The following is a 55,721-nucleotide window of genomic DNA, read 5'->3' on the forward strand; positions in this document are numbered from 1 at the left end:
CTTGGCCTTGGGGCCATCGGCCGGCACAGCGGGCAGGGCCACAGGAACCTCGTTGGCCGCGATACTGGCGGGGATGGTGCTGGGGTTGACCACCTGCACCATGCCGGTACCGCGGTAGCCGTGCTGGACCGACTCCATCGGGGGCCGCTCGCAGGCGGCCAGGAGCAGGACGGAGGCAGCGGCCAGCAGGCGCGCGCCGTGACGCATCAGCGTGTGGGTTCGGGTCATGGCGTGGCTCACGGCTTGACTCCCAGGGAAGGATCGGAGACGGCAGGGAAGACGTCCGGGTACATCGGTGCAACGCCGTGCTTGATGGCCCACAGGTACCAGTTGTCGACGACGGTGCCGGTCAGCAAGATGCCGATGCCACCAGTGAGCGGGCACAGCACCGCGAACCACCAGGCCCAGCGGTGAATGGACTCCATCGTGGCGTTGAAGCCCATGGTCCAGCGCCAGAACAGGGCGGCGCGCTCCGAGGCAGTGCCGCGGTCGACGATCTGCTCGATCTCACGCTCGCCACCGTAGCGGCCGACCGCCAAGATGGTGGCGCCGTGCATCGCGAACAGCAGGACCGAGCCATAGAGGAACACGATCGAGAGCGCGTGGAAGGGGTTGTAGAACAGGTTGCCGTAACGCAGCGAGAAAGCGGCCGTCCAGTCCAGGTGCGGGAAGATGCCGTAGGGCACCGCCTCGCTCCAGGAGCCCATGAGAATGGGGCGGAACAGGCCGAGCACCAAGAACAGCCAAATCGCCGCAGCGAAGGCCCATGGAATATGGGTGCCCATGCCCAGCTCGCGGGCACGCCGGTAGGTACGCGCCCACCAAAGCATGACCGAGGCCAGCAGGAAGAGGCTGGCGATCATGTACCAGCCGCCCTGGTTCATCGGCGGCAGCGACAGACCGTACTGGGGCGGCGGCGGCTCCAGCGCCAGCCAGAACAGCTGACGCACGAACTGCACCGGGTCCCAGCCGACCTGGGCAAGCATGTTGAAGCCGATGATGTTGAAAGCCAGTGTGCCCAAAATAAGGGACGCCAGTCCCAGACCGCCCAGATAGATCGGTCCGAGCTGGGCGTTACCCAGCTTACCGGCCCAGTAGTTGATCCAGGGTTGTCCGGTGCGGGGGCTGTTGCCGTGCCCCAGGGGCACGCCCATGTGCAGCGGCCCAGTGGCCTGCACGGTGGTAAAGAGGTTCTGGTATTGAGCCATCAGAAAATCCCTCGGTTTATTGGAGCGGCCACTGCGACCAGATGGGCAGGTTCAGCCACCAACCCCACCACTCGGGCCAGCCGCGGCTCCAGAAAGGCCCGCTGATCACGATGCACAGGGCGGAGAACAGGCCGGACGCCAGCGCCAGGAACAAGCCCACGCGGTGAATGCCCAGGGTGCCCACCGAGTAGCCGACGATGTCGCGGAAGTAGGTGTCCTCGTGCTCGGGGGTCTTGACCACCTGGCCCTTGGGCGGGTTGGTCGATGACAGCACCAGGGCGCCGTGCAGCGAGAGGGCCAGGGTCGTGGTGAAGAAAAAGCTCACCGCGATCATGTGCGCCGGGTTGTAGTGGAAATGCAGGTACTGGTAGCCGACGTTCGACACCCAGTCGAGGTGACTGAAGATGCCGTAGGGGAAGCCATGGCCCCAGGCGCCCAGCAGCACCGGGCGCACAACGACCAGGGTCACATAGGCAATGATGGCCACGCTGAACGCTGCGGGCACGTGATAGCCCATGCCCAGCTTGCGGCAGATCTCGACCTCGCGCATGGCCCAGGAGCCAAATGCGCCGATTGCGCAAATGGTGATCAACTGCCACAGGCCACCCTCCATGAGCGGCGCCGCGCGCAGGCCATAGGACAGGTCCGGTGGTGCGATGCTGATCTGCCAGAGGTTCCAGGTGGGCCCTTGCGAGGCGCCCCAGAGAATCAGCGCCGTGCCAAGCAGGGCGAAGAACATCGTGGTGATGCCGAAGAAGCCAACGTAAAACGGGCCCATCCAGAAATCGAACAGGTCTCCGCCAAGCAGGGTCCCGCCGCGGACTCGGTATTTCTTCTCAAAACTGAGCATAGCCATAGGGCTCTCCTGCCTCAGGGAAATGGAAACAATTCGGGGCGTACGCCGCGGGGGCTGTGCCAGATCACCACGTCTGGAGACAGCTCCCGGGGCTATCGCCGGATCAGGACGACTTGGGCGTAGCTGCCGGCAGCGGGGCGTTTTGCGCCGCTGCGGCCGGTGCCTTCTTGGCACCGTCAAGCCAGTTGAACTTGTTCGTGCTGAGCAGAATGAGATGGATCATTGCTGCCAGGCCGAACAGGAAAATGCCCTGAACGACCATCGCGCGAAGGGGGTCATAAAGACGCCAGACTCTCCACATGGTGTAACTCCTAGGAAATATGAGACAAGAGGGTGTAGACCGCGGCCCGGGTCCCTGAGAACACGTTGTCCATGTTCTCTGCGCCCGGCAACCAGCCTTTCCAGTGCAGTCCGACCAACTGGCCGAGCAGCGCCACGGAAAAGAGCACCACGAAGCAGGGAACGAAAACAATCAGCAGGCTGCGGTCCACCGAGGGGGCGGGCGTCCTGCGTGCGTGAGCGAAGGGTTGGGTCATGATCGACTCCTTGATTTAGCTAGCGGTTCGAATCAGCTGAACCAGGGCCGCCAGGCCCAGACCAGGGCATGGGCGATCACGGCGACAGCCGCGAATCCCACAAATCCTTGGGTCCAGTACTGATGGAACTCCTGAGCCTCTTCGTCGGTCAGGCCGGAAATAGATGTCCGATTCGACATGCGACTGCTCCTTTTAGAAAAAGGCCTCACGGCCTGCGCTGCGCCCAACCCGCGCAACCTGGGTGGCCGTGGCGGGATGCCACGACATGCCTTGCATTCCTGTCCTGCAGACGGTGCGGCTCATGTCGCCACCTCCGCTGCCAGGCTCGAACCCCAACCCAGCGACACTCCGGCGCGCTCCACATGGGCGGGCTCTACACGCTCGCTGCCTTGGTCACGCGCACCGCGCTCGGCCTCGTCACGCAGCCGCTTGGCCGCCGAAATCTGCACCAGCACCGGCTGGCTGGCCACCAGTCGATGCAGCAGCGCCTGCGCGCTCTCATCCCAGGGCACATCGGGCGCGCCGGCAATGCCGCGTGCCAGCGTGGCATCGACACGGTCCATGTCGGTGGCCAGCGGCAGGATGTGGAACAGCGCGTCGAAGAGGGCGTTGCAGACCTCCTGCACCAGGTAGGTCGCGCCGCTGTAGCCCATAAAGGGGGTTCCCGTGTGGCGGCGGATGATGGCCCCGGGAAAGGACGCTGGTATGAACGCCGGCCGCATCGGGCTGGCGCCGCCGGCCTCGGCCAGGTACATGCGTTCGTTGAAGCTGCCAAAAAGAATCAAGGGCGGCTTGCTATGCACCAACTCGCGCACGCGGGCGTTGTCGGTTTTCTCGCCGGGCTTGCGTGCCACATGGAAGCGGCAAGGCAGACCCATTTCCTCTTCGAGGAAGTTGCGGATGCCGCGGGTGTAGGTCTCGGTCGCGACCACGGCAAAGCTGGCGGTGGAGAAAAAATCCTGCGTCACCGAGCGCCACAAGTCCCAGAGAGGTTTGAGGGTCGTGTGTCTTTCGCGTTCGATGAAGGGCTCGGGATCCAAGTTCAGCAGCTCACCGAGCTTGCGCAGGAAAAGCGTTGTCGAGTGCAGCCCGATGGGCGCCTGCAGGTACGGGCGGTCCAGGAGCTCGCACAGGCCGCGACCGAATTCGCGGTACATGCAGATGTTGACGTCGGCCTCCACCAGGCGCGAGACCTCGGCCAGGTGGCTGCCCAGGGGAAAGACCAGGTTGATGTCGGCGCCGATGCCTTGCACCAGGCGGCGGATCTCGGCGATGTCACTGGGGCTGTTGAAGGTGCCGTAGCAGGGGCCGATGATGTTGACCCGCGGCTTCTCGCCTTCCTTGCGCTCACGCGGCGGGACCTTCTTCATGCCGTACTCGGTCCAAAGCCAGCTCATGGCGCGGTTGGCGCACTGCCACTGGTCTTCGTCGATGGTGCGCGGCAAAAAGCGCATCAGGTTGGTGCCTTCGGGCGTGACGCCGCCACCGATCATTTCGGCGATCGAGCCGGTCACCACCACCGCAGGCAGTTCGGGGTCAAGCACCGCGTGGGCGCGCTTCATTGCGCCTTCGGTGCCTTCGCGTCCGAGCTGTTCTTCGGCCAGGCCGGTGACGACGATGGGCAATTCGTGCGGAGGCAGCGCGTCGGTGTAGTGCAGCACCGAGGTCACGGGCAGGTTCTCGCAGCCCACCGGGCCGTCGATCACCACTTGCAAACCCTTGATCGCGGTGAACACATACACCGCGCCCCAGTAACCGCCTGCGCGGTCATGGTCGATGACGAAATTGGGCTTGACCGGCAGCTTGGCCACCGTCGGCATCGGGGTCGGGGTCGGAGCGCTCATGAGCCCATCTCCTCCGCTTTGCGCTTTTTCTTGGCCTTCTCGTTCATGCGCTTCACATCGGCGCGGAAGGCGGGGAATTGGCGTGGCACCTCGGCCCACACGCCGGCCTCGTCACCTTGGCCGGCGCCGCCGAAGAATTCCTTCATGCGGTCGAAGCGCTGCTGGTTTCCGATCGCGCCGTTGATCACCTGAATCAGCGAGCCGGCACCGGCCACGCCCATGAGCGGGCGAGCAGAAATGAGGTTGGTGAAATACAGCGAGGGGATGCAGGCTTCCTTGGCGGCCTGCACCACCGGGGTAGTGCCGATCGCCAGCTGGGGCTTCCATTCATGGAACGCGGCGATGTCTTGTTCGAGCGAAGCGCGGAACTGCACATGCACGCCCTTGGACTGAAGCCACGCGGCGTCCTGCGCGTTCCAGGGGGTGGCCGGACAGGCCGAGCCCACGTAGCGCAGGTCAGCACCGCACTCGACCAGCAGACGCGCCACCAGCAGCTCGGAACCTTCGTAGCCCGAGAGCGTGATGCGGCCCTGGATCTTTTGCTGCGACAACACGCCGCGCATCGCGGCCTGCGCGGCGTTGCGAGCGGCGTCGATCTTGTCTTGCGACACACCCGTGGCTTGGCCAATGGCGCCGAGCCAGTCGTGCGTGCCCTCAACACCGACGGGTGCGGAGCCCACGATCGGACGACCCGCGGCCTGGAACTCCCGCACGCTGGCGGTGTAGAAGGGGTGGATGGCTGCCACCGCTGCGCAGTCAAGCGCCGCATAGAGCTCGCGCCACTCGCGTGTGGGCACCACAGTCCCCACCGCCAGGCCCATGGGAGCGATCATCTGGGCGATGCCGGGCGGGTCGGCCGGGAACATTTCCCCCAGCAGCGTGATCGAAGGCTTGTCGCTGCGCGCCTGGCGCGGCGCGGCCACCGGGCCGGCCTCGGCCTCGGTGCGGGCGTAGCGCAGCATCGCACCGGCGAGCACGTCCTTGGCCTCGGCATGCGTGGGCACGCCAAAACCCGGCACGTCGATGCCGATGATGCGCACGCCGTTGATTTCTTTGGGCAGCAGTTGCAGCGGCACGCCGCTGGCCGTCGGCACGCACAGGTTGATGATGACGATGGCGTCGTACTTGGCCGGATCCGCCTGGTCGTAGACCGAATCGCGGATGTCCTCGAACAGCTTGCCGGTCACCAGCGTCTCGCTGTTGAACGGCACATAGCCCACGCTGCGGCGGGCGCCGTAGAAGTGCGAGGTGAAGGTCAGGCCATACACGCAGCACGCCGATCCCGAGAGGATGGTGGCAGTGCGGCGCATGCGCAGACCCACCCGCAGCGAGCCGAACGCCGGGCACATGCTTTGTGGCTGATCGTGCGGGCCGGCGTCGGCCTTGCGCGGATAGTCGGCGGCATATTGCGCGAGGATCTCGCCCTTGCCAGCAGACAGGGCGGCCTGCTGCATCGCGTCCTTGCCGGCGTGGCAGCCCAGGCCATCGGCGGAAGGCGCGATGGCCGTGGCAGACACCGACGTCACATCGGCCGGAGCCGGCTGAATGGGAATGATGCGGTCCATGGTGCGGCGCGTGTGGTTCGGACGTCGCTTACGCGGCGTCGTAAATCACTTCCAGGGTGGGCTTGATCACATGCTCGACGCCGGTCATGTCGGCCATCGTGGCCGGCTGCAGGACCACGTTGCGGCCCACGACGTCGGAGCTGAAAAGTGCCAGCAGTTCGTCCTGCGTCTGCGGCTTCGGACGCTTCGGAGGCGCCTCGGCGACATTGGTGGCCAGCTCCTCGAAGAGGGAGGCCCACTCGGTGCCGGGACGGCCGATGATTTCGTAAGAGGCGCTCTTGCGGCGAATGTCCTCGTTGGCCGGGATCGCGGCCAGCACCGGGATGCCAGCGTTGGCGGCGAATGCCTGCGCTTCGCCCGTGCCGTCGTCCTTGTTGATCACCATGCCGGCAACGCCGACGTTGCCGCCGAGCTTGCGGAAGTATTCGACCGCGCTGCACACGTTGTTGGCCACGTAGAGCGACTGCAGGTCGTTGGAGCCGACCACGATCACCTTCTGGCACATGTCGCGTGCGATCGGCAGGCCGAAGCCGCCGCAGACCACGTCGCCCAGGAAGTCGAGCAGCACGTAATCAAAGCCCCAGTCGTGGAAGCCGAGTTTTTCCAGGGTCTCGAAGCCGTGGATGATCCCGCGCCCGCCGCAGCCGCGGCCGACCTCGGGGCCGCCGAGCTCCATCGCGAACACGCCGTCGCGGATGAAGCAGACGTCACCGATGGACACGCTCTCGCCGGCCAGCTTCTTCTTCGAAGAGGTCTCAATGATGGTCGGGCAGGCCTTGCCTCCGAACAGCAGGCTGGTGGTGTCGCTCTTGGGGTCGCACCCAATGAGCAGCACCTTCTTGCCCTGCTGGGCCATCATGTAGGAGAGGTTGGCGAGGGTGAAGCTCTTTCCGATGCCGCCCTTGCCGTAGATCGCGATGATCTGGGTTTCTTTGGTGGGCGCGCCGGTGTGCACCGGGTCGGGCGCCTGCGCCGCTTCGCGACGAAGGGTTTCAACAAAGCGCACAGGTTGACTGTTTTCTTGGGATGCCATCTCAGTTTCTCCAGTCCAAAACCATCTTCAGACACAAGGGATCGCCGAACGCCGCCTCATAGGCCTGCTGTGCGCGGGACGGCGTCTCGACGTGTGTGACCAGGCCGTCCAGTGACAGCCGGCCCTCTTCGACCAGCTGGGTGACCGCCAGCAAGTCAGGCCGTTTCCATTCGGCGGCCACGCGGATGCGGGCCTCACGGAGGAAGGCGGGGGTATAGGAAAAGGCCAGATCGCCCTTGTAGAAGCCGGCCAGCACCACTTCGCCTCCCATTTGCAGGCGCGGAATGGCCTTGTGCAGGATGGCGGAGTCACCGCTGACGTCGTAGATCGCGCGGTAGTCCTTGCGGCCGTCTTCGTCCGGGTGGATGACGGGGTAGCCTTCAGCCCCCGTGCGGCGCTGTGCCTGCGTCTCCCACACCGTGGGCGGCGTCAGGCCGGCGGCTACCGTGAGCCGCGCCAGCAAGCGGCCGACGACACCGTGGCCGATGATGAGGTCCGGCGGTGTGGCCGGTTCGCCGCGGCCGCCCAAGGCCACCGCGTGATAGGCCGTCGCCGCCAGCGCCAGAAGCGTTGCTTTTTCGCCCAGCGATTCAGACACCTTCACCACACGGCTCGCCGGGGCCAGCAGGCGCGAGCCCGCGCCGCCAAAGAGGTTGTGCACGCCGTCGAAGCTGTAGGAGCCCGGCACGAACACCGTATCCCCTTCGCGCAGGGCGCTCTCGGCCGGCGCCCGTCGCACCCGTCCCACCGTCTCGTAGCCCGGGACCAGGGGGTAGCCCATGCCAGGGAAGGGCGGCATGCTGCCATCCCAAAGCAGGCGTTCGGTACCGGTGCTGATGCCGCTGTGCAGGACCTCGATCTCGAGGTCCTCGGGCGCAGGGGCGCGCAGCGGCAGCTTCTTGACTGACAGCTGGAGCGGGGCCTGGAACACGATGGCGGAGGCATGCATGACGTGTATTCTTTGCTTGACTTTGATATGTGTCAACCCACATTGACACTCAGACGTCCCTAAAGGGCCCGTTTAGGGGTAAACACCGGTCTTTCTGCCCACCAGAATGCGGCCGTGCAGGGGCATGGGGTTGGGCACCAGTTCTAGGTGGCTAAAGCCTGCCTCCGCCATGAGGCCCATCAGCTCGGCAGGGGTGCGCAGGCGTCCGGCGCCCATGGCCAACAGATAGAAGTGGTAATACGCATCGCCGGCGGCAGGGGCACAGTCCGGGTCGGCCATGGGCTCGGCCAACAGCAAGGTGCCACCGACGGGCAGGGCCGCGTGGATCGCCGCCAGCAGCGGCCGGACCACCGAATCCGGGTGGTCATGCGCCACACGCAGCAGGGTGATGAGGTCGGCGCCGGTGGGGAGGGGGTCGTGAGCAAAGCTGCCGCCATGCACCGCGACGCGGCCTTCCATCCCGGCCTGAACCATCTGCTGGCGGGCCAGCTGGGCCACCGGCGGCAGATCAAAGAGCTTGAGTTGGAGGGCGGGCGCATGGCGGGCCAAGGCGCGGATCCACGCCCCGAGGCCGCCACCCACGTCCATCACGCACTGGTGCTCGGCGAAGGGATAGGCCGCGAGCAGCTCCTCAATGAGAAAGCCCTGCGAGCTGGCCATGAGCTCCGAGTAGCGAGCCACCTGGCTGCCATCCCAGCGGCTGGAGCTGCCGGAGTCAGAGCCCTCGGTGTAAGGCCAGTAGGCCTGGAGGCTGGCGGCCCGCCCGCGCAGCAGCGCCAGCGGATCCCGCAGGTCCTCGTAGAGGACCGCATGGTGTTCAATCATGCCGCGCAGGCCAGGGTCGGCGGCCACCGGTCGGCCCAGGGGGCCCAGACCGTAGCGGCCACCGCCGCGCAGCGCCAGCAGCTCAATGGCGACCGCCGAGCTCAGCAGGCGCTCTAGCGCTTCCGCTGGCATACCCGTGAGCGATGCCAGCTCGTCCAGGGTCCGAGGCCGCTCGAAAACATGCTCGAAAACGCGCAAACGTACGCAAGCCAGCAGGACCTGGGAATGGACAAAGCCAGCCATCACCCCGAACAGCCGCTCGGCGCGGCGCTGGGTCATCCAGCGGGCGAAGGGCAGCGCCAGGGCGCGGCGATAGAGAGACGGCTGGGCCATCCAGCGGTCGATCCGGGCATCCAGGGCGCGGCGCCAGGCGGGCCGCTCGGGCAGGGGAAGGGGGCGCAGGCCCAAGTGGGAGGCGGTCATCCGGCCACCCCGCGCAAGGCGCTGACGCTGCTTGAGCCAGCATTGCTCGGAGCGAGCACCATGCCCGCCTCCTCCAGCAGCCGGGTGCAGGCGACCTGCGGGACCAGCCGCTCGGATTCGCTGCGGACCAGGCGGCAGAGCGACTCGCGGCTGGGGCAGTCGGGAACTGAATCCACCGCAGCCTGCATCAGACCCTGGAAATGCTGCAGGGCGCCCACCAGCCCGAGGTCGGCCGCCGCACTGGGGCGGCCGTGTTGGGCATCCTGGCCCACGGGCTTACCCAGCAGGACCGCATCCCCGAGAACGTCCCGGATGTCGTCGGCCACCTGATAGGCCTCACCGAGGCATTCGCCCAGGCGTGCCCAGGGGGCGGCAGGCTGGCCGGCAGCCAGCGCGCCGGCGCAGGTCGAGGCCACGAACAAGGCGCCGGTCTTGGCTTGCTGGTAACGGCTCAGATCCACCCGTGGCTCGCACTCCCAGGCTTGGCCGCCGACGATGCCGTCGGTCGCGCCGGTGCAACGGGCCACCAGGGCCAAAAGCGCCGGAAGCCTTGCGAGCTGGGCCGGACTGCAGCCATCGGCGCCGCGGCCGAGGGCTTCGAAGGCCATCACGATCAAGGCGTCGCCGGCCAGCAGGGCCAGGGGCTCGCCCCAGGCCTTGTGCACCGTGGGTCGCCCGCGCCGCAGGTCGGCGTCGTCGAAGCAGGGCATGTCGTCATGCGCCAGCGAGGCGCAGTGGAGCAGCTCGATCGCGGTCGCCGCTGCATCCGACAGGGCCGGCGCGTCCTCGCTGCAGGCTTTGGCCACGGCCAGGCACAACTGCGGCCGTATGCGGGCGCCGCCTGGAAACACGGCATGACGCATCGCGGCCAGCAGGCGTGGCGGCGCATGCGGGCCCTCCGCCAGCATGAACTGGCGCTCGAGCGCAGATTCGATCCGATTGGCCATGGAGCACCCCCGGGGAAGCAGGCCGCGGTATCGCTGCCTTTACACTTCAATGTGTCAATCTAGCATGACGGTTTAGATTGTCAACGAGGGCTTTCAGGGGATTCCCTTTGATGTAAATCTTTTTCGGGTGTTATAAGTGTCAACCTAATGTGACACTTCCTGGAGAAGGGGCCCATGGCCGGATCGGTATCGCTGGAGCTGAAGGACGTCGCCTGCGTGCGCGGGGGACGGCTATTGTTCGAGCGGCTGTCCCTGCGGCTTTCGGCTGGGCAATGGCTGCAGGTGGCCGGGGAGAACGGGGCGGGCAAGAGCAGCTTGCTGCGCTTGGTCGCCGGCCTGCTGCCGCCCGCCAGCGGCGAGTTGCTCTGGCGGGGCGCGCCGATGGCGCCACAGCGCGAAAGGCTCGGGCTGGAACGGCTGTACCTCGGCCATGAACCGGCGCTCAAGGAAGATCTGAGCGCGCTCGAGAACCTGCTGGCCGCCTGTGCCATCGCGGGCGAGCCGGTCACGCGCAACCAGGCACTCGAGGCCTTGGACCAGGCCGGGCTGGCCGGCAGCACCCACCGACCGGCACGCCAGCTCTCCCAAGGGCAGCGCCGGCGCTGCGCCTTGGCCCGCTTGCCGCTGTCGCGCCGGCGCCCGCTCTGGGTTCTGGACGAAGCCTTCAACGCACTGGACACCGCCGCCTGCGACTGGCTGGCCGGTCAAGTGCGGCGCCACCTCCAGGCGGGCGGCCTGGCGGTACTGACCAGCCACCAGACGCTGCCACTCGGGGGCCCCCCTCCGCTGGCCCTCCAACTCTGAACAGCCCCCAACTGCCCACGACCATGTCAGCGGTATTGCCACCCTCCCACACCGTCAGCGCGCGCGCATTGGCCGCGCCGAGCGATGTGGAGCCCGGCCCGAGCCTGGGCAGCCTGGTGGGCGCCGCTTGGGCACTGGCGCTGCGGGACCTGCGCCTGGCCGGCCGCCGGCGCACCGACACCCTCGCGAGCCTCGCCTTCTTCGTGATGGCTAGCAGCCTGTTCCCGCTGGCCCTCGGTTCCGAGCCGGCGCTGCTCGCCCGGCTGGCAGGCGGCGTGCCTTGGGTCGCTGCCCTGCTGGCAAGCCTGCTGCCGCTGGCGCGCTTGTTCGAAGATGACCGGGCCGACGGCACGCTCGAGCAGCTGGTGCTGTCACCCCACCCCCTGCCAGTGCTGGTTCTGGGAAAAGTGACTGCTCACTGGCTAGCGAGCGGTATTCCTCTGGCCCTGGTCGCACCGCTGATCGCGCTGCAGTACGGCCTGCCCGTGGAGGCCCTGCTCGTTTTGCTCGCGTCATTGCTGCTGGGCACACCCATCCTCAGCCTTCTGGGGGCGGTTGCGGCCGCGCTGGCGACGGGCCTGCGCGGTGGCGCTCTGCTGCTCTCGCTGATGGTGCTGCCCCTGTCGGTCCCGGTATTGGTCTTCGGCTGCGGCGCAGTGGACGCGGTGCTGAGCGGGCAGTCGCCCGCGGGCGCCCTCTCGCTGCTGGGGGCCGGCCTGCTGCTCGCGCTGGCGGGCGCGCCCGCGGCGTGCGCCGCCGCACTGCGCATCTCGGTGGAGGCTTGAACGCATGGCCGCACAGACCCTGTTTCGCTTTGCCGCGCCACAGACCTTTTATCCGCTGGCAGGCCGTTTGGCCTGGCTAGCCGCCGGGTCGGCAGTGGTGCTGGCCGCAATCGGCCTGTGGATCGGCCTGGTGATTGCGCCCACCGATGCGCAGCAGGGCGAGGCCTACCGGATCATCTTCGTGCACGTACCCGCGGCCTGGATGTCGATGCTGATCTACCTGGTGATGGCCGGCTGGGCCGCGGTCGGCCTGGTGTTCAACGCCCGGCTGGCGTCGACGCTGGCGCGTGCACTCGCACCCACCGGTGCGCTCATGACCTTCCTGGCCCTGTGGACCGGCGCCCTCTGGGGCAAGCCCACCTGGGGCACCTGGTGGGTCTGGGACGCGCGGCTCACGTCCGAGTTGATGCTGCTGTTTCTCTATCTGGGCTTCTTGGCCCTGCATGGCGCCATCGAGGACCCGCGCCGCGCCGACCGAGCAGCCGCCCTGCTGGCTTTGGTGGGCGTGGTCAACGTGCCCATCATCTACTTCTCTGTCATCTGGTGGAACACGCTGCACCAGGGGGCCTCGGTGAGTTTGACCCGGGCACCGAGCATGGCCACGACGATGCTGGCCGGCATGCTGGTCATGGCACTGGCGTTCTGGATGTACACCATCGCGGTCACGCTGTGGCGGGCGCGGCTGCTGGTGCTCGAGCGCGAGGCGCATGCGCCCTGGGCGCAGCGGGCCCGAAAGGCGCTGGCGGGCAAGGGTGAAGGCGCGGGACCGGGCGCGGACTCGCCGCTCGGCCCGTCCGTGGGGGAGGCCATGCGATGAGCGGCCTGACCTGGGAGACCCTCTCGGCCTGGCTCGCCATGGGTGGCTACGGCCTCTATGTGTGGGGCTCGCTGGGCATGTGCGCGGCGGTCTTCGCCGGCGAGTTGCTGTCACTGCGGGCGCAGCGCCGGGCGCTGGCAAAAGATGATTCACAAGCTCAGGGGGCCGCGGCTCAAACACCCGCGCGCCGACCCGTGCTTACGCAACAGGAGCAAGACGCATGACACCCCGCCGACGCCGCGCACTGATGGTGCTGGCCTGCCTGGCCCTGATGGCCGGGGCCAGCGCGCTGGTGCTCAACGCATTCCGTAGCAATCTGGTGTTCTTTTTCAGTCCGACACAGGTCGTGCGCAGCGAAGCGCCGCAGGGGCGCAACTTCCGGGTCGGCGGCCTGGTAGAGGCCGGCAGCGTGGCGCGCGAACCCGGCGGTCTGACGCTGCGCTTCGTGGTGACCGATGGCGCGCACCGTGTGCCGGTCACCTACACCGGTCTGCTGCCCGACCTGTTCCAGGAGGGCAAGGGCGTGGTCGCCCAGGGCCGCCTGAATGCGGAGGGCCTGTTCCGCGCCGACACGGTGCTGGCCAAGCACGACGAGAACTACATGCCGCCCGAGGCCGCTGCGGCGCTGCAGGCAGCAAAGGGGTCGACGCAATGATCGTCGAGCTCGGTCACTTCGCGCTGGCCCTGGCCCTGGCGGTCGCTCTGGCCCAGGGGCTGCTGCCGTTATGGGCCACCCGTCACGCGCACCGCGATCCGGCTCAGGGCCCGGCACCGGCACTGGCCGCCTGGGCCGCGCCCGCAGCCCAGGTGCAGTTCGCGCTGCTCCTGCTGGCCTATGCAGCGCTGACCAGCGCCTTCGTCAATGACGACTTCTCGGTGGCACTGGCCGCGGGTCACTCGCACAGCGATCTGCCGCTCGTCTACAAGTTGACCGCAGTCTGGGGCAACCACGAGGGCTCGGTCCTGCTGTGGGCGCTGGTCCTGGCCGGCTGGTCAGCGGCGGTCTCATGGCGCTCGGCGACCTTGGACCCGATCACCCGCGCCCGGGTGCTGGGCGTGATGGGCTTGATCAGCACCGGCCTGCTGCTGTTCACTTTGACCGTCTCCAGCCCCTTCACCCGGCTGCTGCCGGGTGCAGCCGAGGGCCGCGATCTCAACCCCCTGCTGCAGGACCCGGGTATGGCCCTGCACCCGCCACTGCTGTACCTGGGCTATGTGGGGCTGGCCGTGCCCTTCGCCTTCGCAGTCGCGGCCTTGCTCGCGGGCCGCCTGGACGCCGCCTGGGCCCGCTGGACCCGGCCCTGGACGCTGGCGGCCTGGTGCTTTCTCACCCTGGGTATCGCCCTGGGCAGCTTCTGGGCCTATTACGAGCTGGGCTGGGGCGGCTGGTGGTTCTGGGACCCGGTGGAAAACGCCTCGCTCATGCCCTGGCTGCTGGCAACCGCGCTGATCCACGCGCTGGCCGCGACCGAGAAGCGCGGCGCGCTGCAAGCCTGGACGGCCTTCCTGGCGCTGTCCGCCTTTGCGCTCTCGCTGATGGGAACCTTCATCGTGCGCTCGGGTGTCCTGAGTTCGGTCCATGCCTTCGCCACCGACCCAGCGCGGGGCATGTTCATCCTGGCCTTCCTGGTGCTGGTGGGCGGCGGCTCGTTCCTGCTGTTCGCGCTGCGGGCGCCCGCGCTCGGTGCAGGCCGTGGCTTCGCGGCCCTCTCGCGCGAGTCGCTGCTGCTGGCGGGGAACCTGCTGCTGTCCGTGGCGACAGCGGCGGTGCTTCTGGGCACGCTCTATCCACTGCTGATTGACGCGCTGGGCCTGGGCAAGCTGTCGGTCGGCCCGCCGTATTTCGAGGCGGTGTTTGTCCCGCTGATGGCACCGGCCCTCTTTCTCATGGGCGTGGCCCCGCTGGCGCGCTGGGGCGATGCGCCGGCAGCGCCATTGGCGCGGCGCCTGCGCGGCGCCGCACTGGCCGCTGGCGTGGGTGCGGTGGCGGCGGTATTGCTGGTACATGGCGCGGTCGGCATGGCGGTGGGCTTTGGACTGGCCACCTGGATCGTCGCCTCGGGCCTGGTGTCCCTGACCGAACGGCTGCGCCAGGCACCAGCTGGCACACGCTGGCGGCGCCTGGGCGGCAGCGCTGGCGGCATGCTGCTGGCGCACGCGGGGGTGGCGGTCTTCGTGGTCGGCGTGACCGGGGTTCGCCACCTGCACAGCGAGCATGACCTGCGCATGGCCATCGGCGACGAGGCGCGCGTGGGTGGCCATGTCTTCCGCCTCGAGAGCCTGGGCCAGCGGGCCGGGCCGAACTACATCGCCCTGGGCGCCACGCTCACCGTCAGCCGCGACGGCGAGGTGGTCGCGGTGCTGCGGCCCGAGCGACGCCAGTACGTCAGCAGCCGCATGCCGATGACCGAGGTGGCCATCGACCGGGGCCTCATGCGTGACCTCTATGTCGCCTTGGGCGACCCCCTACCCCCCGACGCCCTGGGCATCCGCATCCACCACAAGCCGCTCGTGAACTGGATCTGGGGCGGCTGCGTGCTCATGGCGCTCGGCGGTCTGCTGGCGGCCACCGATCGGCGCTACCGGGTGGCAGCTGGCCAGGCCGCCGGCGAACCTGAGGCGCCGGCGTTGCCGGCGCAAACCGGCGAGCCCTTGCCCGCCTTGCGCAGCGCGCAGGCGGCCGTCACGCCATCCACCGCCGCACCCCAGGAGCGGCCCGCATGATCACGCGTCGATGGGTGCGCATGGCGCTGCCGCTGGCGGTGTTCGTCGCCCTGGCGGCCTTGCTGGCCATGGGCCTGGGCCGCGACCCGCGCGAGTTGCCTTCACCCCTGGTGGGTCGCCCTGCGCCGGCCTTCCGCGTCCCGGTGCTGGTTGGGGCGGGGGGCCCACAGATCGCGCGCGATGACCTGCGCGGTGAGGTGTGGCTGCTCAATGTCTGGGCGTCCTGGTGCGCGGCGTGTCGCATCGAGCACCCCGTGCTGGTGGACTTTGCGCGCGACGGCGCGCTGCCGGTCTACGGCCTGAATTACAAGGACACCACCCCCGAAGCGCTGCGCTGGCTGGCCGCGCACGGCGACCCCTACCGGGCCTCGCTGAGCGACCCGGACGGGCGACTCGGAATGGAGTTTGGCGTCTACGGCGTGCCCGAAACTTTTCTGATCGACCAGCAGGGCGTGATCCGCTTCAAGCATGTGGGTCCACTCACACCCGCCGTGCTGCAGGACGAGGTCATGCCCTTGGTGCGGAGGCTGCGTGGCTAGCGCCGCAGGGTGGGCAAGCCGACGTCACGCAGGGTGGCTGCGGGCCTGGGCCTGCGCAGCGGCTCTGCTGCTGTCTGCCTGGGTCGGCCTGGGTGTGGGTATCGCCCGGGCCGGAGAGGCGCGGCCTGTGGCCGAAGACCCCGCGCTCGAGTTGAGGGTCATGGCCCTCGCTGAGGAGTTGCGCTGCGTGGTGTGCCAGAACGAGACGATTGCTGCCTCGCAGGCCGAACTCGCGCGCGACCTGCGGGCCCAGATCCGCCAGCAACTGCGCGAGGGCCGCAGCCCCGAGGAGGTCATGGACTTCATGGTCGCCCGCTATGGCCAGTTCGTGCGCTATCGCCCGCCGCTTCAGGCCAGCACCTGGGCGCTGTGGCTCGGACCCTTTGCGCTGCTGGGGATCGCGGCCTTCGCCTGGTCACGCCAGATTCGCCGACCGCAGACATCACAGCCGATAGAAGAAGGAGCAAGCCCATGAATCCCAGCCTGCTGTTCGTGGTCGGCGCCGCCGCCCTCATCTTTCTGGTCCTGGCCGTCCTGCTGCCACCCCTGTGGCGGGAGCTGTCCTCGCGCGGTATTGCGCTGGTCCTGGCTGTCACCCTGCCTCTGCTCGCCGCCGGCGTGTATGCCGCGCGGGGACAGCCTGAGGCCTGGGAGGCGGCAGCCCGCGCGCCTGCGCCCGAGGACCTCGACGCCATGGCGACACGCATGCTGCAACGCTTCGAGGCTGGGGCGCGGGCAACCATGTCGGCCGCGGACCGGCCGGCGGCGAGCGGGACCCAGGCGCCCTGAGCAACACCTCCCACCGACCCCCTCCCACCGACACCTCCCACCGACGCCTCCCGCCGCCACGATCCGCAGCCCGGTGGGGACGGTTTCGCGAACGGTCAATCACTCACCGGTTCAGCGCCGGATCAGCGGCGGCAGCGCCTCAGCCCAGGTCCTGCCAGGCCAGAAGCAGGAGCGCGAGGACCGCGTGCGGCCGCTCCTCATGGGCCAGGTGCCCCAGCCCCTCCAGCGACACCTTCTTGACCCGCGCACGGCCCGGGGCCTCACGCGCCAGCCGGGCCACGAGCCGGTCCGCCTCCTGGGGAGGCACCGTGCCATCGAGCAGACCGACCAACAGCAAAAGCGGCGTCTCGAGTGAAGGCAGCGCTTCGGCCAGGGCCGGCAAATCCCAGTGGGCCATCATGCCCAGCGCGCCCTCCACATGCCCCGGGTTGGCAGCCAGGCGGCGGTACAGATCCTGTCCGCGCGCGTCCAGACGCGAGCCGGTGCTTTCCAGCAGGCGCTGCAGCACCTCCTCCTGACCGGCCCGCCAGGCAAAGAAGCGCGGCGCGCCAGGCATCACTGCCATCAGGCGCGCAGCCGGCGAGAAGATGCGCCCGGCCAGCCCCCCGAGCGGCAACAAGGCCCCATTGAGCGAGGCCAGCAGACGCGGTCGGACGGTGCCGTCCAGGCACATGCGGGCGCCGATCGCCGCGCCCGCCGAGTGGCCCACCACCAGGTCCGGGGCAAAACCTTCCGCAGCAAGCAACTGGGCCAGGGCGCCCGCCATGCCGGGCAATGAGAACTGGGAGGAGTAGGTGCCTCCGTCTGGCAGGCTGGTGAAGGCGTGTCCGGGTAGGTCGATGGCCAGGAGTTCGAAGTGCGCCTGCAGCAGCGGCGCGAAATCCCGCCAGGAATGGGTGGAAGAACCCGTGCCGTGAATCAGCAGCGCGCGCGGCGCGCCCGTCTGGGTCGGCGCAAAGCGCTGCACATGCCAGCGCAGCCCGGCCGCCTCGACAAACCGGCTGCGCCCGCGGTGCGGCCAGTCGAGGCCGTCGCGGTCCCAGTCCAGGCGGGGTTCCATGCGTGCCAAGGGTTCAAGGAGCGGTTTGCGCTCGTCGCTCAGCGCAGTCCGCTGGCCAGTCGCACCACGCCCGACATGGCCTTCGCATCGGCATACGGCAGTGGCAGATAGGCCGCGCCAAGGCGCTGGGCCAGCGCTTGCGCCGAGGCCTGCGGCTGCGGGCTGGTGTCCAGCAACAGGCTGCTCGCACCCAGGGCGCGCAGGGCCGCTGCGGAGGCCAGTGCGTCCTCGTTGGCGCGCTGGCGACCCGGGCTGCCGTCGCGGGCGATGTTGGCGCGGCCGTCGGTGAGCAGCACCACCACCGGCGTGTCGCCGGCGCGGCGCAGAGACTCCACCAGGCCGCGGGTGGCGTCGAGTGCGCTGGCCAGTGGCGTACCGCCGCCACCGGGCAGGCCCGCCAGGCTGCGCTTGGCGCGGACCAGGGAGCGGGTCGGCGCCAGCAGCAGATCTGCCTTTTGCCCGCGGAACCCCAGCACCGCGACGCGGTCACGGCGCACATAGCAATCAGCCAGGAGGAGTTCGACCGCGCCCTTGGCCTCGGCCAAGCGGTGCAGCGCCGAGGAGCCGGAAGCATCGACCACGAAGACCGTGGTGGTGGTGGTCCGCTGCTTGAAGCGGGCGACATGGAAGTCCTCGCGGCGCACATGAATGCGCCGGCGGTCGCCCGCGGGCAGCTCCCCCGCCGCAGCCGCCCGCAGCCGCTGCCAGGGCGCAGCGGCGCGCAGCGTGTCTAGCAAATGCAGACGCGCACCGCCGCGCGGCTCGCCGCGGCGAGCGCCGACCGGCCGACCGCGGTGCAGACCCTGGCGCAGCGCGCCGGACCGGCCACCGCCAGTGCCCTGGGTGCGCGCGGCGGCGCCCTGCGCGATCAGCGCCAGCAGGCCTGCAGGAATCGCGGCCTGGGCGGCCTCCACAAGGCGTTCGCCCAGGTCTTGGACGGACGCCTCGGCTTCCTGGTCCTGGTCCTTGTTCTGGTTTGGGTTCGTGTCACTGCCGGCATCAGCCGGTGGCGGGTCGGCGGGTGGCTGCGACTGTGCCTCGGCGGGCGGTTGCGGATCCGGGGCTTCGGGCGCCTCCGCCGGTTCGGGCCTTGCCTCTTGCTCGGGAGCCGGCGCCGGCAATCGTGTCGCGCGGTGCGCCAGCACCAAGCGGGCCGCCAGCGCGGCGTCCTCGGCGTCGACTTCTTCGCGCCCGTCCCAGGCCGCAGACGCCCGCGCTGACCGCAGCGCCAGCAAGGAGCCGCGCAGGGAGTCCACGCCCAAGGCCTGCGCCGCCTCGCACAGTGCCTGCACCATGGCCTCGCTCACACGGACCTGCGGCAGACGCGCGCGGGCCTGCTCCACGCTCTCGGCCTCCAGGCCGAGGCTGTCCAGCCCGCGCAAGCTGGCCTCGTCCACGCGAAAAGCCAGGCGCTCACGCAGGGAAGCCGGCACTTGCTCGTCCTCGTCCACGCCCTCGTCCAGCGCGAGCAGCCCGAAACGCGCAGGCAGGCGCCGCCCCAGGCCATCACGTTCGATGAGCACCTCGCCGGTGTCGAGCGAGGCGGCGATCAAGGCGGCGGACGCTCGCGGGAGGCGCTCGGCCATTGCCAAAGTGATCACCCCGCCATCGGCCTGCGCGAGCAGGCCCTGCTGCAACACCGGGCGCCCCACCTGCAGGGAAGCGGCAAAATCCAGCCCCCCCAAAAGTGCCGCCTCGCCGGCGCCAGAGGGCATCCGGCGCTGCGGCGTGGCGGGGGGCAGCAGGCGCCGGAAATGGGCCAGCCAGGCCTCGCGGTCGGGGCCATGCCCGCAGCGCAGCACGGCGCCGCCCAGGCCTGCCGGATCAATGGCCAGCAGGATGGCGGCCGCCAGCGCGTCCGGCTGGCGATCGGTCCCGAGGTCCTGAGAATCGGCGTTCATGTCCGGGTGATCAACGAGGTGCGCACAGGAAGAAGCAGCCGGCCCGTCGGGCCGCCCTGGCCCTCGGCGCCGCTGCGCTCATGTGGCGAATTCTTCGGCCACCGCGCGGTCGACCCGCACCGTCGAGCCCGCATCGTCCAGCGGGTTGCGACGCAGGCGATGCCGCAGCGCGGGCGCGGCCATGCGCCGCAGGTGATCGGGCGCCACCTCGCGTGCGCCCTCGAGCGCGGCCAAGGCGCGGGCGGCACGTATGAGGGTCAGGTCTCCGCGCAAGCCGTCGGTGCCCAGGGTCTGGCACAGGCGAGCGGCGCGCTCACGCACCGCATCCGGAATCTTGATCTCGGGCAACAGCTTGCGAGCCCGCAGCAATTGCCGGCGAATTTTCTCGTCCTGCTTTTGCCACTGGGCGGCAAAGCCCTCGGGGTCGTGTTCATACGCGTCGCGGCGCTTGACCACCTCGACCCGGTCCGCGAGCTCGCGCGGGGTGGCCACCTCAAGCGACAGCCCGAAGCGATCGAGCAGCTGCGGCCGCAGCTCGCCCTCCTCCGGGTTGCCGCTGCCCACCAGGACGAAGCGGGCCGGGTGACGGACCGACAGGCCCTCACGCTCGACCAGGTTCTCGCCCGAGGCGGCGACGTCGATCAGCAGGTCGACCAAATGGTCTTCCAGCAGGTTGACCTCGTCGATATAGAGAAAGCCCCGGTTTGCGCGGGCCAGCAGGCCCGGCTCAAAGGCCTTGATGCCCTGCGACAGGGCCTTTTCCAGGTCCAGCGCGCCGACGATACGGTCCTCGGTGGCGCCCAGAGGCAGGTCGACCACCGGCACCGGAACACGGCGGCTGGCGGGCTTTTTGCCAGCCGGCCGGGCGGCGCAGGCCTCGCACAGGCGACCCGAGCCAGCCGGGTCGCAGCCATAGGGGCAATTCGCCACGACGTCGATGGGGGGCAGCAGCGCCGCCAAAGCCCGGACCGCGGTGGACTTGCCCGTCCCGCGGTCGCCGAATACCAATACGCCACCGATGCCCGGATCGGTGGCGACGGCCAGGATGGCGAGTTTCATCTCGTCCTGGCCGACAAGGGCGGAGAAGGGAAAAGGAACAGCCATACGTCAATCTGTATTGACACTGAGTATGTCATATCCCCTGGAATTAAGGAGCACGCCTGAGGTCGGCGGTCTGCCTTGCGCCAATCGAGTCCCAAAAATGAGGGCGCGCCCTCCACAAGCTTGGCTTGGTGCTGACATGAAGTCCCGGCACGACAACCGGATGGGATCTGTTCAGTTGCGGCCCCTACTCATCCGGTCCACGGATCAGCACAAAGCCGATCTTCCCAAGCAACCGCTCCGACATCCAAAGGCACGCCATGCAAACCAGCACCCCCAGGCCGACAAGCCACCTGAATGCGATCCCCTTACCCTTCGTGCCCTTGGTTGGTTTGCCTGCGGTACCGAATACCCGGGACACCAAGGACACTAAATCCAGCAGCCGTAGCAACGCCCCCGTCGCTTCCCGGGGCCGTCCGCAGATTGCTGAGGTTGCATTCCAGCGCTGCCTGACGCCCGACTTGAGCCTGGAACAGGCTGCTGATTGGTTGAAACCGCTAATAGAACGAGGCGTCGCACTGACACCCGCCTTGGTGCAGAAGCTTCTCCCCAGGGTCAACGGAAGGGATCTGAATGACAAGCTGGCGAAAAAGATCATTTATGCCGCCGAGGAACGCTCCACCTCCCCATCCCGGCGCGCGGAGACGACGTACACCGAACAGCTGCCAGCCCCCGCCGCCGATGGTCCAGAGGGCCGCAGCAGCACGCTGCGGAAGTTTCATGTGGAGCGCCTTGGCGAAAGCAACACCTTCAGCCTGACCACCGCAGAGCGTGACGGTAAAGGAAACCCGACCACAAGCCGCAAGACCCTCCTCTCTGACATCCGCGGACCAGCCGCCCTCAAGGCAAACTTCTTCGAGCACCTGGCCCAATTAGATGAGTCGCCCAGGGATGCCACCGGACACCTGCGCGCCAGTCATGACCGCAACGCCTTCCCACGAACCTGGTCACTCGAAAAGATCGGACGGATCGTCGAGGAAGTGCTGGAAAAGAACGAGGGAAACATGCTCAGCGAGGACAGTGAGTGCAGATTCAAACCAATGGCGGTGGTGGAAGGCGGCCTGCCTGTTCGCGTGTTCTATCGATTTTTTCAGGAAAGGCACGACGCCGCTATCGTGGAAGCGGTAAAGGCGCACGAATTGGTGACGGCGTATCAGGCCAAGATCGACCAGGAGCAGGGCAACGTTGAGAAGGCCGACAAAGCGTTCCGGAGTTCTGAAAAACACACCAGTGAGCCTCTGCGTAGAGCACGTCAGAGCGCGACGGACAGCCTGAAGAAATTACAGGAAAAGATGGCAAACCACGAGGCCAATCTCGCGGCGGCATATGTGAAAGTGCGCGAAGAGAGGCGCTACTACGTCGTCACCGCGTTCATTGAGAACGTGGTCTCTGCCGGGTCGGTCGAAAACGACCAGGTCGACGAGGCAAATCGTCTGCTCACCGGAATCACCGAAGCGTCGATCAGAGAGTTCATGGCGACCAATTACAAGAAGGAAAATCTTTGGGTGACCCTGGCGATCGCTGAAACGGTGAACGCAAACGCAGACCGTACATGCCTCACCGCAAGGGATCAGGAAGCCCTGAGCAGAGCCATGAGCTTGCTTTGCGTGGGCGAATCCCGCCATCCTAGACACCAACGATTGATTGACGACACACGTCGTCAATTCACGATGCCGGACGGGTGGACCCGTTGAGCAACAGAGAACAACAGCCTTTAAATGGCAGGGCGCCGGTCAGTCGATCAGCATCGCCTTCTCTGCTGCAGCAAGCAAGCGATGCCCCTCTGGGCTGAACACCTCTGGGCGGGCAGCGACGCACGTTTGCAGCCCCGACAGGGCCATCCCCCACTCGCCGTGTGCGAGCAAGAGACGCGCCGAATGGCGGTCCTCCCACAGGAGGTTGCCCTCCTCCAGAACCAGAAATTTCCAGAGTAACTCCGAGGTGTCGTCGCCGCCATCGTCGACGTTTGTTAAATGGTCTAGCCTCGCACTAGCCGATGCCTCGGCCTTTGAATCGGCGCTTGAACTCCGGCTCTTGACGTCATTCGTCGGGGAGGGTGAGTCCGCCGCAGACGCAGAGGGTGAGTCGCCGGCCAAAGGCTTCGCGAGGGAGGGGCTGCCGCCGGAAGTCGGCGCGGTGGGCCTGGGCATCGGCTTGAGGCCGGTGACGGGACGAAGCATGAAGGACTCTCCAAGAGTGACAGGTTGCGACGGCCGTGACTCTAAATCGACATCGGGCTGCCAGTCCGCAAGCGAGGGCGCGAGTCATGCCAAAGTCAGCCGCCTCCGAGGAGGGCGCGACCGGAGCCGTGGCACTCCCGCGCGAGGGACTCGGCGGCAAGCTACGGTGCGTCACCTTTGATGTCCGTTTGACTTTTTTGTGCTGCCGACATTGAACGACGTCCACCGAAGGTTCCTACCTGTCGGCCAGCCTGCGCTCCCAGCGCATTGCCATCCGCGGCGCGCGCACGCACAACCTGCGCAATACGGCCAATCTGTCCCCCTGCTGAGCATGAGTGGATCGTCTCGAGAAGCCGGGTACTCATCCGGTCCAACTCAGCCGGATCAGCAGTCCGCAACGAAAGGCACGCGCACCATGCTCCTCACTTCGAAGCCCACCTCACCGAGCAGCTCTTCATCGGCTCATCTCACCTCCTCCTCTTCAGCAGCTGCCGCGCTACCGACCGCCTCGGCAGCCTCCGCTGCCAAAACGAGCAAGCCAAAGGGTAGTGCGAAGAGTTCCGCAACCAATTACTCAGACACGATCGGGCGCCACGTGGAGATCATTAACGGGGCGCCCTACTTTCTAGCGGCCCTCACCTGCCTGAAGACACCCTACCGTGCAAGTACAGGAAAAGACGCCAAGGCCACCGAAGCCGACAAAAGTGCGCAATTTCTCAAGAAGGAAAGACATATCAAGCGCCAGGTTCGCGTGCCGTTCGAATTGACCCAGAAAACTCTATCAACCACCCTCAATGACTTTACCCACGGCAATATTGCGCTCGTTACTCCGGAATTCATCAGGGAAAAGCTCAACAGCCTCTTAGACGAGGCGTGCAAGAAAGTAGGAACAGGCTATTACCAGACAGTCATCGACGGAAAGGCGATCGATGGGGTTGATCCAAAAGGCACCGCATTTCAGCACATCCGGATGGATCAATTTACGACTGCCGTCAACTTGCATCGACGCAGTCGAAGCTCGACACCGGATTGGCGAACGCAGGATGTGATTGTTCTCGGGGACACGGCAATTGGACGCTCAACGGATCACTTCGCCGGCGCGAAGGCATCGGCAGCAACAGGGAAGGGGCCCCAGAAGGACGTCAAAAGCCGGAAAAGCGGCATCGACTTGGGTGCAGAGGCGCCGAAGGACGCATCCACATTGGGCGGTAGGGCGGAGTTTTTGTTGGGTACGCGGATGATCAGCAGCTCGGGGTATCTGAAGCCTGACTTTTTCAGGCACATCGCCAATGAAGATGGCGCTGCGGGAAAAGCTGGCACCGGTCACGTGAGGGTTAGCCACGACACCAATGCGTTTCCACGAACATGGTCGCTGGAGAAAATTGGCAGATTTGCTGCACAGGCCTTCGCCGTCGCCTCCTCACATCCCAGTCAGATCAATGATTACGTGAGTTGGCATAAACCTTTTTGCGCTCGCGTCGAAGGCCTCGACATCTTTACCGTTGTGACTGATTGCGCCTTCAGCAAATCCGCAGGATCAGAAGGCGCGTCGGCCAAGAAAAAAGAGCAAGGTCCTTCATTGGTCAAAAAAAGGGGGTTGTCATATCGGCTTTCGTTTCCCGAACCACGTCCTCAAGAGAACGGGAAATCAGGGATCTTCGCGCTGCGGTCAAAAAAATGAACCAACTCACCAGCGAGAAGGCCATCGAACTCTTCTCCCTAACCAATCGCAAAAGCATCTGGGACGTTTTGAGCACTGCAACCGTTCTTTGCAAACTAAAAGATCGCCTGGGCCTTGACGGGAAGGAAAAGCAAATCGTTGATGAAATCCAGGCGCTCCTGTCGATTGGCGAGACTCGGCACAAGATTCATCAACAACTCATTGACGACAGGACAAAAGCGATATTGACTGAAGTGGATGGAGCGGAAAAAGCGGGCGCCTCGAAGGCGGCTGGAACGCAGCTCAAGCAAGCTCATTGAGCACGCAAGCAGCGGCGTCCATCACGCGGGGGCTCACCCCGGTACCGGATGCCGCTTTCTTTTGGGCGACGCCAGCGATGATGGAGTGCGCGATTCCCCATTCGCCGTAACTGAAGTAGAGCTCGATCGAGCTGACGAGTCCGGGCGGAAAAGTGCCGCGCTCGCGAGCGAAAAACTCGTTCAAAACCGTTGCCGCCTGGGTGTACGGACTCTCCGGCCGAGAGACCTCGTCTGTGGAGGGCGAGGCCATAGGGGCCGCACTTTCGCTTCGCGCGGTGCTACTTTGAGAGGCGGCACGCGGCTTGCGCATGGCCAAGGCCTTGCCATCCGATCTGGGGCCCTCTTGTCGCCGAGGCTGCGCGTAAGATGCAAGCCTCGGGGCAGGGCGGCCCGAGTCTTGATGCTTGCCGTCCACCCTGCGTGCAACTGGCCGCGCCAGCGTTGATGCGGCCGAACTGCCGAGGGAACCTGCCTCGGCGCCAGGACTTGTTGCGGAAGGCATGGAAGTTTCGGAAGGTCTTTCCGCCGAGGAGCCGGGCGAACCGCCAGCTTCAGCCGCTGAAGGCGCGGACGTTCCTGCCGTCGCAGGACGAACGCCGCCCGAATGTGCTCGTAACATGATGTCTCCCTTGTGTCGCTCGTGAAGCGGGGGGAGTCTAAGGTGGCTTTTCCACAGAAGAGAGGTGGCAGGCGCCGTGCGTCATCGAAGCGCAAGACCGCTTGCCGCATCAGCCGTCCACGCGACACACCCAACGCGCAAGCCTCGCAGCGGGTGGCGCGGTGCTGGCCCAGAGCGTGACGAAGGACAAAGTGCAGTTGACCTGCATGGAAAAGGATGCGGGCGTCTGGGGTGAGGGAAGGGCGGGCCACGCACGACAGCGCCATGCGGCGCTCTCGGCAGAAAAGTCCCGTGCCCTATGATGTCAGGTTGACTTCTGCACTGCCCACCTTGAACTCCGCCGCCGACGGCCCCTACCTGGCGGCCACCCTGGCCGCCCAGCGCATTGCCATCCGCGGTGCGCGCACGCACAACCTGCGCAATATCGACCTCGACATTCCGCGCAACCAGCTGGTGGTGATCACCGGGCTGTCGGGCTCGGGCAAGTCGTCTCTGGCGTTTGACACCCTCTATGCCGAGGGCCAGCGGCGCTATGTGGAGAGCCTGTCGGCCTACGCGCGCCAGTTCCTGCAGCTGATGGACAAGCCCGACGTCGACGTGATCGAAGGGCTGTCGCCGGCGATCGCCATCGAGCAAAAAGCCACCAGCCACAACCCCCGATCGACCGTGGGCACGGTGACCGAGATCCACGACTACCTGCGCCTGCTGTTCGCCCGCGCTGGCACGCCCTACTGCCCCAGCCACGGCCTGCCGCTGGCGGCGCAGACCGTCTCGCAGATGGTGGACGCAGTGCTGGCCATGCCGGAAGACACCAAGCTGATGATCCTGGCCCCGGTGGCGCGCGAGCGCAAAGGCGAGTTCGGGGAGCTGTTCGCCCAGATGCAGGCCCAGGGCTATGTGCGTTTTCGCATCAACGGCCAGACGGTGGAGGCCGACGCCTTGCCGGCGCTGAAGAAGAACGTGAAGCACGACGTGGACGTGGTGATTGACCGCATCAAGGTCCGCCCCGACATGCAACAAAGGCTGGCCGAGAGCTTCGAAGCCGCCCTGCGCCTGGCCGAGGGCCGCGCAATCGCGCTGGAGATGGACGGCGGCAAAGAGCACCTGTTCAACGCCAAGTTCTCCTGCCCGGTGTGCCAACACTCGATCAGCGAGTTGGAGCCGCGACTGTTCTCCTTCAACTCGCCGGTGGGCGCCTGCCCGTCGTGCGACGGCCTGGGGCAAACCGAGTTTTTCGATCCCCAGCGGGTGGTGCCCTTCCCCACCCTGTCGCTCGCTTCCGGCGCCATCAAGGGCTGGGACCGGCGCAACCCCTACTACTTCCACCTGATCGAGGGCCTGGCCCGGCACTACCGATTCGACGTCGACGCGCCCTTCGAGTCGCTGCCGGAGGCGGTGCGCCAGGTCATCCTCTTCGGGTCTGGCGAGGAGGAGATCAAGTTTCCCTATGTCATGGGCTCCGGCGAAAACCAGGGCCGCAAGGTGACGAAGAAGCACCCCTTCGAGGGCATCGTGCCGAACATGACGCGCCGCTACCGCGAGACCGACTCGCCCGCAGTGCGCGAGGAGCTGGGCCGCCTGCGCACACTGCAGCCCTGCCCCGACTGCCAGGGCACGCGCCTGCGCAGCGAAGCGCGGCATGTGAAGCTGGGGCATGGCGCGGGCGCGCGCCCCATTTACGAGATCAGCCACCTCACTCTGCGCGAATGCCTGGCCTACTTTCAGGGCCTGCAACTCGAAGGCGCCAAGGCGGCGATCGCCGACAAAGTGGTGCGTGAAATCGCCTCCCGACTGAAGTTTCTCAACGACGTGGGACTCGATTACCTCAGCCTGGACCGCAGCGCCGAGAGCCTCTCTGGCGGCGAGGCCCAGCGCATTCGGCTGGCCAGCCAGATCGGCGCCGGCCTCACCGGCGTGATGTACGTGCTCGACGAGCCGAGCATCGGCCTGCATCAGCGTGACAACGATCGCCTCATTGGCACCTTGCGCCACCTGCGTGACCTGGGTAACAGCGTGCTGGTGGTCGAGCATGACGAGGACATGATCCGCGCCGCCGACCATGTCATCGACATGGGCCCGGGCGCCGGCGTGCACGGCGGCCAGGTGATGGCCCAGGGCACACCGCAGCAGGTGCAGGACAACACCGCCTCCATCACCGGCCATTACCTCTCGGGCACCGAGAAGATCGACGTGCCGGCCAAGCGCCGTGCCTGGCTGCCGCTCGAGGGCGGCCGCAAGGGCCAGACTCAGCACCTGCGCATCGCCGGCGCGCGCGGCAACAACCTCAAGAACGTCACCGTCGACTTCCCGGTGGGCCTCCTGACCTGCGTCAGCGGCGTCTCGGGCTCGGGCAAATCCACACTCGTCAACGACACCCTGCTGGCCGCGGCCGCCCACACCCTGCACCGCGCGGGCAGCGAGCCGGCGGCGCACGACGAGATCGACGGGCTGGAGCATTTCGACAAGGTGATCAGCGTCGACCAGTCACCCATCGGCCGCACCCCGCGCAGCAACCCGGCCACCTACACCGGCCTCTTCACCCCCATCCGCGAATTGATGGCGGACACCAACCTGGCCAAGGAACGCGGCTACGGCCCCGGGCGCTTCTCCTTCAACGTGGCCGGTGGCCGCTGCGAGGCCTGCGAGGGCGATGGGGTGGTGAAGGTCGAAATGCACTTTCTGCCCGACGTCTATGTGTCGTGCGACGTCTGCCGCGGGCAGCGATACAACCGCGAAACACTGGAAGTCCTTTGGAAGGGCCGGAACATCGCCCAGATCCTGGACATGACGGTGGAGGACGCGCACGCGTTCCTCAAAGCCGTGCCGGCGATCGCACGCAAGCTGCAAACGCTGCTGGATGTGGGCCTGTCGTATGTGAAGCTGGGTCAGTCGGCTACCACGCTCTCGGGCGGCGAAGCGCAGCGGGTCAAGCTCTCGCTCGAGCTGTCCAAGCGTGACACCGGCCGCACGCTCTACATCCTCGACGAGCCGACGACCGGGCTGCACTTTGCCGACATTGCGCTCTTGCTCAAGGTGCTGCACCAGCTGCGCGACGCCGGCAACACGGTGGTGGTCATCGAGCACAACCTCGATGTGATCAAGACCGCCGACTGGGTGATCGACATGGGCCCCGAAGGCGGCGCCGGCGGCGGTATCGTGGTGGCCATCGGCACACCCGAGGACATCGCGGCGCACCCGAAAAGCCACACGGGCCGCTACCTCCAACGCCTGTTGTAGCCTTCGGGCTGCCATGGACTCCCTCTCCCAACTTGCCCTGGGCGCTGCCGTCGGTGTCGCCGTCATGGGGCGGCGCAGCGCCGTCTGGAAAGCCGCACTCTGGGGCGGTATTGCCGGCACGCTGCCCGATCTGGATGCCCTCATCAACCACGGCGATGCGGTGCGCAACATGGTCCTGCACCGCGCTCACAGCCACGGCCTGTTCTGGCTGACGTTGGGCGCGCCGATCCTGGCCTGGCTGGCCAGCTGGCTGCATGGCGAGAACGCTCATTTCAAGCGCTGGTGGCTGGCCTTGTGGCTGGCGCTGGTGACGCATCCACTGCTGGACACCGTCACCGTCTACGGCACCCAACTGGCCCAACCCTTTTCCAGCCACCCCTACGGCGTTGGCAGCATCTTCATCATCGACCCGCTCTACACCGTGCCCCTGCTGGTGGGCACGGCCGTGGCGTTGGCCCGGCGGCTACACGCCGGCCTGCACTGGAACCAGATCGGGCTGGCGTTGTCCACCGCCTACCTGGCCTGGAGCGCGCTGGCGCAGGGGCACGTGCAAGGCGTGGTGCAAGAAACGCTGGTGGCCCAGGGCCGCACCGCCCAGCGGGTGCTGGTGACACCGGCACCGCTCAACACGCTGCTGTGGCGCGTGGTGGTGATGCATGAAGACGGCTACGACGAGGGCTTTTACTCGCTACTGGATGCCCAGCGGCGCATCCGTTTCGACCGTTTCACCAGCGACCCGGCCCTGTGGCGCGAGCTGCAGCACCTGGAGCCCGTGCAACGCATCGCGGCGTTCTCGCAGGGGTTCTACAAGGTGCACGAAGAAGATGGCCGCGCCTTCATCACCGACCTGCGCATGGGGCAAGAGCCGGGCTATGTGTTTTCGTTCGAGGTGGCGCGGCGAGGGAGCGGGTGGCAGGCGGTGGTGCCGCAAAACAAGGGCGGACGGATGGACATCGGGCGGGGACTGGCGTGGGTGTGGGCCAGGATGTGGGGCAAGGAAGTGGCGCCTCCGCGCTGAATGCTGAGCCCTCAGCCGCGCGCCGCCTGCAGGAGATCGCGCGTCTTCATTGCCTCACGCCGAGCGGCGTCGGCGAAATCGTCACCGGAAGACGCATAGAGCACCGCGCGCGAAGAGTTGACCACGATGGGTGCGTCGGCACGCCAGCCGGCCTTGACCGTGGCCACCGCGTCACCGCCCTGTGCGCCGACACCCGGAATCAGCAAGGGCACGGTGGGCGCAATCTGCCGCACCCGCTCGATCTCGGCCGGATAGGTAGCACCCACCACCAAGCCCAGCTGACCGTTGAGGTTCCACGGCCCCTGAGCGAGGCTGGCGATATGTTCGTAGAGAAGCGGCTCGCCGGGCACCGAGGCCAGGCGCTGGTTCTGCAAATCGTCGCCGCCCGGGTTGGAAGTGCGGCACAGGAGGAAAGCGCCCTTGCCTTCGTATTTCAGGTAAGGCTGCACCGAGTCGAACCCCATGAAGGGCGAGAGGGTGACTGCGTCAGCGCCATAGCGCTCGAAGGCCTCACGGGCGTACTGCTCGGCGGTGGAGCCGATGTCGCCGCGCTTGGCGTCCAGAATGACCGGCACCTGCGGGTGCGCGCTGCGCAGATGCGCCATGAGCTTTTCGAGCTGGGCTTCCGCGCGGTGGGCGGCGAAGTAGGCGATTTGCGGCTTGAAGGCGATGACCAAATCGGCCGTCGCGTCTGCGATGCGGGCGCAGAAGTCAAAAATCTTGCTGGCATCGCCCTTCATCGCGCCCGGAAAGCGGGTGGGCTCCGGGTCCAGGCCCACGCACAGCATGGAGCCATTGCGCCCCTGGGCGCCCTGCAGCATCTCGATGAACGTCATGCAGGGATTGTACGAACGGACACCTGTCCCCGCGGACAGGGCCGGCGCCCTCAGTCCTTCTTGAAGCCGATGCTCTTCACGATGGCCTGCAGCTGCTCACGCTCGGCGCGCAGGGTGCGAGCCATTTCAGCCGGCGTGGACAGGACGGGGTCGATGCCGCTGGAGACCAGCTTCTCGCGCAGCGGCCCGGACCGGGTAGCCGTGGCGAAGGTGCGCGAAATCATTTCGGCCAGGTCCGCCGGCAAGTTGGGCGGCCCGGCCACACCGTACCAGCTGGTGGTGCTGACCGACGGGTAACCCAGCTCGGCGAAGGTGGGCACGTCGGGCAGCAGCGGAGAGCGGGTGGTGGTGGTCACCGCCAGGGCCTTGAGGCGGCCCGATTTGACGTGCTGAACGACTGCCGGTGGCGTCGAGAAACTCAGCTGGACCACGTTGGACAGCAAATCGATCACGGCCGGGCCGCTGCCCTTGTAGGGCACATGAAGCACTTCGATGCCAGCCTTGTTCAGGAAGACCTCCATGGCCAAATGGGTCAGGCCACCGCTGCCCCCGGAGGAGTAGCTGAGGGCCTTGGGATTGGCCTTGGCCTTGGCCACCAACTGCGGGACTGTGCTGACCTGCACGTCGCTGTGCGCCACCAGCAGCAAGGGCGTGGTGGCCAGCATGGAGATGGGGGTGAAGTCCTTGCCGGCCTCGAAGGTGTACTTATTGAGCAAGGTGGCATCGATGAACTGCGACACGCTGAAAAACAGCAGGGTGTAGCCGTCGGGAGCGGCGCCAGCAACGAAGTCCAGCCCCAGCATGCCCGAGGCGCCGGCGCGGTTTTCGACCACCAGCGACTGCTTCCAGGCTTCGGAGGCAATCTGCGCGAAGGTCCGGCCAGCAAAGTCAGTGCCAGCGCCAGTAGAGGTGGGGACGACCCAGCGAACGGTTTTGTTGGGATATCCAGCCGTCGATTGCGCCTGGGACAGGGCGGGCATCAGCATGCCCAGAGAGGCCGCGCCGGTCAGCAGGGCGCCGCGACGGGTCAAATTTGCGGGGTCGTGTGTCATGTCGTTCGAGGGTGGGCAAGTGGGCTGAATCGACCTGGATCGGCAGAACGACCATCGTATGCTGAAATGCAGGGCTTCGATCACCCGGAAAACCCCGATCAAAGGACGGATGCATGAGCGATGAAAACCTGCGCAAACCTTGGCGCGAGCTGGTCGGTTCGGGTCGGCTCCTGAGAGTGCCCGCGATCTACGACGGCCTGTCAGCGCGGATCGCGCAGCAAGCCGGCTTTGCCGCGGTGGCTTTTTCGGGCAATGCGGTGTCCGCGAGTTTGCTCGGTATGCCCGACGTCGGCATGCTGGGCATGAGCGAAAACCTCGAGCACGCGGGACGCATCGCCCGGCAACTCAATGTGCCTGTCATCTGCGACGCCGACACCGGCTACGGCGGCGTGCTCAATGTGGTGCGCACGGTGCAAGAGTTCGAGGCCGCGGGCATCGCCGCGATTCACATCGAAGACCAGGTGACCCCCAAGCGCTGCGGCCTGTTGCCCCAGGGCATTCCGGTGGTCAGCCAGGAGGAGCACGCGCAAAAGATTCGCGCCGCGGTCAAGGCGCGGCGCAGCCCCGACTTCTGGATCATTGCCCGCACCGACGCCAAGTCCATGCACGGTCTGGAGGAAGCGGCCCGGCGCGGACGCGCCTATGTCGAAGCCGGCGCGGATGCCGCGTTGGTCATGGGCGCCAACACGCCCGAGGAGCTGCGCTATGTCGCCAGCGTGGTGCGCGCGCCCCTGGTCACGGTGATCCAGGAGTCGCCGCCCACCAGCGAGCTCACCGATGAACTGCTGGAGGAGGTCGGCTGCGTGCTGGCCCTGCATGCGGGCATCACCCGCTACGCGGTGGTGCAGGCCCTGCAAGAGGTCCTCGCCGCCTTGCACCGCGACCATCACACCCAGTCGGTGCGCCATCGCATGGCCAGCTTCGAGCAGTACAACCAGGCCCTGGGGCTGCCCGAATGGCTGGCGCTGGAAGAAGAACTTCTCAAGCCGACGGGAGGCGCATCATGACTTCCGTTATGACCTCCGCCATGCCCCAGACCCTGTTCGACAAGATCTGGACGCGCCACCTCGTGGGCGCACGTGCCGACGGCAAGCACCTGTTGTACATGGACAGGCACGCCGTGCATGAATTGCACGCGCCGCACGCCTTCGGCCTGCTAGACGAGAGCGGCCGCGAGGTGCGGCGCAGCGACCTGACCCTGGTGGTGCAGGACCACACCGTGCCCACCCGGCCCGGAGTGATCCGGATATCGCCCCACATCGAGGCCACGCAGAAGGCGGGTGCGCGCCATCGCGTGCAGGTGCTCGACGTGAACGACCCCGATCACGGCATCGTCCATGTGGTCACCCCGGAGCTGGGCATCGCCCTGCCCGGGCTCACTCTGGCCTGCCCCGACAGCCACGCCTCCACGGTCGGCGCCATCGGCTGCCTGGCCTTTGGCTGCGGCACCACCGAGCTGGTGCATGTGCTGAGCACCCAGGTGATGGCGATGGAAAAGCCCCGCCAGATCCGCATCTGGCTGGACGGCCATCTGTCCGACTGGGTCAATGCCAAGGACGTGGCGCTGGCCCTGATCCGACAACTGGGGGTGAGCGCCGGGCGCGGCGCGGCGGTCGAATATGCCGGCCCGGTGATTGAGGCGATGGACATCGAGTCCCGCATGACCCTGTGCAATATGACGATCGAATGGGGCGGGCGCACCTGCCTGATCGCCCCCGACGCCAAAACCCTCGCCTGGTGCCAAGGCCGCCGCGGCGCACCCCAGGGACCCGCCTGGGAAGAGGCGCTGGTCTGGTGGAAGACCCTGCACTCGGACGCCGGGGCGGTGTTCGACGAAGAGCACCGCCTCGACTGCTCCGCGCTCTCGCCCCAGGTCACCTGGGGCACCGACCCGGGCCAGGCCATTGGCATCCAAGAGGCCGTGCCCGACCCACTGACACTCGCGGGTTCGGCGCAGGAGCGAACCGCTCGGGCCCTGACCTATATGGCCGTTCCCGGCGGGCAGTCTCTGGTGGGCCTGGCGGTCGACCGCGTCTTCATTGGTTCCTGCTCAAACGCGCGCTTGCCCGACCTGCGCGCGGCCGCGCGTGTGGCCGAGGGCCGACAGGTGGCAGCGGGCGTGCAAGCCTGGGTGGTACCGGGCTCCAGCGCGATCAAGCGCCAAGCCGAGGCCGAAGGGCTGGACCGGATTTTTGAGCAAGCCGGCTTTGAGTGGCGTGAGGCCGGTTGCTCGATGTGCGCGGGTGCCAACGGCGACGTGGGCACTGCGGGCCAGCGCTGCGTCTCCACCACCAACCGCAATTTCGAAAACCGCCAAGGGCGCGATGTCCGCACCCATCTCACCAGCCCGGCGATGGCCGCCGCCGCTGCGGTGGCGGGCCAGCTGGTGGATGTGCGCACACTGATGGAGACGCCGGCATGACAACACGCGAACCTCTGTTGCGGGTGGAGGGCGTGGCCGCGCCCCTGCTGCTCGACGACGTGGACACGGACCAGATCATCCCCTCGTCCTACCTCAAGGACATGCACGCCGACATGGCGCAGGGATTTCTGGCCTATATGCGCCGCGGGCCCGATGGCCAGGTGCATCAGGACTTCGTGCTCGAGCGGCCCGTGTTCCGGGCCGCGCCGATTCTGATCGTGGGGCGAAATTTCGGTTGCGGCAGCTCGCGTGAGCATGCGGTCTGGGCCCTGCGGGCCTTCGGCATCCGCTGTGTGATCGGCGTGGCCCTGGCCGAGTTCTTCCACGAAAACTGCCTGAACAACGCGGTGCTTCCCATCTCGCTGGACGAGGCCACGTGGGGCGAGCTCTCCCAATGGGCGCGCGAAGTGGACGGCCAGCAGGCTCTGCGAGTCGACCTGGCCGAGCGCCAGATCGTGGCAGGGCCGGGCCAGCACTGGCCCTTCGAGATCGCGGACCACGCCCGCACGCGGCTGATGGAGGGCCTCGACGATGTAGGCCTCACGCTCAAGCACCGCGAGGCTATTGAGGCCTGGGAGTTGCGCACGGCGCAGGAGATGCCCTTCTTGCAAGCCTGCCCGGTCATCGCTGCGCCCTGATGTTTCAAAAGGCGGGTGGGCCGGTGGCCCGCCCAGCTTCGCGACAATAGACCTATGCAATCCCTCAGCCGCCGCCAGCTGGCCCTGCTTGTCGCCCTCACGCTGGCCTGGGGCTTGAACTGGCCGGTGATGAAGCTGGGCGTGTCGGCCTATCCGCCGCTGGCCTTTCGCGCGATCTCGGTCTGGCTCGGCCTGCCCCTGCTGGCCCTGGGGCTGCGGATGCTGGGCGTGCCCTTCCACTTACCGCGTCGCTATTGGCCGGCACTCTTGGTGCTGGCCTTTTTCAACATGTTCGTGTGGCACGCCTGCATGATCACGGGCCTTACCCACCTCTCCAGCGGGCGGGCGGCCATCCTGGGCTACACCATGCCCGTGTTCTCGGCCCTTCTGGGCGCCGCCTTCTACGGCGCGATCATGAGCGGGCGCAACTGGCTGGGTGTGGTCGCCGCGGCGACCGGCGTGGTCCTGCTGCTGTGGCATGAATTGCATCGCATGGCCGGCGCGCCGGTGGGTGTGGCCTTGCTGCTGGTGTCGGCGCTGAGCTGGGCGCTGGGCACGCAGATGATGCGACACACACGGATCGGGGCCCACACCCTGACCTTGAGTTTCTGGATGACGGCGCTGACCGCCGTCTTCCTGAGCGCCATGTCCCTGGCCTTCGAGGCCGACCGTTGGCAAGCGCCGAGTGCGACCGCTTGGGGGGCCATCGTCTTCAACGCTGTGGTCGTGTTTGGCTTCGCACAACCCGCGTGGCTGACCCTGGCGCGCAGCCTGCCGCCGACAGCCTCCAGCCTGAGCGTGAGCCTGATCCCGGTGCTGGGCGTGTTCAGCGGCGCCTACGTGCTAGGCGAGGTGCTTCACTGGCAAGACTGGGCCTCGGTGGCGCTCATGGTGACAGCCATCGCCTCGGTGCTGTGGCCCTCGAGGAGCGCGCGCGGCGCCTGAGCCCGCGCCGACACATCGGCGGCCACCCGTTTGAGCACTGGCCCCCATCGGGCGTCCGGCCCCTGCCGGTACAGGCGAACACTGGGGTACCAGGGAGAGTCGTCTCGATCGAGCATCCAGCGCGGGTCGGGGATGTAGCTCACCATGATCCAGGTGGGTTTGCCCAAGGACGCCGCCAGGTGGGCCACGCCGGTGTCGACCGAGATGACGAGGTCGAGGTTCTCGATCAAGGCGGCGGTGTCCGCGAAGTCGGCGAGCTGCTCGCCGAACACTCTGACCTCGGGCCTCAAGGCGAAGGCTCCGGTGTCCTGGGGCCGAATCACCCGCTGCAGACAAACCAGGTCCACCCCCTGCGGCATGGCGTTGAGGAAGTGCGCCAGGCGCATGCTGCGGTCCACATCGCGCCCGTGACGCGGGTTACCGGTGCAGGCAAAGCCCACGCGCAACCGCCCGTCGCGCGGGCCCAGCCGCTCGGCCCAGGCCGCAACGCGCGGGGCGGGCAGCACCAGAGGCGGGGGCGGGGGCATTTGGTCAGGGGCCATCTCGAGAAGAAAGGGCAGGTGCTCCAGGTCAACATGCCGGTCATACGGCGGCAAGGTCGACCCGCGGGCTACCACGGTGATGCGCGGGTCAACCGCTTGCAGCAGGCGCAGCAGGGCGGGCCAGACCTCCAAGACCACCTGGGCACCCCGGTCCGCCATCACCAACGCCATCCGTAAGCCCTGCAGCGCGTCGCCAAAGCCGGCCTCGGTATGCACCAGCAGGGTCAGCCCGCCCAGGGGAACCCCCGGCTGCCAGCGCGGCTTGCCAAGCGCCCGGAGCCGACGGTGAGGCGGCGGGATCAAGCCGTCAAAGTGAGCCGCCATTCGTCGCTCGCGCAGCAGGGCGAAGACCTCCGGGTGTTTGCCAGACATGACAAGGAGCGGAACCAAGTCCGTCAGCCATTGACCCTGGCCCGGAAATCGCGCGATCAGGTCACGAAAAATCTGCGCGGCCTCATCGATCCGACGCATGTCCCGCAGAGCCCAGCCCTGTGCCACCAGGGGTCGCGGGTGCTGGGGCGCCAGGCGCTGCGCCTCCTGGTAGCAGGCCAGCGCCGCCTCCAGACGACCGGCGTGCAGATAGACCTGCCCCAGGTTGATGCAGATCGACATGTCATCAGGCCGAAGGGCCCGCGCCTTCTGAAGCCAGTCCTCGGCCTCGGCGAAGCGGCGCTGGCCCAGATAAGCGCAGCCGAGGTGCCCCAGCAGGATCGGGTCTTCCGGCTTTATTTCCCGGGCCCGCTCCAGCCACGCCAGGGCACGGTCATAGCGCATCCGCGTGAGCTCGAGCAGCCCCATCAGCTGCAGGACCGAGAAGTGGCGGGGAATGCGCGCGAGGATGCGGCGGTAGACCCGACGCGCCTGGGCCAGCTGGCCCCGCCGATGCATCCGCACTGCCCAGGGCAGTTGCCAGTCGCCCAAAAGTTGAAACGCGAAGGCCCGAACCGACTGCGCCAAAGTAGTCATCTTGGATATAAGTAGCTCTTTGTATCTATTTAAACCGCCCTTTCGTCGGCTGTCTAGCCGTCCGTATCGGCTCGAACCGCTTTCACCCGGCCCGCTGCCACCCGTTCCGCGCAAACCGGCACCGTCCCGGCCCGCGCATACTTCGGGGCATGCTCCGCTACCTCACGATCCCAGTCACCCCTTTTGAACAGAACTGCTCCCTGGTCTGGGACGACGCCACCGCCCAGGCCGCGGTGATCGACCCCGGCGGCGACCTGGACCTGCTGCTGGCCGAGGTGGCGCGCCTGGGACTCAAGCTCGAGCAGATCTGGCTCACCCACGCCCACATCGACCACGCCGGCGGCGCCGGCGAGTTGGCCGAGCGCCTGTCGCTGCCGATCATCGGACCCCACGAGGGCGACCAGTTCTGGATCGACGGCCTGGCCATGCAAAGCGCGCGCTTTGGCTTCCCGCCAGCCCGCGCCTTCACACCCACCCGTTGGCTGCACGACGGCGACACCGTCACCCTGGGCAGCCACACGCTACATGTGCGGCACTGCCCCGGCCACACGCCCGGGCATGTGGTTTTTTACTCGCCAGAGATCGGCCGCGCCTTCGTGGGCGATGTGCTGTTTGCAGGCAGCATCGGCCGCACCGACTTCCCCCAGGGCAACCACCAGCAGCTCATCGACAGCATCACCGGACGCCTGTGGCCCATGGGCGACGACACGGTGTTCATCCCCGGGCACGGCCCTGAAAGCAGCTTTGGCCGGGAGCGGGCAACCAACCCCTTCGTGGGCGGGACCTGAGCGCGCCTCACGCCGTTGGCCGCTGAGGCCAGGCCCCGGCGCAGGCCTCAGCGGCTACCCCGCGCCTGCTCGTACAGGGCCTGAACCTTGGGCACGTTCTCGCGCAGCCGCGTGATGCGGTCGGGACCCGTGGGGTGGGTGGACAGGAAAGCCGGTCCCGTCTTGTCCCCCGAGGCGCGGGACATCTTTTCCCACAACGTGACCGAGGCCTGCGGGTCGTAGCCGCCGCGCGCGGCCAGCTCCAGCCCCACCAGGTCGGCATCGACCTCGTCATCGCGCGAGAAGCGCAGCGACAGCAGTTGGGTCCCCATATTGGCCGCCAAGTCGCCCAGCTGGCCCAGACCCAGCAATTGGGAAAGCACCGACAGGCCGATGCCAGTCCCCTGGGTCTTGGCGATCCGCGCGCGGGCATGTTCGCGCAGCGCGTGCGCCATCTCGTGGCCCATGACGACCGCGGTTTCGTCTTCGGTGAGCGCGAGCTTGTCCAGCAGGCCGGTGAAAAAGGCGATCTTGCCGCCCGGCATGCAAAAGGCGTTGATCTGCTGGCTGCCGATCAGGTTGATCTCCCAGCGCCATTGGCGCGCGCGGTCGTTCCAGCGCGGCGCCAGGGGGATGAGGCGTTGGGAAATGCCGCGCAGCCGTTGCAAGGCCGGGTAGTCATCCGGGGCCAGCGCGCGCTGCTGCCGCGCCTGGGCGAGCATGCGGCCGTACTCCTGCATCGAGGCGGATTCAATCTCGCCGGCGGGCACCAGATTGCGCAGCCGGGAGGCCTCGCCGACCTCCACCTGGGCCAGGCCCGGCCCAGCGGCGGCGGCACCGGCGGCCAGCAGAAAGGCGCGGCGCGGATGCCAGGCCTTCCCCCCGGCCGCAGGCCACTCGGCGCCAGCCACGGCATGCCGAGTCCCCGCTCCGCCAGACGGCAGGTCCGAGGGGCGGCTATTGGAATCAGCGACGCTTTCGTAGCAAGCCCGGCACATGGCGCCAATGATAATGATGCGTCACCATGCCCACACCCGCCGACGCTCCCGCCGCAACGCCATCCGGCACCCCTGCGCCCATGCCTACGTCCGCACCCGCATCCGGACTCGCACCCAGTTGGCTCGCCGCCCTGCGCGTCTACCTCGAGCCCGCCACCTGGCGCATGCTCCTGCTCGGGTTCGGTGCTGGCCTTCCTTTGTTGCTGGTGCTGGGCACCTTGAGCTTTCGGCTGCGCGAGGCCGGCATCGACCGCACCACCATCGGCTACCTGTCCTGGGTGGGCCTGGCGTACGGCTTCAAGTGGGCCTGGGCGCCGCTGGTCGACAGGCTGCCGCTGCCCGGCCTGACCCGCTGGCTGGGCCGCCGACGCGCCTGGCTGCTGCTCGCGCAGATGATGGTGATCGCCGGTCTGGTCGGTATGGCACTGTCCAACCCGCAACAACAGCTACAGGCGGTGGTGGGCTTTGCGCTGCTGGTGGCCTTTGGCTCGGCCACGCAGGACATCGCCCTGGACGCCTTCCGAATTGAATCGGCCGACACCGCGCACCAGGCCGCCCTGGCGGCGGCCTATCAGACCGGCTACCGGCTGGCGATGATCTGGGCCGGCGCAGGGGTGTTGTGGATTGCTGCGCGTGTCGAGGCGCCGGCACTGGCCGCCGCTGTGAGCGCGGCATCCGCTGCCGCAAGCGCCACCGCCAGCGCATCTGCCACCGCCGCCGCCAACGCTGTGGGGTCTGCCGCGGCGCAGGCGGCCACATCCGCCTACCAACAAGCAGCCTGGCAGGCCGCCTATCTGGTCATGGCAGCCTCCATGGCGGTCGGCGTGCTCACCGTGCTGCTCTCGCCAGAACCGGCGCACAGGCCGCTTACCCCGGCCCGCGGCGCCGCGGCCTGGCTGCGCGAAGCGGTGGTCGAGCCCTTTGCCGACTTCGTGCGCCGCTACCGCTGGCAGGCGGCCCTGTTGCTGTCCCTGATCGCCGTCTATCGAATCAGCGACGTGGTCATGGGCATCATGGCCAACCCCTTCTATGTGGACATGGGCTTCACCAAAGACGAGGTCGCCGCGGTGAGCAAGGTCTACGGCGTGGTGATGACACTGGTTGGCTCCTTCATCGGCGGCGTGCTGGCGCTGCGCCTGGGCGTGATGCGGGTGCTGATGCTGGGCGCGGTGCTCAGCGCCGCCACCAACTTGCTCTTCGTCTGGCTCGCCGGGCGCGGGCACGACGTGCAGGGCCTGATCTTCGTCGTCTCGGCCGACAACCTGGCCTCGGGCATTGCCTCGGCGGCCTTCATTGCCTACCTGTCCAGTTTGACCAATGTGAGCTATTCGGCCACGCAGTACGCGCTGTTTAGCTCCATCATGCTGCTGCTGCCCAAGTGGCTGGCGGGCTTCTCGGGCCAGTTTGTCGACGCACATGGCTACGCCGACTTCTTCCTCGCCACCGCGGGCCTGGGGCTGCCGGTGCTGGTGTTGGTGGCGCTGGCGGCGCGGGTGAAGGTGGGGGGGACGGAGCGATGATCCGGTGGGGCGCCGACTACACGCCTTCGATCAGCCGCATGTACGCAGGCAGGCTGACCCGCCGAAAGTCGTAGCGCTGCACGATGTCCTGACGCGCCTGCTCGCGCAGGGCTGCGTAGCGCGCGGGTTGCGCGAGCACGTCGCACACGGTGCTTGCCAGCTCCGAGGGGTTGAAGAAGTCCACCAGCAGCCCGTTGCGCCCATGCTCGATCACCTCCTGCACCGGCGCAGTGGCCGAGCCCACCACCAGCGCACCCAGGCTCATGGCCTCGAGCATTGACCAGCTCAGGACAAAGGGCACCGTCAAGTACACATGGACAGCCGACACCCGCAGCAGCGTGACCAAGGTGTCATAGGGTACGCGCCCGACAAAGTGCACACGCGAGAGGTCGATGCGGTCCTTGACCTCCTGCAGGTACACCTCCTTGAAACCGCGCTGGCCCTCCGGGGCCTTGCCGTAACTGACCTCGTCGCCACCGACAATCACCACCCGCGCCTGTGGCCTGCGATGCAGGATCTCGGGCAGCGCGCGCATGAACTGGTGGTAGCCGCGCATCGGCTCGAGATTGCGGTTCACGAACGTGATCACCTCATCGCCCGCGCGTAGGCGAACGCCGGCCTGGCCCAACTGAATCCGGGCGGTGGCATCGGGCACCAGGCGGTCGGTGTCGATGCCATCGTGAATGACCTGCATGCGCTCACGCAGCACGGGCGGGAAGCAGCTGGCCTGCCACTGCGTGGGCGTGACGGCCGCGTCGCAGGCCATGAGGCTGCCGCTCAGGTGCAGGTTGCGCACCTGCAGCCGTTGCGCCGCGCCGGGCTCAGCCGGAAACTCCGGGTCGAAGTCGACGTCGCCGCCTGAGGCTTGGTAGTAAAGCTCGTTAAACCCGATCAGCCGCGCGCCCGGCAGCACCTGGCGCATGAAAAGCATCTCGCCCCAGCCGGTGTGGCCCAGCACCAGGTCGGGCGTCCAGCCCTCCCGGACGATCGCTTCGACTTTGGCGGCGCAGGCCTGCCCGCGAATGACGGCGGACTCGGTACTGAGCAACCAAGGGTGCAGCTGGGGGCTGTTGCCTCGCGCTGGTTGATAGGGCGCATTGGGTACACCGGCCAGCGTGGCTTCCTTGCGTGTAGACACCGCTCGCAGCGTGTGGCCCGCCTGCAAAAGCGCCGGGGCCAGACCCCGAACCTGGCCGGGAAAGTTCTGGTGCGCCAGCAGGATGTTCATGCGGCCACAAAGGCGGCTAACGCTCTCGCCCCGCGCGCTGCATCATCAGCGTGATGGGCTCCAGCAGGTACTGCAGCGGCGTGCGCTCGTTGCCCTCCAGGTAGACCTCGGCCGGCATGCCCGCCTGCAATTGCAACTTGCCGGCGCGCTGCAGCGCCTGCGCGTCGGCCTCCACCTGCACCACATACCAGGCCTGCTGGCCGTTGCGGTCCACCACGCGGTCGGCCGAGACATACAGCACCTTGCCCTCGACCATCGGGGTGGTCAGCGTATTGAACGCAGAAAAGCGGATGCGCGCCGCCTGGCCCACTTGCACGCGGCGCACGTCTTCGGGACGGATCTGCGCCTCCACCACCAGGCGCGGATCGGTCGGCACGATGTCGGCCACCGGCTCACGCGGCGACACCACGCCGCCCACGCTGGCGTAGCGCAGGTTCATCACCTCGCCGGCCACCGGGGCCACGATCAGCTGGCGCTGGGCCGCATCGGTGGACTTGCGCAGCTCCTGCTGGATTTCCGTGAGGCGCACCACCGCCACTTTCAGCTGGTCGCTGGCCTGCTGGCGGTAGTCGCTCTCCAAACTCTTGATGCGCAAGTCGGCGTCCGTCAGGCGCTGGTCGGCGCGGGCCAGCTCTGAGCGCCGCTCCTCGAGCTTGACGCCGTAGTCGGCCACGCCGACTTCCAACTGCGAGATGCGCGTCTCGGCAATGAAGCCTTCTTTGAGCAGCTCGCGGTTGCGCGAAAGCTCCGACTTTTGGTGGCCCCAGGCAGCCTGTGCCTGCTCGATCTGCGCGCGCAGCGCCACAATCTCCTGGCCCACTTTCTCGCGCTGCGCGCGCAGCAAAGCCGTCTGTCCCAGCAGGCTCTCGCGCCGCGCGCTGAAAAGACCCAGCTCCTTGGCCACCTGCTCGGCCAGCCGCGGATCAGCCGCAGCAGCGGCCAGCACCTCTGGCGGAAAGGCCAGTGCGCCCTGGCCCGCCTGCTCGGCCTCCAGCCGCGCGATGCCCGCCCGCTCGGCCAGCAGCCGGTAGTTCAGGCGATTGAGGTCGGCATCCACACCCACATCGCCCAGCACCAACAGCGGCTCGCCTTGGGCCACGCGCTGGCCGTCACGCACCCGCACCTCACGCACGATGCCGCCCTCGGCGTGTTGCACGCTGCGTTTTTCCAGATCAACCTTCACATGGGCCTGCGCCACTACCGCCGACGACAGCGGCGCCAGCGCCAGCCATCCCAGCACCGGCAACAGGCCCAGGCCCAACACCAGAAGGCCCGCGCGCGCCAGGCGGCGCGCCTCGCCCTGATGCGAGGCCAGCTCAGGGCTGTCCACAAGGGGGAGGGTCGTGGCGGTCATGCGCTTTTCTCCATCGTCGCGGCGGCGAGCGGCATCGTCACCACCTTGTTGCCACCCTCTGATGCCGGCTGGGCCTGGGCCTGCGCTTGAGACTTGGCCTGCATCGCCTTGAGCACCTCGGCCACCGGCCCGTAGTGTTGCGGTTTGCCGCCCTCGATCACCAGCAGCTTGTCGACCTGCTGCACGAGCGCGGTGCGGTGCGTGACGACCACCACCGTCACCTCGCCGCGCAGGGCCTTGAGCGTGTCAGCCAGCGCCTGCTCGCCACCGCCGTCGAGATTGGAGTTGGGCTCGTCAAGCAGGAGCAGCTTGGGGTCGCCATACAGCGCGCGCGCCAATGCAATGCGCTGCCGCTGGCCGGGCGAGAGCAGGGCGGACTGTGGGTCGACCCAAGTGTCATAGCCCTCAGGAAGGCCCTGAATCAACTCGTGCACCCGCGCGCGCTGGGCCGCTTGCACCACAGCCGCCGGGTCGGCCTCGCCCAGGCGGGCGATGTTTTCGGCCACCGTGCCGGGAAACAGCTCCACATCCTGCGGCACATACCCCACCCAGGGGCCCAGCTGCTCGCGCGGCCACTGCGACAGGTCAGACCCGTCGAGCCGCACCACCCCCGCCATCGGCGCCCACACGCCAATGAGCAGGCGCACCAGCGTGGACTTGCCCGCGCCGCTGGGCCCGATGATGGCCAGCGACTCGCCCGGCTGCAGGTGCAGCGACACGCCTGACAGCAGCAGGCGGTCGCCCTGCGGCGCGCGGTACACCACGCCCTGCGCCAGCAGCTCGCCGCGCGGCGCGGGCAGCGCCATGCGCTCGGGCTGCGTGGCCGCTGTGCCGAGCAACTCGCCCAAGCGATGCAGCGCCGCGCGGCCCTCGGCCAGCAGCTTCCAGCTGCCCACCACCTGCTCCACCGGCGCGAGCGCCCGGCCCAGCAAGATGGTGCAGGCCACCGTGATGCCGGGTGAGCCCTGGCCGCTGATCACCAGCCACGCGCCCACCGACAGCATGATGATTTGCACCGCCTGGCGCAGCGTGCGCGTGAGGGCCGCCATGGCGACTGTGCGCTGCGCCGTGGGGCCTTGCAGCGCGTTGGCCTCGGCGTTCTTCTGGCGCCAGCGGGCGATGATGGAATCGGTCATGCCCAGCGCCTGCACCACCTCGGCATTGGCCAGCGAGGTCTCGAGGTAACGGGTGGAGCCGGAGGCTGCCTTTTGCAGTGCCTCGATGGCGCGGCGCGTGAACAGGTCGTTGGCCACTGCCAGAGCCAGCATCAGCACCGCGGCCGCCAAGGCGGTGACACCCAGCCACCAATGGGCCATCCAGATGATGGCCACGTACACCGCGATCCACGGTGTGTCGAACAGCGCCAACAGGCCCTGCGCAGAGAACAGCGAGCGAAGGGTGCCGATGTCACGCAAGCCCTCAAGGTTGCTGCGGCCGCTGCGCCGCGCGCCCTGTGCCACCACCAGCTTGGTGACCACCGGCGAGAGCGACTCGGCCACCAGGTTGCCGGCCACCCCTTGCAAGCGCCCGCGCACATGGTCTAGCGCCATGAGCAGCAAGAGGCCAATGCCCGCACCCACCAGCAGCACGATGAGCGTGTCCACACTGCCCGAGGACAGCACGCGGTCGAAGACCTGCAGCATGAAGAGGGAGGGGACGAGTAGCAGGAGGTTGATGAAGAAAGACAGGCCGGCGACGTGGAGGAGCGGGCGGAGGAGGAGGAGCAGGAGGGGCTTCATGCAATCCAGGTCTCGGGTGGTAGTTCTGCTCTCCGGGGATCGCCTTGGGCGGCAGGCCCCGGAGAGGAAACTCTTGGCGATCAGTAGACGAAGAAGTCAGACGCACTGAGCGTGGTCGATGAGCCGCCGGCAAATTGCAGCGCAGCCAGCAGAGTCGCCCCGGTCGACAGGTTGCCTCCGTCTGTGTCGTAGTAAAGATCGACGCGTCCATCAGTCCTCAACAGTGCCACGATATTGGCGCTACTTAAATAAGTCGCGGATAGCGACGTGATGGACGCGAACTCATTCGTCAGCAGTTGGTTGAAGGGGGTCCCCAAATCATCCTCAAGGGCCCCAAACGTCGACGAGGAAAGCCAGATCTTGTCGGCACCGATGGTGAAGTCCAGGATGTAATCGGTCGTCTGGTTGGTGGGCGTCGTGTCGAAGTAGAACCTGTCATCACCCGTGCCGCCGGTGAGCGTGTCGCTCTCGGCACCTCCGTAGAGGTAGTCGTCTTCGGTACCGCCAACAAGAGCGTCACTGCCTGGTCCTCCGTAGAGGACGTCGCGACCACCTTGTCCCAGAATAACGTCACTGCCGCTCTGGCCAAATACTGTGTCGTTACCGGGGCCACTGGAGATGTTGTCAAAAGAACCCTCATCGGCTCCCAGCGTATAGATCAGGTGGTCAATAGGTACAGAACCTGAAGGGAAGATGGTCAGAGAGTTGGATCCGTTGGTACCAGTACGAATCCCAAGTGTCTTGGATACGCTTGAGCTCGAATCTGACGCGGTCAGGATCAGGGTGTAGAGAGCCGCTGGATCCAGCGTTGTGCTGCTGGAGAGAACACCTGCGCTATCGATAGAGAAATGGCTGATTTCTGAAGGTGCTGAAAGAACATTGCTGATGCCGATCTTCTTGGTTGCCGTCACCTGCCAGGTTAGTGGCTGACTGTCGGCATCGGTTGGGGTCACGGTCACGGTACCAATCGTGGGGCTGGTGGTGCCCCCCGGCAGGGTCGATTGGGAAGTCCAGTTGGCGCCAGTGAACACTGGAGTGGTCAGTGCGTCCTTGGTACCGTTGATGGTGAAAAAAACCTGCTTGGTGGTCCCGCCGAGCGACTCAACGATAAAGTTGTCCGTCTTGGTCTGACCAGAGCCCAGGAACTGGGTCGCACTGTTATCGACTTGGTAAACATAGGCGCCACTGGCCTGGAGCACCAGCGTTCCCAGGTTGCCGACACTCGACATCACGACCGTTTTGAAGCTGGCCTCTCCTGCGTCAGTGTCGGCAATGTCGATAGACCCCGAGGCGGTGAGCTTGCCGGAAACCACGGCCACGTCCTCGGTCACCGAAGACACTGAAGGTGTCCCGATGACGGCCGTGTCGTTGGCACCTGTAATGGCAAAGTTGGCCTCCGTGCTGGCCGTGGCCGTACCGTCCGTCACCTGCACGGTGAAGCTGTCGTTGACCGACTGGTTGGTCACGAGGCCCTGGGTCGCAGCCTTGGTGTTGTCCAGGGTGTAGGTCACCACGCCCGCCGACGAATCGAGCGAAGCCGTGCCGTACGTGCCGGCCTTGGTGTAGGTGACCCCGCCGTTGGTGGTGCCCCAGCCATTGGTCAACAAATACGCGCCATCAAAATTGGCCGTGCCATCCACGTCACCCCTGGTCAACGCGATGGTGGCGCTGGCGTTGCCAACGGTGCCGTTGTTCACGCCACCGGCCTCGACCAGGGTGGCGCTTTGCGTGCCGGCGCTAAGGGTGGGCGCGTCGTTGGTGCCGGTGATGGTGACCGTCACATCCTGGGTCGCCGTGCCGCCTTGCTTGTCGTTCACCTCCACTGTGTACGTGAGCACCAATTCTTGGCCCTGAGACAGGAAGTCAAACGCCTCCGTCTTGGAGTCGAATTCCCAGCGGAGGTTTGTGGGTACGGTGGTGCTCGTATCGGTGGACGTGGCCGTGAAGAAGTCCAGCAAGGTGGCCGTCGACGGCAAAGCGCCGGTGTAGGCGGTCACCGCCGTCACGCCAATGACCCTGGCACCGACGGTATCTGTCACATCAGGGTCTATCAAGGACAGGCTGCCGGACGCGGTAAGGCCTGAATTTCCTTCGGTCAAGTCGGCACTGGCACTGTCGCCATCGCGCGCCAGCACGATGGGCACGTCGTTGGTGCCGGTGACGACCCACTGCAAGGTGGCCGGAATGGTCGACTTGCCGTCCGAGACAAAGTACGAAATCGTGACCGTCCGGGTCTCCCCCTCGCCCAAGCTCTGAAATGCTTTGTTGCTTGGGTCCAGCGAGAAGCTATGCGTCGCCTCGTCGTAGGTGATGCCGGGCGGCGGATTTTTCGGATCGAAGGCGTAGACGTTCGGATCGCCGCCGGCTCCGCCTGGTGTGAGGCCCGTTGTGAGGTCGGATGTGGTGGGTGATGCGTCGTTCAGCGTGGTGATTTGCCCCTCCAGCCCGGCTGGCATCGCCACGACGGTGGCGGGGTCGCTCGACGTGCCGCCTGCGCTGAAGACCACCGTGAGCACATCGTCTGTGTCCACGTCTTCGATGTTGACAAAGGCGTCCAGCGTGGAGACGGCACCATCTTCTGTGGCCGAACCCGTGACGGCACGCACGACCTGGGGCGCGTCGTTGGTGCCGGTGACGACCCACTGCACGGAATTCGAGGTGGTGGTCAGCCCGTCGGAGATGCCATAGTTCACGACGACTGTCGTTTTCACGCCCTCGCCTAAAGTCTGGTACTCCGGGTGCCGCGGATCCAAAGTGAACATGTGCGTGTCTGCGTCGTACGTCACGCCTGCCGGCAGCGTCTGCGGCACATTGATCACTTGCAGTTCGGTGTCGTTGTCCACGTCGGAGGCGCCGGCCAAGGCATCGAGTGGAACGGGCTTTGCATCCTCATCGGCGGAGTTCGAAACAGTCCCTTTAACGACGGGCGCATCGTTGGTGCCGGTGATGGTGATCGTTACGTCCTGTGTGGCCGTCCCGCCTTTTCCATCGCTGACCGTGACGGTGAAGATTTCGGTCTGGATCTCTCCCTCGGCCAGCGACTGCACTTTGGAGACGGTGCCGTTGGTACCGTTGTCTAGGGTGTAGGTCCACACACCGTTGGCGGCCACGGAGAAGCTGCCATAGACGCCGGTGGCGTCGCCGCTGTAGGTCAGCGCAGCGTTGTTGTCGATGTCGATGTCGGTGGCAGTGACCGTGCCGCTCACGACCAAGGTGCCGTCTTCCTTCACCGCGCCGGCTTGCACGTCACTGGTGATCACCGGCGCGTCATTGGTGCCGGTGATGGTGATCGCTACGCTCTGCGTGGCCGTGCCGCCTTTGCCATCGCTGACCGTGACGGTGAAGGTTTCAGTCTGAATCTCACCCTCGGCCAGTGACTGCACTTTGGAGGCTGTGCCGTTGTTGCCGTTGGCCAGGGTGTAGGTCCACTTGCCGTTGGCGGCCACGGAGAAGCTGCCATAGACGCCAGTCGCGTTGCCGCTGTAGGTCAGCACGTCGCCGGTATTGGCGTCGGTGGCAGTGACCATACCGCCCACGACCAAGGTGCCGTCTTCTTGCACCGCGTCAGCCTGGGGACCACTGGTGATCACCGGCGCATGGTTCAAGGTGGTCAACACCGGCGCAATGACGACCACTTTCTCGGTCATCGCCACTTGCAGCTTCGCGCCGTTGCCGAAGTCAAAGACAAAGTCCTTCGAGCCCGAGTTGGGCAGGTTGCCGTTGGCTGCCTTGTACTGGTCCACCATCGCCTTGAATTGGGCAATGCGCTGGGCCAACGTGGCCTCGAAGGAGGACCAGCTGGCTTGGGTCCACTGGGTGTACTTCGAGAAATCAAGGACAAGGGTGTCCGACCCCGATCCGCCGTTGTAGTAGTCGACCACGCGGGCTTCATTGGCGTAGGTGTAGATGAGCGTGTCGTTGCCTGCGCCCGCGTCGATGGTGTCGCTTCCCAGGCCGCCGTCGATGGTGTCGTTGCCGGCGCCGGCAAAGATGATGTCGCGGCCCGAGCCGCCGTCGATGGTGTCATTGCCGCTGCCGGCAAAGACGATGTCGTTGCCGGCCCCGGCATTGATGGTGTCGTTGCCGCCGCCGGAGAAGATGATGTCGTTGCCGGCGCCGGAATTGATGGAGTCATTGCCGCCGCCGGCAAAGATGAGGTCGCTGCCGTCGGTGCCTGTAGGGCCAGAGGTGATGGTGGTCATGACGCTGTTTTCCAGAGAGATCAGGGTTGGAGGAGGCGGGCCTGAAAGACGTCGGGGTGCTTTCGGCCCAGTGCTTCACTTCGTACAGCAGAGAGAACCTTGGTTGTACTGAAGAGGTCAAAACAAGTCAACCATCTATCAGAAATTAATTAAAAAATATGCTTACGGCCGCCGCCCCCTCGCTCTGCGCCCCTTGGCCGGCCCTGCGTTCAGCCCAAGAGCCGCTGACGCGCCTTTACCGCCGGTTTACGGCCGCTTGGCCTGCGGGTCACGCGTGCAGGGCAGGCCCTCGATACCATCGGCCGATGCAGCGGCTCCTCATGATCGAAGACGACGCCCGCCTTGCCGGCATGGTCGCGGACTACCTGGCGGCGGCCGGCTTCGCGGTCGACCACGCGCCTGACGCCACGCGCGGGCTAGACGCGCTGGCCGTGCCGCCGCAAGCCCTGCCCGACCTCGTCATCCTGGACTTGATGCTCCCCGACCTCGACGGCCTCGAGGTGTGCCGCCGCCTGCGCGCCCTACCCGGCGAGGCCGGCCGGGTGCCGGTGCTGATGCTCACCGCCAAGGGCGACCCGATGGACCGCGTCATCGGCCTGGAGGTGGGGGCAGACGATTACCTGCCCAAGCCTTTTGAGCCACGCGAATTGCTGGCGCGCATTCGCGCCATCCTGCGGAGGCGGCATGTGCCCTTGGCGGATGGGACGGTTGACCCTCAAGCGGGCGAGCCGCCCTTGCGTTTTGGCTCGCTGGAAATCGACCGGGCCGGCCGGCGCGTGAGCGTCGGCGGCCAATCCGCCTCACTCACCGCCTACCAGTTCGACCTGCTGCTGGCGCTGGCCGGGCGCGCTGGGCGGGTGCTGACCCGCGACCAGATCATGGAGGTGGTGCGCGGGCGCGAGCTCGAGGCCTTCGACCGCTCGATCGATGTGCACATGGGCCGCATCCGCGCAGCCATCGAGGCAGACCCGAAGAACCCGCGCCGCATTCTCACCGTGCGCGGGGTGGGCTACGTGTTCGCCCGCGAACAAGACTGAGGCGGCCGCCCTCCGCCCTCCGCCCTCCGCCCTCCGCCTGACGCACACCCATGGCTCCAAACAACCCCCCGCGCCGATTCTCCGGCCTCCCGCTATACCTGCGCATCTGGCTGGCGGTGGTGGGCGCGGTGCTGGTGATCACCCTGGCCTTCGCCTGGCTCTGGCGGGCCAATGCCGACGAGGCGCCCTCGGGACTGCGAGGGCGGGAGCGCGAGATCATCCTGCGCGACGCCAACGGCGAGGTACTGGGACGCACACGCAGCCGCCCGGTCTTCGTGCCGGGGCACGGCGTCGAGTTTGCGGTGCCGATGGAAGACGGGCGCACAGTCATCGTGCACATCCCGCCGCGCGAACGGCCTGACGAGGAGCGCGGGCCCGAGAGCCGCGGCGCTCCGGCGGGCGACAACCGGCCCGTCCCCGGAAGCCTGTCTGGCATGCACCGCGGCGGGCCTCCCATGCTCGGCCCGGCGCCGCCCTCACGCCCGTGGCTGCGCGGCACCAACGGCCTGCTGATCATGCTGGCGGTGGTCGCCCTGGCAGTGGCAGTCGGCAGCTACCCCATCATCCGCCGCCTCACCCAGCGGCTCGAGGCCCTGCGCGCCGGGGTCGAGCGCTGGGGCGAGGGTGACCTGAAGGCGCGGGTCGACGAATCCGGCCATGACGAGGCCGCTTTTCTGGCGCGCCGCTTCAACCGGGCGGCGGCGCGGGTGGAGCAATTGGTGAACAGCCACAAATCGCTGCTGGCCAATGCCTCGCACGAGTTGCGCTCGCCGCTGACGCGCATCCGCATGGGCCTGGCGCTGCTGGGGCCGCAGACCGATGACCGCGTTCGGGCCGAGCTCGAACGCAATATCGAAGAGCTCGACCAACTGGTCGGAGAAATTCTGCTCGCCAGCCGCCTGGACATGCCGGGCGCAGAGATCGGTACGCCCGAGGCGGTGGACCTCATGGGACTGGCCGCGGAGGAGTGCGCCAGGACAGGCGCTCGGCTGGAAGTCCGGCCGACCCGCGCGCCCTTGGTGCTGCAGGGTCAGCCCCGGCTGCTGCGCCGGGTGCTTCGCAACCTGCTGGAAAACGCCCACCGACATGGCGCAGGCGAGGTGGAAATGGCGCTGGCGCGTGAGGATGGCGCTGGCGGCGCGTCCGCGCAAGCGGTACTGCGGGTCTGCGATCGCGGCCCCGGCGTGCCGGAGGCACAGCGCGAACGCATCTTCGAGCCCTTCTACCGCTTACCCGGCGCCAGCGAACACGCCGGTGGCGTGGGCCTGGGTCTGGCCCTGGTGAAGTCCATCGTGGAGCGCCATGGCGGCACGGTGCGCTGCGAGGGCCGCGAAGGCGGCGGGGCCTGCTTTGAGGTGCGATTGCCGCTTGCCGGGGCCGCTGCGGGGACCTAGAATTTAGCGCTAAATCTAGCGCCGAATTTGGAGCCATTATGGAAGCCATCCACGCCGATCTGTCGGTGAGCATGTCGGAGTTCAAGAAGAACCCGGCCGCCGTCTTGCGCGCGGCCAAGCGGCGTCCGGTGGCCGTACTCAATCACAACCGCGCAGCGTTCTACATGCTCGAACCCCAGCTGTTCGAGGCCTTGCTCGAGGAACTCGCCGACCAGGACCTGCTGCGCAAAGTCACCCAGCGTCTGGCAGATGTAGACAAGGCCGTTGAGGTCCGTCTTGACGAGCTCTGAGCACGCGAGCAGCCAGAAGTACAGACTGTTCTTTCTCCCTGCGGCGCTCGAAGAGTGGAGCCGCCTCGACGGCTCCGTGCGCGAGCCTCTCAAAAAGTTGCTGGCCAAGCGGCTGGACCAGCCCCATGTTCCCGGCGGCCGGCTGCATGGCACCCTCTCGACTTGCTACAAGATCAAATTGCGCAAGCAGGGCGTGCGTCTGGTCTACACCGTACAGGAAGCGCGCCTCATCGTGCTGGTCCTGGCCGTGGACCGCCGCGAGGACTCAGCCGCCTACCAATCGGCGCTGGCCCGGCTGCAATCGATCGTCAATTGATCGGAAATGCCCTGCGCAAAGGTTTCGCGCCTCAAGCCGACGGGGCCGGGACCGAGTCCGAGGGCATCGCAGGCAGGGCCTGCAAGCCCGCTAGCGCCTGCAGCGCCCGCGCCGGATCGAGGTCGGTCATGCAGCGCTGGTGCCCCAGCGGGCATTCGCGCTCGAAGCAGGGCGCGCAATCGAGCGGCGGCTGATAGGCGGGATCATCCTTGAGCCAGATCACCGTCGCGGCGTCACTGAGGGGCGGCGTGTGCAGTGGGCTGGAAGAACCGAACAGGGCGACCTGCGGCCGGCCGAAGGCCGCTGCCACATGCATCAGGCCCGAGTCGTTGCTCACCATGGCGCGGGCGCCGGCAATCAGCGCGAAGGCCTCGGCCAACGAGGTGCGGCCCGCAAGCTGGCGGCAGCGGTCTGGCGCACCCGCAGCCGCCACCGCCTGGGTGATTTCTTCGCAGACCTCACCGTCCTTGGCAGACCCGAGCAAGAGCACCGGCGCATCGAGCTGCGTGGCCAGCTGTGCGTAGTGCGCCGAGGGCCAGCGCTTGGAGGGACCAAACTCTGCGCCCGGCGCAAAGACGTAGTAGCCGCTGACCTCCAGCCCTTGGGCCGCAGCAACCCGGGCCGCCTCGCCCTCGGCCAGCGCCAGGCGCGGTCGGTCGGCTTCGACGCCAGGCTCGCCGGCGAGCGCCGAGTAAAAGGCCACCATCGGCGGCTTGCCCTTGGGGTTCTTGAGGCGGTGGGTAAGCAGGCCCACACGGGCCTCGCCCAGGTAGCCCACGCGGCGCGGGATGCTGGCCAAAAAAGGAAGCAGCGCACTCTTGAGGGAGTTGGGCAGCACGTAGGCGGTGTTGAAGCGGCCCTCGAGTTCGCGCGCGAGGCGGCGCCGCTCACGCAGCTGCAGGCCACCGTGCTGGAAAGGAAACTCCACCACCTCGGCGACCTGCGGCATGGCGCGGTAGACCGGCGCCACCCAGGGCAGCGCTCCGACAGTGAGCCGCTCGCCGCGGGCATGCAGCCGGCGCATGAGGGGCTCGGTCATGACCGCGTCGCCGATCCACTGCGGCGCGATGACCAGGCTGGCCGTGCCCGGGGCGGTCGTGTTCATTCGGGAGGCGCTCATGGAGAAGGAAAAACGCCCCGGGGCAGGTCAGCCGGCCGGGGCGGAGTGGGTAGATCGGCTGGCCTCAGTGGCCGCCGTCGAAATGCTCGCCGGCGGCCAGCCGGTACACCGTGCCGCAATAGGCACAGCGGGCCTGGCCGGTGCTGGCCACATCGAGGAAGACGCGTGGGTGGCCATTCCACAGCTTCATGCCGGCCTGAGCACTGGGGCAGAAGACGCCGCCGTTGCCGTTGAGGTCACCGGCCTTGAGCTCGACGACGGTTTCCTGGCGGGTGGTGGCGGTGGTCATGGCGTGCCGGTCCTCAAACCTGGGTGAGCCAGTGGGCGTACTTGGGGTTGCGGCCGCTCACGATGTCGAAGAAGGCCGTCTGGATCTTCTCGGTGATGGGGCCGCGCGAGCCGATACCGATTTCGACACGATCGAGCTCGCGGATCGGGGTCACTTCAGCGGCAGTGCCGGTGAAGAAGGCCTCGTCGGCGATGTAGATCTCGTCACGGGTGATGCGCTTTTGCACCAACTCGATGCCCAGGTCTTGGCAAATGTGAACCACGGTGTTGCGCGTGATGCCGTTGAGGGCGCCCGCGGACAGGTCGGGTGTGTAGACCTTGCCGTCCTTGACCACAAAAATGTTCTCGCCGGCTCCTTCGCTCACGAAGCCGGAGACATCGAGCAGCAGCGCCTCGTCATAGCCGTCGTCAAGCGCCTCCATGTTGGCCAGGATGGAGTTGGTGTAGTTGCTCACCGCCTTGGCCTGCGTCATCGTGATGTTGACATGGTGGCGGGTGTAGCTGGAGGTTTTGACGCGGATGCCGCGCTTGAGCCCTTCTTCGCCGAGGTAGGCGCCCCAGGCCCAGGCGGCCACCATCAGGTGGATCCGGTTGCCACGGGGGGACACGCCCAGTTTTTGCGAGCCGATCCAGGTGAGCGGACGCAGGTAGCAGCTCTCCAGCTTGTTGGCGCGAACCACCGCACGCTGCGCCTCGGACACCTGCTCCTTGGTGAAGGGGATAGCCATGCGCAAAATTTTGGCGCTGTTGAACAAGCGGTCCGTGTGCTCGGCCAGGCGGAAGATGGCGGTGCCCTTGTCGGTCTTGTATGCGCGGACCCCCTCAAAAGCGCCGCAACCGTAATGCAGGGTGTGGGACAGGACGTGAATCTTGGCGTCGCGCCACTCCACCATCTCACCGTCCATCCAGATCTTGCCGTCGCGGTCGTCCATGCTGGGAATGGCGCTCATGTCTTTTCCTTTGGCGTCGGGATATGCAAAACGACAATTCTAGTGTGCGGCCGGCCCCCCCCGGGGCTCGGCCGGCGCTGCCGGAGCAAGCGCCTCGCCCGCCTCAGGCACCTCGCCCGAGGCGTCGTCCTCGGGCCGCCAGAGTTTCCAGCGCAGGAGCCGGCCGTTCACCAGCTCGCAGGTCACGTGTGAGCCGCCGGTGTCCGTCCATCGGTACACCTCAGGCTCCTCTCCTTCAGGGGACTGGCGCACACCCAGAGCCTTGGTCAGGGCCATGATGTGCAGCAGGTTCACGCCCGGGCGCAGCTTGGCGTTGAGCATGACGGCGCTGGCAACATGACCGACCGGCCTGTCGGTCGCCTGCTTCATCACATGCACCATGCGGTTGAAGTGCAGCAGCACCCACATCACGCCGCCGCTCAGTACAGCGGCAACGCCGGGCCAGCCATAGGAGTTCCAGGCAAAAGCCAGGAAGGCCAATGCGGCGAGGGGATAAACAATACGACGCCAGTTCATGCCCCGCATTGTCTCCGTTCGGCGAAGGGCCACGGCTGTGACGAATGCGAAGGCCCTGAAATCGGCCCGATTGATCAGGTGAGCCCGGTGCCGGACGCCTGTGGAACTGGAGCGACCACCCCGCAGTGGAGGCAGTAATGCGCGAACGCGCTTTTTCGGGTGCGGCAGGCCCCGCAGCGATCAAACAGGCCGATGCCACAGTGGGGGCAGAAATCGCCGCTATCGTCCTTGAGATTGGCCGCCCGCTCGCAACCGGGGCACAGGCTCTGGGAGAGCCGGGCCAGCGCGGCGTCATAGGGCAGCGCTTTGCGCCGCTGACTGTCCGGCTGCGCCTCGGCCTGGCGCTGCCGCTGGAGGTAGCGCTCGAGGGACACGATGGCCTGGCGGCCGATGATGACGGTGAGCAACACCCCCACCGCATAGCGCACGTAGACCCCGTAGCTGGGGAGGTAGGGAACCAGCTCGACGAAAAAGGTGAAGGCAGCAAACAGCGCGAACCCCCAGACGAACGGCCACCAGCGGCCCTGCCGGTGACGCCACAACAGCCACCCCGCCACCCCGAGCAGAGGCAAGGTCAACGCCAGACGGTAGAGGAAGACGCGCAATTCCAGATGGCGTTGCTCCGCAGCCAAGGCCTTGCCGGCCGCCTCCTCGTGCTGCTCCAGGTCGCGGCGCAGGCCGGCCTCTCGTTGCTGCGCGTCGAGCAGCTCCTGCCTGCGACGCTGTACGGTGGCCTCGGCCTCACGCAAGGCCTGCTGCAGCGGATCGAGCCGGCGGGTGCGTCCCAACACCTCCGGGTCCTGGTCTTGGCGCTGGGTCGCCTGGCGGGCTGCCAACCAGCTCTCCAGGCCCTGGCGCGCG

Annotated in this window: 54 protein-coding genes (1 of these 54 running past the window's edge); 24 read left to right on the forward strand and 30 right to left on the reverse strand. The window is 67.0% G+C overall.

Annotation, left to right across the window (positions count from 1 at the left end):
* The 12 genes from QE494_RS01575 to QE494_RS01630 all read right to left on the reverse strand — a co-directional run.
* Window positions 1-228: photosynthetic reaction center cytochrome c subunit family protein (locus tag QE494_RS01575; protein WP_300040843.1), on the reverse strand; the 228-nt coding region annotated here is incomplete at its 3' end.
* Between the two features lie 8 nt (window positions 229-236).
* Complete coding sequence (pufM, locus tag QE494_RS01580) at window positions 237-1,208, reverse strand: photosynthetic reaction center subunit M (RefSeq protein ID WP_300040846.1); 972 nt, start codon at window positions 1,206-1,208, stop codon at window positions 237-239.
* Between the two features lie 16 nt (window positions 1,209-1,224).
* Complete coding sequence (pufL, locus tag QE494_RS01585; protein ID WP_300040848.1) at window positions 1,225-2,064, reverse strand: photosynthetic reaction center subunit L; 840 nt, start codon at window positions 2,062-2,064, stop codon at window positions 1,225-1,227.
* Window positions 2,065-2,167: 103 nt separating this feature from the next.
* A complete protein-coding gene (pufA, locus tag QE494_RS01590; RefSeq protein ID WP_300040850.1) occupies window positions 2,168-2,365 on the reverse strand; it encodes a light-harvesting antenna LH1, alpha subunit in 198 nt (65 codons plus the stop codon).
* 10 nt (window positions 2,366-2,375) lie between these two features.
* Window positions 2,376-2,600 carry a hypothetical protein gene (locus tag QE494_RS01595; protein ID WP_300040853.1) on the reverse strand — a complete coding sequence of 75 codons (225 nt, stop codon included), beginning with the start codon at window positions 2,598-2,600 and terminating at the stop codon, window positions 2,376-2,378.
* Window positions 2,601-2,632: 32 nt separating this feature from the next.
* Window positions 2,633-2,779 (reverse strand): light-harvesting antenna LH1, beta subunit, encoded by a 147-nt coding sequence (pufB, locus tag QE494_RS01600; RefSeq protein ID WP_300040855.1) that lies wholly within the window; start codon window positions 2,777-2,779, stop codon window positions 2,633-2,635.
* Window positions 2,780-2,899: 120 nt separating this feature from the next.
* Window positions 2,900-4,420, reverse strand: a complete 1,521-nt coding sequence (bchZ, locus tag QE494_RS01605) for a chlorophyllide a reductase subunit Z (protein ID WP_300041129.1) — start codon at window positions 4,418-4,420, stop codon at window positions 2,900-2,902.
* A gap of 20 nt (window positions 4,421-4,440) precedes the next feature.
* Window positions 4,441-6,009: a chlorophyllide a reductase subunit Y gene (bchY, locus tag QE494_RS01610; RefSeq protein WP_300040857.1), complete on the reverse strand. Its 1,569-nt coding sequence runs from the start codon at window positions 6,007-6,009 to the stop codon at window positions 4,441-4,443.
* A gap of 28 nt (window positions 6,010-6,037) precedes the next feature.
* The gene (locus QE494_RS01615; protein WP_300040859.1) at window positions 6,038-7,042 is read right to left on the reverse strand and encodes a chlorophyllide a reductase iron protein subunit X; all 1,005 of its coding nucleotides are present in this window, start codon (window positions 7,040-7,042) and stop codon (window positions 6,038-6,040) included.
* Between the two features lies 1 nt (window position 7,043).
* Entirely contained in the window at window positions 7,044-7,991 is a 948-nt protein-coding gene (gene bchC, locus QE494_RS01620; RefSeq protein ID WP_300040861.1) for a chlorophyll synthesis pathway protein BchC, read from the reverse strand.
* Window positions 7,992-8,063: 72 nt separating this feature from the next.
* Window positions 8,064-9,239, reverse strand: a complete 1,176-nt coding sequence (locus tag QE494_RS01625) for a methyltransferase (RefSeq protein WP_300040863.1) — start codon at window positions 9,237-9,239, stop codon at window positions 8,064-8,066.
* Window positions 9,236-10,186: a polyprenyl synthetase family protein gene (locus QE494_RS01630; RefSeq protein ID WP_300040865.1), complete on the reverse strand. Its 951-nt coding sequence runs from the start codon at window positions 10,184-10,186 to the stop codon at window positions 9,236-9,238. The genes QE494_RS01625 and QE494_RS01630 overlap by 4 nt, the downstream gene beginning before the upstream one ends.
* A gap of 174 nt (window positions 10,187-10,360) precedes the next feature.
* Here QE494_RS01630 and ccmA point away from each other — a divergent pair, with 174 nt between their 5' ends.
* Genes ccmA through QE494_RS01675 form a run of 9 tightly spaced genes read left to right on the forward strand, consistent with a single transcriptional unit; the run spans window position 10,361 to window position 16,644 of the window.
* Window positions 10,361-10,990, forward strand: coding sequence for a cytochrome c biogenesis heme-transporting ATPase CcmA (ccmA, locus tag QE494_RS01635; RefSeq protein ID WP_300040866.1), 630 nt, complete (start codon window positions 10,361-10,363; stop codon window positions 10,988-10,990).
* A gap of 23 nt (window positions 10,991-11,013) precedes the next feature.
* Complete coding sequence (ccmB, locus tag QE494_RS01640; RefSeq protein WP_300040868.1) at window positions 11,014-11,775, forward strand: heme exporter protein CcmB; 762 nt, start codon at window positions 11,014-11,016, stop codon at window positions 11,773-11,775.
* Window positions 11,776-11,779: 4 nt separating this feature from the next.
* Window positions 11,780-12,592 (forward strand): heme ABC transporter permease CcmC, encoded by an 813-nt coding sequence (gene ccmC / locus QE494_RS01645; RefSeq protein ID WP_300040870.1) that lies wholly within the window; start codon window positions 11,780-11,782, stop codon window positions 12,590-12,592.
* Window positions 12,589-12,816, forward strand: a complete 228-nt coding sequence (gene ccmD, locus QE494_RS01650) for a heme exporter protein CcmD (protein WP_300040872.1) — start codon at window positions 12,589-12,591, stop codon at window positions 12,814-12,816. The genes ccmC and ccmD overlap by 4 nt, the downstream gene beginning before the upstream one ends.
* Entirely contained in the window at window positions 12,813-13,247 is a 435-nt protein-coding gene (gene ccmE, locus QE494_RS01655) for a cytochrome c maturation protein CcmE (protein WP_300040874.1), read from the forward strand. Before ccmD ends, ccmE begins: the two co-directional genes overlap by 4 nt.
* Window positions 13,244-15,316: a heme lyase CcmF/NrfE family subunit gene (locus QE494_RS01660; protein ID WP_300040877.1), complete on the forward strand. Its 2,073-nt coding sequence runs from the start codon at window positions 13,244-13,246 to the stop codon at window positions 15,314-15,316. The genes ccmE and QE494_RS01660 overlap by 4 nt, the downstream gene beginning before the upstream one ends.
* Window positions 15,313-15,855, forward strand: coding sequence for a DsbE family thiol:disulfide interchange protein (locus tag QE494_RS01665; protein WP_300040879.1), 543 nt, complete (start codon window positions 15,313-15,315; stop codon window positions 15,853-15,855). The genes QE494_RS01660 and QE494_RS01665 overlap by 4 nt, the downstream gene beginning before the upstream one ends.
* Window positions 15,848-16,330, forward strand: a complete 483-nt coding sequence (locus QE494_RS01670; RefSeq protein WP_300040881.1) for a cytochrome c-type biogenesis protein — start codon at window positions 15,848-15,850, stop codon at window positions 16,328-16,330. The genes QE494_RS01665 and QE494_RS01670 overlap by 8 nt, the downstream gene beginning before the upstream one ends.
* On the forward strand, window positions 16,327-16,644 hold the full coding sequence (locus QE494_RS01675; RefSeq protein WP_300040883.1) for a hypothetical protein: 318 nt from the start codon (window positions 16,327-16,329) through the stop codon (window positions 16,642-16,644). Before QE494_RS01670 ends, QE494_RS01675 begins: the two co-directional genes overlap by 4 nt.
* 139 nt (window positions 16,645-16,783) lie before the next feature.
* Here the strand turns inward: QE494_RS01675 and bchO are convergent, their stop codons facing one another.
* The 3 genes from bchO to bchI all read right to left on the reverse strand — a co-directional run bounded on the left by bchO (window position 16,784) and on the right by bchI (window position 20,709).
* A complete protein-coding gene (gene bchO / locus QE494_RS01680) occupies window positions 16,784-17,704 on the reverse strand; it encodes an alpha/beta fold hydrolase BchO (RefSeq protein ID WP_300040885.1) in 921 nt (306 codons plus the stop codon).
* A gap of 38 nt (window positions 17,705-17,742) precedes the next feature.
* The gene (locus tag QE494_RS01685) at window positions 17,743-19,605 is read right to left on the reverse strand and encodes a magnesium chelatase subunit D (RefSeq protein ID WP_300040888.1); all 1,863 of its coding nucleotides are present in this window, start codon (window positions 19,603-19,605) and stop codon (window positions 17,743-17,745) included.
* A 78-nt stretch (window positions 19,606-19,683) separates the two neighbouring features.
* A complete protein-coding gene (gene bchI, locus QE494_RS01690; RefSeq protein WP_300040890.1) occupies window positions 19,684-20,709 on the reverse strand; it encodes a magnesium chelatase ATPase subunit I in 1,026 nt (341 codons plus the stop codon).
* A gap of 257 nt (window positions 20,710-20,966) precedes the next feature.
* On the opposite strand from bchI, the gene QE494_RS01695 reads away from it, so the two are divergent.
* Window positions 20,967-22,400 carry a hypothetical protein gene (locus QE494_RS01695; RefSeq protein WP_300040892.1) on the forward strand — a complete coding sequence of 478 codons (1,434 nt, stop codon included), beginning with the start codon at window positions 20,967-20,969 and terminating at the stop codon, window positions 22,398-22,400.
* Window positions 22,401-22,439: 39 nt separating this feature from the next.
* Here the strand turns inward: QE494_RS01695 and QE494_RS01700 are convergent, their stop codons facing one another.
* Window positions 22,440-22,886: a hypothetical protein gene (locus QE494_RS01700; protein WP_300040894.1), complete on the reverse strand. Its 447-nt coding sequence runs from the start codon at window positions 22,884-22,886 to the stop codon at window positions 22,440-22,442.
* Between the two features lie 595 nt (window positions 22,887-23,481).
* Between QE494_RS01700 and QE494_RS01705 the strand changes: the two genes are divergently transcribed.
* Window positions 23,482-24,567: a hypothetical protein gene (locus tag QE494_RS01705; RefSeq protein ID WP_300040896.1), complete on the forward strand. Its 1,086-nt coding sequence runs from the start codon at window positions 23,482-23,484 to the stop codon at window positions 24,565-24,567.
* A complete protein-coding gene (locus QE494_RS01710; protein ID WP_300040898.1) occupies window positions 24,564-24,866 on the forward strand; it encodes a hypothetical protein in 303 nt (100 codons plus the stop codon). The genes QE494_RS01705 and QE494_RS01710 overlap by 4 nt, the downstream gene beginning before the upstream one ends.
* Here QE494_RS01710 and QE494_RS01715 read toward each other — a convergent pair.
* Window positions 24,850-25,116: a hypothetical protein gene (locus tag QE494_RS01715; RefSeq protein WP_300040900.1), complete on the reverse strand. Its 267-nt coding sequence runs from the start codon at window positions 25,114-25,116 to the stop codon at window positions 24,850-24,852. The genes QE494_RS01710 and QE494_RS01715 overlap by 17 nt on opposite strands.
* Before the next feature lie 690 nt (window positions 25,117-25,806).
* Here QE494_RS01715 and uvrA point away from each other — a divergent pair.
* The gene (gene uvrA / locus QE494_RS01720) at window positions 25,807-28,722 is read left to right on the forward strand and encodes an excinuclease ABC subunit UvrA (RefSeq protein WP_300041131.1); all 2,916 of its coding nucleotides are present in this window, start codon (window positions 25,807-25,809) and stop codon (window positions 28,720-28,722) included.
* Window positions 28,723-28,735: 13 nt separating this feature from the next.
* Window positions 28,736-29,740 (forward strand): metal-dependent hydrolase, encoded by a 1,005-nt coding sequence (locus tag QE494_RS01725; protein WP_300040902.1) that lies wholly within the window; start codon window positions 28,736-28,738, stop codon window positions 29,738-29,740.
* An 11-nt stretch (window positions 29,741-29,751) separates the two neighbouring features.
* Here the strand turns inward: QE494_RS01725 and pyrF are convergent, their stop codons facing one another.
* Window positions 29,752-30,576 (reverse strand): orotidine-5'-phosphate decarboxylase, encoded by an 825-nt coding sequence (gene pyrF / locus QE494_RS01730; RefSeq protein WP_300040904.1) that lies wholly within the window; start codon window positions 30,574-30,576, stop codon window positions 29,752-29,754.
* 50 nt (window positions 30,577-30,626) lie between these two features.
* Entirely contained in the window at window positions 30,627-31,628 is a 1,002-nt protein-coding gene (locus tag QE494_RS01735; protein WP_300040907.1) for a tripartite tricarboxylate transporter substrate binding protein, read from the reverse strand.
* 113 nt (window positions 31,629-31,741) lie between these two features.
* Here QE494_RS01735 and QE494_RS01740 point away from each other — a divergent pair, with 113 nt between their 5' ends.
* The 4 genes from QE494_RS01740 to QE494_RS01755 are packed head-to-tail and all read left to right on the forward strand — an operon-like array spanning window position 31,742 to window position 35,633.
* A complete protein-coding gene (locus tag QE494_RS01740; protein WP_300040909.1) occupies window positions 31,742-32,635 on the forward strand; it encodes an oxaloacetate decarboxylase in 894 nt (297 codons plus the stop codon).
* Window positions 32,632-34,050 carry a 3-isopropylmalate dehydratase large subunit gene (locus QE494_RS01745; protein ID WP_300040911.1) on the forward strand — a complete coding sequence of 473 codons (1,419 nt, stop codon included), beginning with the start codon at window positions 32,632-32,634 and terminating at the stop codon, window positions 34,048-34,050. The genes QE494_RS01740 and QE494_RS01745 overlap by 4 nt, the downstream gene beginning before the upstream one ends.
* Window positions 34,047-34,688, forward strand: a complete 642-nt coding sequence (gene leuD / locus QE494_RS01750) for a 3-isopropylmalate dehydratase small subunit (RefSeq protein WP_300040913.1) — start codon at window positions 34,047-34,049, stop codon at window positions 34,686-34,688. The genes QE494_RS01745 and leuD overlap by 4 nt, the downstream gene beginning before the upstream one ends.
* A gap of 54 nt (window positions 34,689-34,742) precedes the next feature.
* The gene (locus tag QE494_RS01755) at window positions 34,743-35,633 is read left to right on the forward strand and encodes a DMT family transporter (RefSeq protein WP_300040915.1); all 891 of its coding nucleotides are present in this window, start codon (window positions 34,743-34,745) and stop codon (window positions 35,631-35,633) included.
* Here QE494_RS01755 and QE494_RS01760 read toward each other — a convergent pair.
* Window positions 35,546-37,141, reverse strand: a complete 1,596-nt coding sequence (locus QE494_RS01760) for a tetratricopeptide repeat protein (RefSeq protein WP_300040917.1) — start codon at window positions 37,139-37,141, stop codon at window positions 35,546-35,548. The two genes, QE494_RS01755 and QE494_RS01760, sit on opposite strands and share 88 nt — an antisense overlap.
* A 149-nt stretch (window positions 37,142-37,290) precedes the next feature.
* On the opposite strand from QE494_RS01760, the gene QE494_RS01765 reads away from it, so the two are divergent.
* Entirely contained in the window at window positions 37,291-37,929 is a 639-nt protein-coding gene (locus QE494_RS01765; protein WP_300040919.1) for an MBL fold metallo-hydrolase, read from the forward strand.
* Between the two features lie 47 nt (window positions 37,930-37,976).
* Here the strand turns inward: QE494_RS01765 and QE494_RS01770 are convergent, their stop codons facing one another.
* On the reverse strand, window positions 37,977-38,819 hold the full coding sequence (locus QE494_RS01770) for a M48 family metallopeptidase (RefSeq protein WP_300040921.1): 843 nt from the start codon (window positions 38,817-38,819) through the stop codon (window positions 37,977-37,979).
* 167 nt (window positions 38,820-38,986) lie between these two features.
* Between QE494_RS01770 and QE494_RS01775 the strand changes: the two genes are divergently transcribed.
* Window positions 38,987-40,426, forward strand: coding sequence for an AmpG family muropeptide MFS transporter (locus QE494_RS01775; protein ID WP_300041133.1), 1,440 nt, complete (start codon window positions 38,987-38,989; stop codon window positions 40,424-40,426).
* A 16-nt stretch (window positions 40,427-40,442) separates the two neighbouring features.
* On the opposite strand, the gene QE494_RS01780 is transcribed toward QE494_RS01775, so the two are convergent.
* The 4 genes from QE494_RS01780 to QE494_RS01795 all read right to left on the reverse strand — a co-directional run bounded on the left by QE494_RS01780 (window position 40,443) and on the right by QE494_RS01795 (window position 48,949).
* Window positions 40,443-41,654: a glycosyltransferase family 4 protein gene (locus QE494_RS01780; RefSeq protein WP_300040923.1), complete on the reverse strand. Its 1,212-nt coding sequence runs from the start codon at window positions 41,652-41,654 to the stop codon at window positions 40,443-40,445.
* A gap of 16 nt (window positions 41,655-41,670) precedes the next feature.
* The gene (locus tag QE494_RS01785) at window positions 41,671-43,008 is read right to left on the reverse strand and encodes an HlyD family type I secretion periplasmic adaptor subunit (RefSeq protein WP_300040925.1); all 1,338 of its coding nucleotides are present in this window, start codon (window positions 43,006-43,008) and stop codon (window positions 41,671-41,673) included.
* Window positions 43,005-44,747, reverse strand: a complete 1,743-nt coding sequence (locus tag QE494_RS01790; RefSeq protein ID WP_300040927.1) for a type I secretion system permease/ATPase — start codon at window positions 44,745-44,747, stop codon at window positions 43,005-43,007. The genes QE494_RS01785 and QE494_RS01790 overlap by 4 nt, the downstream gene beginning before the upstream one ends.
* A gap of 80 nt (window positions 44,748-44,827) precedes the next feature.
* On the reverse strand, window positions 44,828-48,949 hold the full coding sequence (locus tag QE494_RS01795) for a VCBS domain-containing protein (protein ID WP_300040929.1): 4,122 nt from the start codon (window positions 48,947-48,949) through the stop codon (window positions 44,828-44,830).
* Between the two features lie 305 nt (window positions 48,950-49,254).
* Here QE494_RS01795 and QE494_RS01800 point away from each other — a divergent pair, with 305 nt between their 5' ends.
* The 4 genes from QE494_RS01800 to QE494_RS01815 are packed head-to-tail and all read left to right on the forward strand — an operon-like array spanning window position 49,255 to window position 51,986.
* The gene (locus QE494_RS01800) at window positions 49,255-49,986 is read left to right on the forward strand and encodes a response regulator (protein WP_300040931.1); all 732 of its coding nucleotides are present in this window, start codon (window positions 49,255-49,257) and stop codon (window positions 49,984-49,986) included.
* A 50-nt stretch (window positions 49,987-50,036) separates the two neighbouring features.
* The gene (locus QE494_RS01805) at window positions 50,037-51,380 is read left to right on the forward strand and encodes a HAMP domain-containing sensor histidine kinase (RefSeq protein WP_300040933.1); all 1,344 of its coding nucleotides are present in this window, start codon (window positions 50,037-50,039) and stop codon (window positions 51,378-51,380) included.
* 38 nt (window positions 51,381-51,418) lie between these two features.
* Window positions 51,419-51,670 (forward strand): type II toxin-antitoxin system Phd/YefM family antitoxin, encoded by a 252-nt coding sequence (locus QE494_RS01810; protein ID WP_300040935.1) that lies wholly within the window; start codon window positions 51,419-51,421, stop codon window positions 51,668-51,670.
* Window positions 51,657-51,986, forward strand: a complete 330-nt coding sequence (locus QE494_RS01815; RefSeq protein ID WP_300040937.1) for a type II toxin-antitoxin system RelE/ParE family toxin — start codon at window positions 51,657-51,659, stop codon at window positions 51,984-51,986. The genes QE494_RS01810 and QE494_RS01815 overlap by 14 nt, the downstream gene beginning before the upstream one ends.
* A gap of 31 nt (window positions 51,987-52,017) precedes the next feature.
* On the opposite strand, the gene waaF is transcribed toward QE494_RS01815, so the two are convergent.
* The 5 genes from waaF to QE494_RS01840 all read right to left on the reverse strand — a co-directional run.
* On the reverse strand, window positions 52,018-53,091 hold the full coding sequence (gene waaF / locus QE494_RS01820; protein WP_300040939.1) for a lipopolysaccharide heptosyltransferase II: 1,074 nt from the start codon (window positions 53,089-53,091) through the stop codon (window positions 52,018-52,020).
* Between the two features lie 79 nt (window positions 53,092-53,170).
* Window positions 53,171-53,395: a zinc-finger domain-containing protein gene (locus tag QE494_RS01825; RefSeq protein ID WP_300040941.1), complete on the reverse strand. Its 225-nt coding sequence runs from the start codon at window positions 53,393-53,395 to the stop codon at window positions 53,171-53,173.
* 13 nt (window positions 53,396-53,408) lie between these two features.
* A complete protein-coding gene (locus QE494_RS01830; protein ID WP_300040943.1) occupies window positions 53,409-54,344 on the reverse strand; it encodes a branched-chain amino acid transaminase in 936 nt (311 codons plus the stop codon).
* Window positions 54,345-54,383: 39 nt separating this feature from the next.
* Window positions 54,384-54,860 (reverse strand): glycerate kinase, encoded by a 477-nt coding sequence (locus QE494_RS01835; protein WP_300040945.1) that lies wholly within the window; start codon window positions 54,858-54,860, stop codon window positions 54,384-54,386.
* A gap of 74 nt (window positions 54,861-54,934) precedes the next feature.
* On the reverse strand, window positions 54,935-55,721 hold the 3' portion of the coding sequence (locus tag QE494_RS01840; RefSeq protein WP_300040947.1) for a serine endopeptidase. 278 nt of this gene lie beyond the right edge of the window; only the last 787 of its 1,065 coding nucleotides appear in the window; the start codon falls outside the window, past its right edge; it ends in the stop codon at window positions 54,935-54,937.

Origin of the sequence: Ramlibacter sp. (assembly GCF_029866045.1) — a bacterium.
In the GTDB taxonomy this organism is placed as follows: domain Bacteria; phylum Pseudomonadota; class Gammaproteobacteria; order Burkholderiales; family Burkholderiaceae_C; genus Ramlibacter.

Coding starts and splice junctions, on each gene's coding strand:
- pufM (WP_300040846.1), bottom strand. CDS start 1,208: ATGGCTCAATACCAGAACCTCTTTACCACCGTGCAGGCCACTGGGCCG.
- pufL (WP_300040848.1), bottom strand. CDS start 2,064: ATGGCTATGCTCAGTTTTGAGAAGAAATACCGAGTCCGCGGCGGGACC.
- pufA (WP_300040850.1), bottom strand. CDS start 2,365: ATGTGGAGAGTCTGGCGTCTTTATGACCCCCTTCGCGCGATGGTCGTT.
- QE494_RS01595 (WP_300040853.1), bottom strand. CDS start 2,600: ATGACCCAACCCTTCGCTCACGCACGCAGGACGCCCGCCCCCTCGGTG.
- pufB (WP_300040855.1), bottom strand. CDS start 2,779: ATGTCGAATCGGACATCTATTTCCGGCCTGACCGACGAAGAGGCTCAG.
- bchZ (WP_300041129.1), bottom strand. CDS start 4,420: ATGCCGACGGTGGCCAAGCTGCCGGTCAAGCCCAATTTCGTCATCGAC.
- bchY (WP_300040857.1), bottom strand. CDS start 6,009: ATGGACCGCATCATTCCCATTCAGCCGGCTCCGGCCGATGTGACGTCG.
- QE494_RS01615 (WP_300040859.1), bottom strand. CDS start 7,042: ATGGCATCCCAAGAAAACAGTCAACCTGTGCGCTTTGTTGAAACCCTT.
- bchC (WP_300040861.1), bottom strand. CDS start 7,991: ATGCATGCCTCCGCCATCGTGTTCCAGGCCCCGCTCCAGCTGTCAGTC.
- QE494_RS01625 (WP_300040863.1), bottom strand. CDS start 9,239: ATGACCGCCTCCCACTTGGGCCTGCGCCCCCTTCCCCTGCCCGAGCGG.
- QE494_RS01630 (WP_300040865.1), bottom strand. CDS start 10,186: ATGGCCAATCGGATCGAATCTGCGCTCGAGCGCCAGTTCATGCTGGCG.
- ccmA (WP_300040866.1), top strand. CDS start 10,361: ATGGCCGGATCGGTATCGCTGGAGCTGAAGGACGTCGCCTGCGTGCGC.
- ccmB (WP_300040868.1), top strand. CDS start 11,014: ATGTCAGCGGTATTGCCACCCTCCCACACCGTCAGCGCGCGCGCATTG.
- ccmC (WP_300040870.1), top strand. CDS start 11,780: ATGGCCGCACAGACCCTGTTTCGCTTTGCCGCGCCACAGACCTTTTAT.
- ccmD (WP_300040872.1), top strand. CDS start 12,589: ATGAGCGGCCTGACCTGGGAGACCCTCTCGGCCTGGCTCGCCATGGGT.
- ccmE (WP_300040874.1), top strand. CDS start 12,813: ATGACACCCCGCCGACGCCGCGCACTGATGGTGCTGGCCTGCCTGGCC.
- QE494_RS01660 (WP_300040877.1), top strand. CDS start 13,244: ATGATCGTCGAGCTCGGTCACTTCGCGCTGGCCCTGGCCCTGGCGGTC.
- QE494_RS01665 (WP_300040879.1), top strand. CDS start 15,313: ATGATCACGCGTCGATGGGTGCGCATGGCGCTGCCGCTGGCGGTGTTC.
- QE494_RS01675 (WP_300040883.1), top strand. CDS start 16,327: ATGAATCCCAGCCTGCTGTTCGTGGTCGGCGCCGCCGCCCTCATCTTT.
- bchO (WP_300040885.1), bottom strand. CDS start 17,704: ATGGAACCCCGCCTGGACTGGGACCGCGACGGCCTCGACTGGCCGCAC.
- QE494_RS01685 (WP_300040888.1), bottom strand. CDS start 19,605: ATGAACGCCGATTCTCAGGACCTCGGGACCGATCGCCAGCCGGACGCG.
- bchI (WP_300040890.1), bottom strand. CDS start 20,709: ATGGCTGTTCCTTTTCCCTTCTCCGCCCTTGTCGGCCAGGACGAGATG.
- QE494_RS01695 (WP_300040892.1), top strand. CDS start 20,967: ATGCAAACCAGCACCCCCAGGCCGACAAGCCACCTGAATGCGATCCCC.
- QE494_RS01700 (WP_300040894.1), bottom strand. CDS start 22,886: ATGCTTCGTCCCGTCACCGGCCTCAAGCCGATGCCCAGGCCCACCGCG.
- QE494_RS01710 (WP_300040898.1), top strand. CDS start 24,564: ATGAACCAACTCACCAGCGAGAAGGCCATCGAACTCTTCTCCCTAACC.
- QE494_RS01715 (WP_300040900.1), bottom strand. CDS start 25,116: ATGGCCTCGCCCTCCACAGACGAGGTCTCTCGGCCGGAGAGTCCGTAC.
- QE494_RS01725 (WP_300040902.1), top strand. CDS start 28,736: ATGGACTCCCTCTCCCAACTTGCCCTGGGCGCTGCCGTCGGTGTCGCC.
- pyrF (WP_300040904.1), bottom strand. CDS start 30,576: ATGACGTTCATCGAGATGCTGCAGGGCGCCCAGGGGCGCAATGGCTCC.
- QE494_RS01735 (WP_300040907.1), bottom strand. CDS start 31,628: ATGACACACGACCCCGCAAATTTGACCCGTCGCGGCGCCCTGCTGACC.
- QE494_RS01740 (WP_300040909.1), top strand. CDS start 31,742: ATGAGCGATGAAAACCTGCGCAAACCTTGGCGCGAGCTGGTCGGTTCG.
- QE494_RS01745 (WP_300040911.1), top strand. CDS start 32,632: ATGACTTCCGTTATGACCTCCGCCATGCCCCAGACCCTGTTCGACAAG.
- leuD (WP_300040913.1), top strand. CDS start 34,047: ATGACAACACGCGAACCTCTGTTGCGGGTGGAGGGCGTGGCCGCGCCC.
- QE494_RS01755 (WP_300040915.1), top strand. CDS start 34,743: ATGCAATCCCTCAGCCGCCGCCAGCTGGCCCTGCTTGTCGCCCTCACG.
- QE494_RS01760 (WP_300040917.1), bottom strand. CDS start 37,141: ATGACTACTTTGGCGCAGTCGGTTCGGGCCTTCGCGTTTCAACTTTTG.
- QE494_RS01765 (WP_300040919.1), top strand. CDS start 37,291: ATGCTCCGCTACCTCACGATCCCAGTCACCCCTTTTGAACAGAACTGC.
- QE494_RS01775 (WP_300041133.1), top strand. CDS start 38,987: ATGCCTACGTCCGCACCCGCATCCGGACTCGCACCCAGTTGGCTCGCC.
- QE494_RS01780 (WP_300040923.1), bottom strand. CDS start 41,654: ATGAACATCCTGCTGGCGCACCAGAACTTTCCCGGCCAGGTTCGGGGT.
- QE494_RS01785 (WP_300040925.1), bottom strand. CDS start 43,008: ATGACCGCCACGACCCTCCCCCTTGTGGACAGCCCTGAGCTGGCCTCG.
- QE494_RS01790 (WP_300040927.1), bottom strand. CDS start 44,747: ATGAAGCCCCTCCTGCTCCTCCTCCTCCGCCCGCTCCTCCACGTCGCC.
- QE494_RS01795 (WP_300040929.1), bottom strand. CDS start 48,949: ATGACCACCATCACCTCTGGCCCTACAGGCACCGACGGCAGCGACCTC.
- QE494_RS01800 (WP_300040931.1), top strand. CDS start 49,255: ATGCAGCGGCTCCTCATGATCGAAGACGACGCCCGCCTTGCCGGCATG.
- QE494_RS01805 (WP_300040933.1), top strand. CDS start 50,037: ATGGCTCCAAACAACCCCCCGCGCCGATTCTCCGGCCTCCCGCTATAC.
- QE494_RS01810 (WP_300040935.1), top strand. CDS start 51,419: ATGGAAGCCATCCACGCCGATCTGTCGGTGAGCATGTCGGAGTTCAAG.
- waaF (WP_300040939.1), bottom strand. CDS start 53,091: ATGAACACGACCGCCCCGGGCACGGCCAGCCTGGTCATCGCGCCGCAG.
- QE494_RS01825 (WP_300040941.1), bottom strand. CDS start 53,395: ATGACCACCGCCACCACCCGCCAGGAAACCGTCGTCGAGCTCAAGGCC.
- QE494_RS01830 (WP_300040943.1), bottom strand. CDS start 54,344: ATGAGCGCCATTCCCAGCATGGACGACCGCGACGGCAAGATCTGGATG.
- QE494_RS01835 (WP_300040945.1), bottom strand. CDS start 54,860: ATGAACTGGCGTCGTATTGTTTATCCCCTCGCCGCATTGGCCTTCCTG.